General features: G+C 49.5%; 61 protein-coding genes, 2 tRNA genes, 1 other RNA gene and 1 other annotated feature (1 of these 65 only partly in view). Of the genes, 17 read left to right on the forward strand and 47 right to left on the reverse strand.

The features are described 5' to 3' along the window. The 9 genes from yabA to EDM55_RS22810 form a co-directional block, all read right to left on the reverse strand. Nucleotides 1–81: the 5' portion of a DNA replication initiation control protein YabA gene (yabA, locus tag EDM55_RS22770; protein ID WP_092274905.1), read on the reverse strand. 291 nt of this gene lie to the left of the window's left edge; 81 of the gene's 372 nt are visible here — the first part of the coding sequence; its start codon is at nucleotides 79–81; its stop codon lies beyond the left edge, outside the window. A 28-nt stretch (nucleotides 82–109) separates the two neighbouring features. Continuing rightward, a complete protein-coding gene (locus EDM55_RS22775) occupies nucleotides 110–925 on the reverse strand; it encodes a PSP1 domain-containing protein (protein ID WP_092274902.1) in 816 nt (271 codons plus the stop codon). A gap of 2 nt (nucleotides 926–927) precedes the next feature. Next, nucleotides 928–1908 carry a DNA polymerase III subunit delta' gene (gene holB, locus EDM55_RS22780; protein ID WP_092274899.1) on the reverse strand — a complete coding sequence of 327 codons (981 nt, stop codon included), beginning with the start codon at nucleotides 1906–1908 and terminating at the stop codon, nucleotides 928–930. Between the two features lie 16 nt (nucleotides 1909–1924). After that, entirely contained in the window at nucleotides 1925–2371 is a 447-nt protein-coding gene (locus tag EDM55_RS22785) for a YaaR family protein (RefSeq protein ID WP_092274896.1), read from the reverse strand. Nucleotides 2372–2473: 102 nt separating this feature from the next. Then, a complete protein-coding gene (gene darA, locus EDM55_RS22790; protein WP_007719896.1) occupies nucleotides 2474–2803 on the reverse strand; it encodes a cyclic di-AMP receptor DarA in 330 nt (109 codons plus the stop codon). Nucleotides 2804–2941: 138 nt separating this feature from the next. Beyond that, nucleotides 2942–3577 carry a dTMP kinase gene (tmk, locus tag EDM55_RS22795; RefSeq protein WP_122961460.1) on the reverse strand — a complete coding sequence of 212 codons (636 nt, stop codon included), beginning with the start codon at nucleotides 3575–3577 and terminating at the stop codon, nucleotides 2942–2944. Nucleotides 3578–3619: 42 nt separating this feature from the next. After that, complete coding sequence (locus EDM55_RS22800) at nucleotides 3620–5092, reverse strand: aminotransferase class I/II-fold pyridoxal phosphate-dependent enzyme (RefSeq protein ID WP_122961461.1); 1473 nt, start codon at nucleotides 5090–5092, stop codon at nucleotides 3620–3622. A 97-nt stretch (nucleotides 5093–5189) separates the two neighbouring features. Continuing rightward, entirely contained in the window at nucleotides 5190–5372 is a 183-nt protein-coding gene (locus EDM55_RS22805) for a sigma factor G inhibitor Gin (protein WP_092275068.1), read from the reverse strand. Nucleotides 5373–5432: 60 nt separating this feature from the next. After that, a complete protein-coding gene (locus EDM55_RS22810; protein ID WP_092274887.1) occupies nucleotides 5433–6428 on the reverse strand; it encodes a hypothetical protein in 996 nt (331 codons plus the stop codon). Between the two features lie 191 nt (nucleotides 6429–6619). Between EDM55_RS22810 and EDM55_RS22815 the strand changes: the two genes are divergently transcribed. Next, complete coding sequence (locus tag EDM55_RS22815) at nucleotides 6620–7147, forward strand: hypothetical protein (protein WP_092274884.1); 528 nt, start codon at nucleotides 6620–6622, stop codon at nucleotides 7145–7147. Between the two features lie 19 nt (nucleotides 7148–7166). On the opposite strand, the gene EDM55_RS22820 is transcribed toward EDM55_RS22815, so the two are convergent. From EDM55_RS22820 to EDM55_RS22865, 10 genes are all read right to left on the reverse strand, one after another. Continuing rightward, on the reverse strand, nucleotides 7167–7433 hold the full coding sequence (locus tag EDM55_RS22820; RefSeq protein WP_092274881.1) for a pro-sigmaK processing inhibitor BofA family protein: 267 nt from the start codon (nucleotides 7431–7433) through the stop codon (nucleotides 7167–7169). 12 nt (nucleotides 7434–7445) lie between these two features. Beyond that, nucleotides 7446–7676, reverse strand: coding sequence for a DUF2508 family protein (locus EDM55_RS22825; protein ID WP_092274878.1), 231 nt, complete (start codon nucleotides 7674–7676; stop codon nucleotides 7446–7448). A 12-nt stretch (nucleotides 7677–7688) separates the two neighbouring features. Beyond that, the gene (locus tag EDM55_RS22830; RefSeq protein ID WP_122961462.1) at nucleotides 7689–8663 is read right to left on the reverse strand and encodes a CPBP family intramembrane glutamic endopeptidase; all 975 of its coding nucleotides are present in this window, start codon (nucleotides 8661–8663) and stop codon (nucleotides 7689–7691) included. 57 nt (nucleotides 8664–8720) lie between these two features. Next, nucleotides 8721–9203 (reverse strand): SRPBCC family protein, encoded by a 483-nt coding sequence (locus EDM55_RS22835; protein ID WP_122961463.1) that lies wholly within the window; start codon nucleotides 9201–9203, stop codon nucleotides 8721–8723. 80 nt (nucleotides 9204–9283) lie between these two features. Next, the gene (recR, locus tag EDM55_RS22840) at nucleotides 9284–9880 is read right to left on the reverse strand and encodes a recombination mediator RecR (protein ID WP_092274871.1); all 597 of its coding nucleotides are present in this window, start codon (nucleotides 9878–9880) and stop codon (nucleotides 9284–9286) included. A 139-nt stretch (nucleotides 9881–10019) separates the two neighbouring features. Then, nucleotides 10020–10331 carry a YbaB/EbfC family nucleoid-associated protein gene (locus EDM55_RS22845; RefSeq protein WP_092275065.1) on the reverse strand — a complete coding sequence of 104 codons (312 nt, stop codon included), beginning with the start codon at nucleotides 10329–10331 and terminating at the stop codon, nucleotides 10020–10022. Between the two features lie 39 nt (nucleotides 10332–10370). Beyond that, nucleotides 10371–12071 carry a DNA polymerase III subunit gamma/tau gene (dnaX, locus tag EDM55_RS22850; RefSeq protein ID WP_092274868.1) on the reverse strand — a complete coding sequence of 567 codons (1701 nt, stop codon included), beginning with the start codon at nucleotides 12069–12071 and terminating at the stop codon, nucleotides 10371–10373. 260 nt (nucleotides 12072–12331) lie between these two features. Next, a complete protein-coding gene (locus EDM55_RS22855) occupies nucleotides 12332–13762 on the reverse strand; it encodes a PAS domain-containing sensor histidine kinase (protein WP_122961464.1) in 1431 nt (476 codons plus the stop codon). A 262-nt stretch (nucleotides 13763–14024) separates the two neighbouring features. Beyond that, nucleotides 14025–14289, reverse strand: an RNA gene (gene ffs, locus EDM55_RS22860) — signal recognition particle sRNA large type. A gap of 71 nt (nucleotides 14290–14360) precedes the next feature. After that, on the reverse strand, nucleotides 14361–16094 hold the full coding sequence (locus tag EDM55_RS22865; RefSeq protein ID WP_122961465.1) for an HD domain-containing phosphohydrolase: 1734 nt from the start codon (nucleotides 16092–16094) through the stop codon (nucleotides 14361–14363). A 172-nt stretch (nucleotides 16095–16266) separates the two neighbouring features. Here EDM55_RS22865 and EDM55_RS22870 point away from each other — a divergent pair, with 172 nt between their 5' ends. Continuing rightward, entirely contained in the window at nucleotides 16267–17157 is an 891-nt protein-coding gene (locus tag EDM55_RS22870; protein ID WP_122961466.1) for an EamA family transporter, read from the forward strand. A gap of 57 nt (nucleotides 17158–17214) precedes the next feature. Here EDM55_RS22870 and EDM55_RS22875 read toward each other — a convergent pair whose 3' ends face one another. From EDM55_RS22875 to EDM55_RS22885, 3 genes are all read right to left on the reverse strand, one after another. Beyond that, nucleotides 17215–18093 carry a DMT family transporter gene (locus EDM55_RS22875; protein WP_122961467.1) on the reverse strand — a complete coding sequence of 293 codons (879 nt, stop codon included), beginning with the start codon at nucleotides 18091–18093 and terminating at the stop codon, nucleotides 17215–17217. A gap of 81 nt (nucleotides 18094–18174) precedes the next feature. Next, complete coding sequence (locus tag EDM55_RS22880; RefSeq protein WP_122961468.1) at nucleotides 18175–18813, reverse strand: DedA family protein; 639 nt, start codon at nucleotides 18811–18813, stop codon at nucleotides 18175–18177. A 22-nt stretch (nucleotides 18814–18835) separates the two neighbouring features. Then, the gene (locus EDM55_RS22885) at nucleotides 18836–19423 is read right to left on the reverse strand and encodes a class I SAM-dependent methyltransferase (RefSeq protein ID WP_122961469.1); all 588 of its coding nucleotides are present in this window, start codon (nucleotides 19421–19423) and stop codon (nucleotides 18836–18838) included. Nucleotides 19424–19672: 249 nt separating this feature from the next. Here EDM55_RS22885 and EDM55_RS22890 point away from each other — a divergent pair, with 249 nt between their 5' ends. Next, the gene (locus EDM55_RS22890; protein WP_092274849.1) at nucleotides 19673–19981 is read left to right on the forward strand and encodes a DUF4870 domain-containing protein; all 309 of its coding nucleotides are present in this window, start codon (nucleotides 19673–19675) and stop codon (nucleotides 19979–19981) included. A gap of 144 nt (nucleotides 19982–20125) precedes the next feature. Here EDM55_RS22890 and EDM55_RS22895 read toward each other — a convergent pair whose 3' ends face one another. From EDM55_RS22895 to EDM55_RS22940, 9 genes are all read right to left on the reverse strand, one after another. Further along, nucleotides 20126–20761 carry an NAD(P)-dependent oxidoreductase gene (locus EDM55_RS22895; RefSeq protein WP_122961470.1) on the reverse strand — a complete coding sequence of 212 codons (636 nt, stop codon included), beginning with the start codon at nucleotides 20759–20761 and terminating at the stop codon, nucleotides 20126–20128. 323 nt (nucleotides 20762–21084) lie between these two features. Next, the gene (locus EDM55_RS22905) at nucleotides 21085–21474 is read right to left on the reverse strand and encodes a rhodanese-like domain-containing protein (RefSeq protein WP_092274842.1); all 390 of its coding nucleotides are present in this window, start codon (nucleotides 21472–21474) and stop codon (nucleotides 21085–21087) included. 23 nt (nucleotides 21475–21497) lie between these two features. Next, nucleotides 21498–21764, reverse strand: coding sequence for a metal-sensitive transcriptional regulator (locus tag EDM55_RS22910; protein ID WP_092274839.1), 267 nt, complete (start codon nucleotides 21762–21764; stop codon nucleotides 21498–21500). Nucleotides 21765–21826: 62 nt separating this feature from the next. Continuing rightward, nucleotides 21827–22309 (reverse strand): DsrE/DsrF/DrsH-like family protein, encoded by a 483-nt coding sequence (locus tag EDM55_RS22915; RefSeq protein ID WP_092274836.1) that lies wholly within the window; start codon nucleotides 22307–22309, stop codon nucleotides 21827–21829. Between the two features lie 94 nt (nucleotides 22310–22403). Further along, a complete protein-coding gene (locus EDM55_RS22920; RefSeq protein ID WP_092274833.1) occupies nucleotides 22404–23195 on the reverse strand; it encodes a sulfite exporter TauE/SafE family protein in 792 nt (263 codons plus the stop codon). A gap of 320 nt (nucleotides 23196–23515) precedes the next feature. After that, entirely contained in the window at nucleotides 23516–23740 is a 225-nt protein-coding gene (locus EDM55_RS22925) for a sulfurtransferase TusA family protein (protein ID WP_092274830.1), read from the reverse strand. Between the two features lie 45 nt (nucleotides 23741–23785). After that, a complete protein-coding gene (locus EDM55_RS22930) occupies nucleotides 23786–24937 on the reverse strand; it encodes an MBL fold metallo-hydrolase (RefSeq protein ID WP_092274827.1) in 1152 nt (383 codons plus the stop codon). 34 nt (nucleotides 24938–24971) lie between these two features. Continuing rightward, on the reverse strand, nucleotides 24972–25553 hold the full coding sequence (locus EDM55_RS22935; protein WP_122961471.1) for a sulfurtransferase TusA family protein: 582 nt from the start codon (nucleotides 25551–25553) through the stop codon (nucleotides 24972–24974). A 22-nt stretch (nucleotides 25554–25575) separates the two neighbouring features. Continuing rightward, nucleotides 25576–25890 (reverse strand): rhodanese-like domain-containing protein, encoded by a 315-nt coding sequence (locus EDM55_RS22940; protein WP_122961472.1) that lies wholly within the window; start codon nucleotides 25888–25890, stop codon nucleotides 25576–25578. 229 nt (nucleotides 25891–26119) lie between these two features. Here EDM55_RS22940 and EDM55_RS22945 point away from each other — a divergent pair, with 229 nt between their 5' ends. From EDM55_RS22945 to EDM55_RS31160, 4 genes are all read left to right on the forward strand, one after another. Beyond that, nucleotides 26120–26650, forward strand: coding sequence for a hypothetical protein (locus tag EDM55_RS22945; RefSeq protein ID WP_092274818.1), 531 nt, complete (start codon nucleotides 26120–26122; stop codon nucleotides 26648–26650). A gap of 17 nt (nucleotides 26651–26667) precedes the next feature. After that, nucleotides 26668–28830: an ATP-binding cassette domain-containing protein gene (locus tag EDM55_RS22950; protein ID WP_092274815.1), complete on the forward strand. Its 2163-nt coding sequence runs from the start codon at nucleotides 26668–26670 to the stop codon at nucleotides 28828–28830. 12 nt (nucleotides 28831–28842) lie between these two features. Continuing rightward, nucleotides 28843–29364, forward strand: coding sequence for a GNAT family N-acetyltransferase (locus EDM55_RS22955; RefSeq protein WP_122961473.1), 522 nt, complete (start codon nucleotides 28843–28845; stop codon nucleotides 29362–29364). A gap of 65 nt (nucleotides 29365–29429) precedes the next feature. Continuing rightward, nucleotides 29430–29555, forward strand: coding sequence for a hypothetical protein (locus EDM55_RS31160; protein WP_258957874.1), 126 nt, complete (start codon nucleotides 29430–29432; stop codon nucleotides 29553–29555). A gap of 126 nt (nucleotides 29556–29681) precedes the next feature. On the opposite strand, the gene EDM55_RS22960 is transcribed toward EDM55_RS31160, so the two are convergent. Next, nucleotides 29682–29770: transfer RNA gene (locus EDM55_RS22960), tRNA-Ser, on the reverse strand. Between the two features lie 157 nt (nucleotides 29771–29927). Here EDM55_RS22960 and EDM55_RS22965 point away from each other — a divergent pair. After that, nucleotides 29928–30644 (forward strand): pseudouridine synthase, encoded by a 717-nt coding sequence (locus EDM55_RS22965; RefSeq protein ID WP_122961474.1) that lies wholly within the window; start codon nucleotides 29928–29930, stop codon nucleotides 30642–30644. Nucleotides 30645–30719: 75 nt separating this feature from the next. On the opposite strand, the gene tadA is transcribed toward EDM55_RS22965, so the two are convergent. Next, the gene (gene tadA / locus EDM55_RS22970) at nucleotides 30720–31205 is read right to left on the reverse strand and encodes a tRNA adenosine(34) deaminase TadA (protein WP_259676104.1); all 486 of its coding nucleotides are present in this window, start codon (nucleotides 31203–31205) and stop codon (nucleotides 30720–30722) included. 285 nt (nucleotides 31206–31490) lie between these two features. On the opposite strand from tadA, the gene EDM55_RS22975 reads away from it, so the two are divergent. The 6 genes from EDM55_RS22975 (at nucleotide 31491) to nagE (ending at nucleotide 37379) form a co-directional block, all read left to right on the forward strand. Next, complete coding sequence (locus EDM55_RS22975) at nucleotides 31491–31988, forward strand: ribonuclease H-like YkuK family protein (RefSeq protein WP_092274803.1); 498 nt, start codon at nucleotides 31491–31493, stop codon at nucleotides 31986–31988. A gap of 276 nt (nucleotides 31989–32264) precedes the next feature. After that, a complete protein-coding gene (gene glcT, locus EDM55_RS22980) occupies nucleotides 32265–33119 on the forward strand; it encodes a glucose PTS transporter transcription antiterminator GlcT (RefSeq protein ID WP_122961476.1) in 855 nt (284 codons plus the stop codon). 127 nt (nucleotides 33120–33246) lie between these two features. Next, nucleotides 33247–33741 carry a PTS sugar transporter subunit IIA gene (locus EDM55_RS22985; RefSeq protein WP_122923880.1) on the forward strand — a complete coding sequence of 165 codons (495 nt, stop codon included), beginning with the start codon at nucleotides 33247–33249 and terminating at the stop codon, nucleotides 33739–33741. A 36-nt stretch (nucleotides 33742–33777) separates the two neighbouring features. After that, the gene (locus EDM55_RS22990; protein ID WP_122961477.1) at nucleotides 33778–34041 is read left to right on the forward strand and encodes an HPr family phosphocarrier protein; all 264 of its coding nucleotides are present in this window, start codon (nucleotides 33778–33780) and stop codon (nucleotides 34039–34041) included. Between the two features lie 32 nt (nucleotides 34042–34073). Beyond that, nucleotides 34074–35786, forward strand: a complete 1713-nt coding sequence (gene ptsP / locus EDM55_RS22995) for a phosphoenolpyruvate--protein phosphotransferase (RefSeq protein WP_122961478.1) — start codon at nucleotides 34074–34076, stop codon at nucleotides 35784–35786. Between the two features lie 153 nt (nucleotides 35787–35939). Continuing rightward, nucleotides 35940–37379 carry an N-acetylglucosamine-specific PTS transporter subunit IIBC gene (gene nagE, locus EDM55_RS23000; protein ID WP_092274788.1) on the forward strand — a complete coding sequence of 480 codons (1440 nt, stop codon included), beginning with the start codon at nucleotides 35940–35942 and terminating at the stop codon, nucleotides 37377–37379. Nucleotides 37380–37482: 103 nt separating this feature from the next. Here the strand turns inward: nagE and EDM55_RS23005 are convergent, their stop codons facing one another. Next, nucleotides 37483–37836 (reverse strand): winged helix-turn-helix transcriptional regulator, encoded by a 354-nt coding sequence (locus EDM55_RS23005; protein WP_092275059.1) that lies wholly within the window; start codon nucleotides 37834–37836, stop codon nucleotides 37483–37485. Between the two features lie 209 nt (nucleotides 37837–38045). On the opposite strand from EDM55_RS23005, the gene EDM55_RS23010 reads away from it, so the two are divergent. After that, complete coding sequence (locus EDM55_RS23010; protein ID WP_092274785.1) at nucleotides 38046–38456, forward strand: DoxX family protein; 411 nt, start codon at nucleotides 38046–38048, stop codon at nucleotides 38454–38456. Nucleotides 38457–38558: 102 nt separating this feature from the next. On the opposite strand, the gene EDM55_RS23015 is transcribed toward EDM55_RS23010, so the two are convergent. The 6 genes from EDM55_RS23015 to EDM55_RS23040 all read right to left on the reverse strand — a co-directional run bounded on the left by EDM55_RS23015 (nucleotide 38559) and on the right by EDM55_RS23040 (nucleotide 43757). Beyond that, a complete protein-coding gene (locus tag EDM55_RS23015) occupies nucleotides 38559–39773 on the reverse strand; it encodes an MFS transporter (RefSeq protein ID WP_122961479.1) in 1215 nt (404 codons plus the stop codon). Between the two features lie 37 nt (nucleotides 39774–39810). Continuing rightward, nucleotides 39811–40236, reverse strand: a complete 426-nt coding sequence (locus tag EDM55_RS23020) for a MarR family winged helix-turn-helix transcriptional regulator (protein WP_092274779.1) — start codon at nucleotides 40234–40236, stop codon at nucleotides 39811–39813. Between the two features lie 132 nt (nucleotides 40237–40368). After that, nucleotides 40369–41205 carry a pentapeptide repeat-containing protein gene (locus tag EDM55_RS23025; protein WP_246071044.1) on the reverse strand — a complete coding sequence of 279 codons (837 nt, stop codon included), beginning with the start codon at nucleotides 41203–41205 and terminating at the stop codon, nucleotides 40369–40371. An 86-nt stretch (nucleotides 41206–41291) separates the two neighbouring features. Beyond that, a complete protein-coding gene (gene spoIIP / locus EDM55_RS23030) occupies nucleotides 41292–43046 on the reverse strand; it encodes a stage II sporulation protein P (protein WP_122961481.1) in 1755 nt (584 codons plus the stop codon). A gap of 203 nt (nucleotides 43047–43249) precedes the next feature. Further along, complete coding sequence (locus EDM55_RS23035; protein WP_092274774.1) at nucleotides 43250–43453, reverse strand: hypothetical protein; 204 nt, start codon at nucleotides 43451–43453, stop codon at nucleotides 43250–43252. Between the two features lie 227 nt (nucleotides 43454–43680). Continuing rightward, nucleotides 43681–43757, reverse strand: a tRNA-Arg gene (locus EDM55_RS23040). A 311-nt stretch (nucleotides 43758–44068) separates the two neighbouring features. Here EDM55_RS23040 and EDM55_RS23045 point away from each other — a divergent pair. Beyond that, entirely contained in the window at nucleotides 44069–45331 is a 1263-nt protein-coding gene (locus tag EDM55_RS23045; RefSeq protein WP_122961482.1) for an MFS transporter, read from the forward strand. 90 nt (nucleotides 45332–45421) lie between these two features. Here EDM55_RS23045 and aceA read toward each other — a convergent pair whose 3' ends face one another. The 7 genes from aceA to guaB form a co-directional block, all read right to left on the reverse strand. Then, complete coding sequence (aceA, locus tag EDM55_RS23050) at nucleotides 45422–46711, reverse strand: isocitrate lyase (protein ID WP_092274771.1); 1290 nt, start codon at nucleotides 46709–46711, stop codon at nucleotides 45422–45424. 27 nt (nucleotides 46712–46738) lie between these two features. After that, entirely contained in the window at nucleotides 46739–48349 is a 1611-nt protein-coding gene (aceB, locus tag EDM55_RS23055; protein ID WP_122961483.1) for a malate synthase A, read from the reverse strand. A gap of 484 nt (nucleotides 48350–48833) precedes the next feature. Beyond that, on the reverse strand, nucleotides 48834–50114 hold the full coding sequence (serS, locus tag EDM55_RS23060) for a serine--tRNA ligase (protein WP_092274765.1): 1281 nt from the start codon (nucleotides 50112–50114) through the stop codon (nucleotides 48834–48836). Between the two features lie 137 nt (nucleotides 50115–50251). After that, nucleotides 50252–50472 (reverse strand) — a binding site (T-box leader). 167 nt (nucleotides 50473–50639) lie between these two features. Further along, a complete protein-coding gene (pdxT, locus tag EDM55_RS23065; protein WP_092274762.1) occupies nucleotides 50640–51215 on the reverse strand; it encodes a pyridoxal 5'-phosphate synthase glutaminase subunit PdxT in 576 nt (191 codons plus the stop codon). 10 nt (nucleotides 51216–51225) lie between these two features. Continuing rightward, complete coding sequence (gene pdxS, locus EDM55_RS23070; protein ID WP_092274759.1) at nucleotides 51226–52110, reverse strand: pyridoxal 5'-phosphate synthase lyase subunit PdxS; 885 nt, start codon at nucleotides 52108–52110, stop codon at nucleotides 51226–51228. Between the two features lie 170 nt (nucleotides 52111–52280). Further along, the gene (locus EDM55_RS23075) at nucleotides 52281–53588 is read right to left on the reverse strand and encodes a D-alanyl-D-alanine carboxypeptidase family protein (protein ID WP_092274755.1); all 1308 of its coding nucleotides are present in this window, start codon (nucleotides 53586–53588) and stop codon (nucleotides 52281–52283) included. Between the two features lie 190 nt (nucleotides 53589–53778). After that, nucleotides 53779–55239: an IMP dehydrogenase gene (gene guaB / locus EDM55_RS23080; RefSeq protein ID WP_092274753.1), complete on the reverse strand. Its 1461-nt coding sequence runs from the start codon at nucleotides 55237–55239 to the stop codon at nucleotides 53779–53781. A gap of 167 nt (nucleotides 55240–55406) precedes the next feature. On the opposite strand from guaB, the gene EDM55_RS23085 reads away from it, so the two are divergent. Beyond that, nucleotides 55407–56441 carry a YaaC family protein gene (locus EDM55_RS23085; RefSeq protein ID WP_122961484.1) on the forward strand — a complete coding sequence of 345 codons (1035 nt, stop codon included), beginning with the start codon at nucleotides 55407–55409 and terminating at the stop codon, nucleotides 56439–56441. The last annotated feature ends 198 nt before the right edge of the window (nucleotides 56442–56639 follow it).

Below are 56639 nucleotides of genomic sequence, written 5' to 3' on the forward strand. Positions count from 1 at the left end.
CAACTCACCGATTTCTTTGTAAAGGTCCCCAATTCGTTCTTCAATGCTCGCCATCTTGACGAAGATTTCCCGTTTGTCCACTCGCTCACCTCTCCCCTACTCCCATCTTTTATTCAAAAGTGGGAAGCCCTATCGCAATCTCATCTAGTCCAAACTCTGTGATCTTTTTATCGATCGAAAGCTCTACTTGAACGGATTGGTCGAGTACATTCACGGATACGACGCGTCCGTTCCCCATCGGGGTGCTTACGACTTTTCCGATGTCAGGCATCTCATCGCGCGTACTCTCGTAGTTGTCGTTCTCGTATTTTAAACAGCACATCAATCTGCCGCAAAGCCCGGAGATCTTCGCTGGATTCAACGAAAGGTTTTGGTCCTTGGCCATTTTAATCGAAACGGGCTCAAAATCGCCAAGGAATGTAGAACAGCAAAGCAATCGTCCACAGGGCCCGATACCGCCAAGCATTTTCGCTTCATCGCGAACGCCGATCTGGCGAAGCTCGATGCGGGTACGGAATACGGACGCCAAATCTTTAACCAGCTCACGAAAATCAACGCGTCCATCTGCCGTAAAGTAAAAGATGATCTTGTTGCGGTCGAATGTGTACTCCACATCAACCAGCTTCATGTCCAGTTTGTGCTCCTTGATTTTGGTCTGACAGACGGAAAATGCATTCTTGGCGGCCTGCTTGTTTTCGTCCACCTGCTTGGCATCCTTGTCGTCAGCGACCCGAATCACTTTCTTCAGCGGCAATACCACATCGGAATCCGCTACCTGCTTTTTTCCGATGACAACCTTGCCGTATTCGACTCCTCGCGCTGTTTCCACGATGACGGTACAATCTTTCTCGATTGGCAGTCGGTCAGGGTCGAAGTAATATATTTTGCCCGCTTTTTTAAAGCGGACTCCAACAACCTCGTACAAGGTTATCCCTCCTGGATTTGAAGAACCAACCGCTCAAGAGCCAACTGTGCGTTGGCATTTCGCTCTATCCGATTTTTCGTTTCCATGACCAAATCTATCCCGTGCAAGAGCTCAGCTTTTGTCCATACCAGTGCTTGTCCTTGCAGCACATCCTGTTGGTCGCTGTTAATGAGATGGGCATGCCTGCCTACTTGCACATACAGGATATCGCGCAGCCAAAGGATGAGCAAATCTAAAAAGAGGGGTAGTTCCTCTTTAATTTTGTCGCTCTTTTGCAACATATCATGGATGGTAAAAAGCGCAGACGAATTGCGTTGTTTGCACTCCTCAATCAATTGTATCACTAGATTTCTCAGCTGTGCAAACGATTCTGATTGGCTGAGCACCTTGGCCTCTTCCATATTTGTCGTAATATGGGAAGCAACCTGTGCCATGCCTGCCAAAACGCCTTCTCTTCGCAGTTCTACGGCGATTGCTTCTGCAGAAAGTGGGGAAAATTGTACGATTTGGCAACGCGACAAAATCGTAGGGAGCATCGCATGACTGTGCTCGGTAAGCAGCAAGGCCAGCACACCAGCTGGCGGCTCCTCCAAAAACTTGAGCAAGCTGTTGGCTGCCTGTGTCGTCATTTTATCGACATGCTCAATAATGTACACCTTGTGCTGAGATTCTACGGCTCGCATCGCCATTTCCTTTTGCAAGGCACGGATCTGGTCGATTTTAATAGAAGCTCCATCTGGCGTAATGAACAGCACATCGGGATGGTTGCCTCCCTCGATGCGTCTGCATGTAAGACAGGCCCCGCAGGCGTCAGCCTCCCTCTCCGGACAAAACAGGGATTTCGCCAGATGCAGGGCCATCTGCTTTTTGCCCGCGCCCTTGGGACCAGCCAGCAAGTAAGCATGTGCCAGTCGTTCGTTGCGGAGGCTATGGTACAGCAGCTCGGATGCTCGAGGCTGCTGGGAAAATTGTGTCCATGTCATGTTTCTCAACACCTAACTAAAAGTACAGGTTGATCAGCATACCGCGAATCTCACCAATGCGGGCGAGCAAGTCGATCATCGGAGCTTGATCACTGAGCAGCTCATCGGTTAGTTTGAGCAGCTCCGCATCTACTTCTTTCACGATCTTGTACAGCCTGCTGCGGCCACGCCGGTTCATCCCCCGTCGATCGTCTAAGGCGATACCGTATTTGACGGCTTCCTCCATGAACTGTTTGACGAGATTTTTATAGGAATAAAAGTCACGTACGGAGCGGGAACGAGCTAAAATCTGCCCTTGCTTGTCGATATCAGACAGCAGCCGGTTCAACCGCTCCTGGGACATGCGTTCATCTTCACCTTGCACCATCGTGCCAAAATTCAGCTTTTCCAGCTGAGGATTTCTACGTGTATCTGCCGTTTTTACCATGTCCAGTTTAGGCCGAAGACCATCGCTGATTTTCAAATCGCCACCTCCGCATCCGATTCACAGTCTTTTGTCCCCATGAGAATCAGTATATACGAAAGTGGCGAAAAAAGAGAGCAGGAACTACTTGAAAGAGAGCATTTAAAAAGAGTGGAATTCTCCGACGTCGAGTACGAATACGGCAGCTCCGCCTACCTGCACTTCCAGTGGATAAGGCATAAAGGAGTCTACGGCATTGCTGAGTGGGGATACAGGAGTGACCATCTGTTTACGGGATTTGCAGTTATGCGCAATGATGTCGATTACTTCCGGCACGCTTTCGTCAGACGTACCGATCAAGAATGTTGTGTTACCAGCGCGTAAAAAACTACCGGTACTAGCTAGCTTGGTAGCTCGAAACCCTTTTTTCACCAGCTGCTGAGACAGACGACCACTATCTTTGTCTTGGACGACCGCAACTACCATTTTCATCGGCTATCACCCTTTCCGCAAATAATCATTCCCATTAGGATGCTTGGTGTTTCATTGTATGATAAACATGTGGGCGTGGTACGATATTCTTCCTAAACATATTATACAGCATGTACGCGCTGAAACGGTACTGTCACCTTACAGTCTTGCAGTCAAAGCTGCCAAAGCGTCCGCGTACACCTGCTCCTCCGACTGACCGGCATCGATCATAACAAAGCGCTCAGGATCTCGCGCTATTGCCAGCTGGTAGCCTTCCCGGACGAGCTCGTGAAAACGCATCCCCTCCAGATCGAGACGATTTACCTCGCGCCCTCTCGCAGCATTAATTCTCGCCAATCCCACCTCGGGCTGGACGTCGAAAAACAGCGTCAGCTCTGGCATGCAGTCCCCTACAGCAAACTTGTTGATCGCGTACACTTCATCGATGCCCAATCCACGTGCATGTCCCTGATAAGCCAGGCTGCTATCGATAAACCGGTCGCAGAGCACCAGCTTGCCAGCTTCGAGAGCAGGCAGTACTTTCTCGGCCAAGTGCTGACTACGAGCAGCTGCATACAGCAAGGCTTCCGTTCTTTTGTCCATTTGGGTATGCGCTGGATTTAAAATAATTTCGCGAATTTGCTCCGCAATCTCGATACCACCGGGCTCCCTGGTCAGGAGCACGTCCATACCTCGTTCACGCAGCTCCTCGTAAAGCCGTGCGATGATCGTGGATTTCCCCGCTCCTTCACCACCTTCCACCGTGATAAAACGACCTTTTTTTCCTGTTGTCACTTCTAGACTCCTCCCAGATCGGTTAAATCGCTTGTCGCTTGCTTATCGAAGTACTTGAATCGTCTGCAGCTGGTCGTCCTGTACACCATGAAAACGGGTCTGTCCCTTCCGGAGCTCGAGGAGCATCGCCAATCCTTGGGCATCCACACGCTCACCTGGGACGAGAACAGGGATTCCCGGCGGATAAGGAATCACCATTTCCGCGACTACTCTTCCCAGCGAGTGGTCCAACGGGATGGATTCCTTTGGTAAATCGACGGCCTCATCCATCGGTAAGACCTGCTCACGCAAATAATACGAGGAGACAACACCTGCCTCCAAAATGCGCTCTGCCCCCGGCTCGACCTCTATATCCAAGGATTCCAGCAGCCGAGCCAACGAGTCCAGATCACGGGCGCAGGTCCCTGCTGATGCTGCCAGCAGCACATGAGCAGAATCGGCCAGCTCAGGAAAAATTCCGTGCTTTTCCATGATGTGCTGCAAGGCAAAACCGTTTATTTGCTCCGTACGCACGTGTAAAAACAGCTTCAAAGGATCAAGAGTCGCGTAAACACTGCTGGCATCGAGCTGCGGCCACTCCAGCCATTCCAGCCTGCCGGTACGCTCCCGCAGCTTGTCCAGCTGAGGCAAAAGCCGCTCCCATTCCTCGTGGGCTTCCTGCACCAAATGACGGCGGGCCAAATCGAGCGAAGCCATCAGTACATAAGAGGGGCTCGATGATTGAATCATGGCCAAATACCGAAACAGTCGCTCCCGATCAATCTGCTCCCCCTGCAGGTGCAGCATCGAGGACATCGTCATCGCCGAAGCCATTTTATGCGTGGACTGCACGGCTGCATCGGCACCGGACAGCATCGCAGAAAGCGGAAATGCCGGATGGAAGCCAAAATGGGAACCGTGTGCCTCATCAATCAAAAGAGGAATGCCGTGCCTGTGTACGGTAGCTGCCATTTTCTCCAGGTCGATTCCCATTCCATAGTAGGTCGGGTTCGTCAAAAAGACTGCCTTGGCGTCGGGATGTGCTTGCAGGGCTCGTTCTACATCCTCACGCCTGACTCCGGCAGCCACTCCGGTAGCCAGATCTACTGCAGGAACCAGAAAGATGGGCGTTGCTCTTGCCATGATAATCCCGTGATAAACGGATTTGTGGCAATTGCGTTGGACGAGAATCTTGTCCCCTGGTCGGCATACCGTCATGATCAACGCGAGATTCCCTACCGTACTGCCCCCGATGAGAAACCGCGTCTCCTCTGCACCGAACGCCTCGGCTGCAAGCTGCTGCGCCTCGGCGATCACACCCTCCGGCTGATGCAGATCGTCGGTACCGTTGATTTCCGTAAGATCGATTTCCAATATACTTTGAAACCTGTGTTTGCCTTCTCTGTCAAAGCTATGTCCCATTTTATGTCCCGGAACATGAAACGGATGCGGGCGACGTTTGACGTGCCGTTCCAGCTGTTCATACAGGGGGGCTCGCTTTTGCCGCTCCCGAAAATCAGCATGTTTCCCCAACACGTATGGCTCACGTCCTTTATTGAAATGAATTACCCACTATTTTAGCATGATTTGGCACGAAAAAAGGCATCGGGATTTATCCGTTGCCTTTTTTCCTTCACGCATCTTTCCGTAGCCATATTCTCCGCATCTGGTGAATAAAGAACGGGTACTTTTCATCCTGCACGTCCGTGTTCACCATTTCCTGCTCGCATCTTTCGCAAATAAACTGCTCACAGATGGCGATTCCGTCGCTGCGCTCCAGTTCACAGACGATACATCGCTGAGCAATCTTTTCCATAGTATGAACGCCTGCCCTTTTCCTCAATCTACCAAACATTATACCCCATTATAATCAGCATCATTCCCAAACGTTCGTCTTTTCGCCGATAGCTCGGTAGCTGTGGAGCAAGCTGCGTGCTTCCTGAAGTGGAAAACAAGCGCAAGCGTCTAGAACAATCGCTTGTTTCATACATAGAACCAACTCGTGCAGCGGCAGTCCCCTGATGATACCGTCCGGTTTGCCAATCACCAGTAAATCTGCGTCTTTCAGTGCTTTTTCCCACGTCCTGTTCGTTGTCCATTCCGGAAAGATGTCGTTCGGAATTGACTCATCCTCTTGGGTAACCAAGCATACCTCTTTTCCCTGCAACCAGCTTTTATCCATCTCTCTCCAAAGCACAGCAGGACCCCATAGCGCGACTCGATGCACGTTCGACTTTTCTGCTACAAGCCTACCTTCCCGCTCAATCCACTGCATCACGCGCCGGTGGTCCAAACGTTCGGGATACAGCCAGTCCTGCCCTACTCTTCGGTCCATTCCCATCGCGCGCGCTACGGTTTGTAGAGAGATACCCTCCTGATCGCATACTTCTCCGAGCTCCACAAAAAAACGTTCCTTCCACACAAAATAGAGCGGCAGCTGACGGACTGCCTCGTCCACCTCCTTCGCTTTACAGACCAGTGACACCCGTTGACTTTTGGCAAGCGACCGACAGAGCGTACGCACCCAGAATCCATCTGCGGTACCACCGATCAACGCCTTTTCTCCGTCTGCCACCAGCGCCATCCTGACGACCTCCCATGCTTCATCGCCATCGCTGTTGTCGACCAATCGCTGTGCCCAGCCATATGGGATGCTCGGGCCATATAATAGCAGCAGTCCAGGAGTCGCACTTAATACAGGAAGCGCCTCTTCCCAAGCCCCCTGTGACGCCTCTTTGGTCAGCAGCACTCCATCCACCTTTTGTCCAGTCCACTCCGCCTGCTTTCCATAAGGGATCAGCTGTATGCCGCAAGCTTTCAAATCCCGACTCACCACCGAAGGGATCTCCTCTGACAAAGCCAGTAATCGCAAATCCGTACCTCCTCTTCCTTCCTCCCTATCCTACCCATTCTTCCCTGCCGCTCATGCCATGGGCGCACACCAGCAAAAAAGCCGCCGGCAACGCCAACGGCTGAAATCTTTCCCATCTGATTCTTTTTCATCCAGGATGTCTGTGCGATAATAAAAATCGAAATCAAGGCTTGTCAGAGAGGAAGTGACGTATGAAGGAACCAATCAGTCAAACCATCTACAGCTACAAACTCCTATACCGCTTTCGTTGGGGTGTGATTGGTTACATGCTTCAATGGCTGCTGATGGGCTCGTCCTTGATCGGCATCTCCCTGTATCTGAGCATACCTGTTGCCAGGCTGATCGTCACACTCGCGATACTGCCAGCGATAGCCATCTGTCATCTCATCCTTTTTCGTCTCTACGCCCAGATGCGTATGCACAAGCCGCAAACGACAGCGGACATGCTCGTCTCACCTTGGTGGGGAAGTGGCTATCGCCTACCGGTTCCTCTAACCGTCTATCGCACAGGGGAGAGCACCGTTTTGTTCGGCTGCCTGTTTCTCGCTGCAGCTGCCTATGTATGGCTGCCCGTCGAATACGGATTGACCTTGCTCAGCGGCACTATGGTTCTATCACTCCCTCGACTGCTGGCGCTGCTCGCGTCCTTTCGCCAGCCCAAGCAGTGCCGGGTAAAATACGAAAACCGCGGCGTCGCCTTCCTGCTTACGGATGGATAAAGCCTTCGTGCTCTGGTCGCTACATCACCCAAAGCTTGATAACTACGAGGGCTGCCAGGCCAGGGAGCCGCAGAAAACCAGCAAGCAATGCCGTAACCGGATTGATCGGGATGTGAAAGCTGGCAAGCTCCCCGACCAGATTGGCAAAAAACAGCAGGATGGCTCCGATCACCAATTGCATGATTCCAAAGCCAATCCAACGTACGGGGCCCGTCACCGATTTACTGGCCGCAATGACGAGTAAGATCCCCGCAATAATCAGCCCAACAACCCATCCCGTTTCCATGAGCTTTCCCCCTTACGCTTGCTTACGATGATGCTCCCGCTTCGCTTGCGAGAGAAGATACATATAGCGTTTCTCCGTCAACTGCAAATAGTAAATCGCATCATCCAAGCCGCCATCCGGCTCGCTGATCTCAACCAAATGGCGGGCGTGCTGCCAATCCTGTCTCGCCTGATTGACCGCAGCATCCAACCCCCCTGCGTCTACGTCGATCAGTATTCTCGTTTTCTTCCCCCACCTGCTCACCTGTGTACCTCCTTATTGAAAGTAGTACAGTACGCCAGTCAGATTGTTGACGGCATGCAGCAAAACCGCACCCCATATTGAGTCATAGCGATGGCGGACAAATCCCAATCCAAGCCCAATTACAAAGAGTGGGACAAACAAAGCCAAATCAATATGCAGCAGCGCAAACCATAGGCTGCTGAAGACAATGCCTATGACCGCTCCCACGCGTCGCACCAAGTACGTTTGGATAACTCCGCGAAACAGGATCTCTTCTGCGATAGGAACCATAATTCCAATCACGAGAAAGGACGCCGCTGCTGCCAGCATATCCGTCTGCTTTGCCTGCACAATCTCTTTTTCAATTTGCTGCTCACGCTCAGATGAGAGGGATAGCCCAAGCCAGTCCGACAATGGATTGGTTATCGCCACGTCCAAAACCTTGGCAATAAAAAGAAACAGAATCAACAGTGTGATGAGCATCCGTCCAAGCTGCGCAGGTCGTCGTACGCCGATTTCCCCCAAACGCCCCCGGAACCAAAGCGGGATCACAATCAGAAGAAACATTTGAAACGAAGCCGATTCAAAAGCCCCTCCGATGGTCCCCTCCGTAAAGAGAGTCCCTTCGAGAATCAAACCGTACAAGATCAGTGTGCATGTCTGAAATACATGCATCCATGCCACCATGTGCAGCACGTCATTGCCCGTCAAATCGCGGTCTCCCCAGTGCCATAGCGAGAGGCTACTTTGCTTCCACACACTGAGTACAAACCCCATCGCTCCGATCAAGCTAAGAGCCGTGATGATCAGCACCGTCAGCGATAGCCACATGGGCGGCTGCTCCATCGTCGATGCGACCCAGCGCCCGTCTTCTCCCCGGTAGAAACGTATGACGGAAAACTCTGCGGCAAACATCAGCCAATACCCTATAAACAGCATGATCGCCCACGGAGTAGACCGATGTCTCTCTGGCTCGATCCGCAGCGACATTCCCGGTCCTGTCACCATCTCTTCACGCTCCTATCTTCACTCTATGTCTCGTCCCACAAAAAAAGTCCGGTATTCTCAGACCTTCTTTTCTTCCATCTGCTTGAACTGCTTCTCTGCGACTTGCTTTAAATAGAGATTCCTCTCCAGCAGAAACCGTGTCATGTAAGCCTCCAGGACTAGCCTGTCCACGATTCTTCCCAGGAGCCCAAGCGGTGACGTATAGTCGAATGTATCGAGCATGCGGGTTCGATTTTTTCCAACGGGAATGAATTCATGCTCATGCCGAAAGCATTTGAATGCTCCGGAGACCATTTCATCGACAAAATAACGCGGCTGCTCCATCTCTGTAATTTTAGCCGTCAAACGCTGCTTGATGCCAAAGTGCACGGCCTCCCAGGTCACAGACTCTCCCAGCTCGATCAGACCGCTCGTTACGCCGCCTATCGCCTTCTCGCCCGTCTTGGCTGTTGACTCCATATGCAAATCAATACTTCTCGCTGCATCAAAACACACCTGCTGCGGTGCTTCAATCATCAGCTCCGAACGGATGACAGGCATCCCGTTTCCCTCCCTGCTTGGGTTCAAACATTCGCACAAAGCAAAAAAGACAGGTTCCCCCGTCTTTTAAGTTACTGCTCCTATAGCTCACGCCGACCTTCCAATGCTTTGGTCAGCGTCACTTCATCTGCGTATTCTAGATCGCCGCCCACCGGCAATCCATGGGCAATGCGTGTGACCCGGATTCCGAAAGGCTTGATCAGACGAGAAATGTACATCGCTGTCGCTTCCCCTTCGATGTTGGGATTTGTCGCCAGGATGACCTCTTTGACTTGCTCGTCACTGAGGCGTTTCAAGAGATCCGGGATGCGAATATCTTCCGGACCGATTCCGTCCATGGGTGAGATCGCACCATGCAGCACGTGATAGTAGCCTTCGAATTCTCTCGTCTTCTCCATCGCCACCACATCCTTGGGCTCCTGTACCACGCAGATAACGGAGCCGTCTCTGCGCTTGTCCCTGCAAATGTGGCAAGGATCGAGATCCGTGATGTTGTTGCAAACGGAACAATAGTGCAGCTGGCGTTTGGCATTCACGAGCGCCTTTGCCAGGTCCAGTACATCGTCCTCTTTCATGTTCAGAACAAAAAAGGCAAGCCGCCCAGCGGTCTTGGGACCGATGCCGGGCAGTTTCATGAAGCCTTCGATCAGCTTGGATACCGGTTCTGGATAGAACATCGCGTCTGCTCCTTCAACTTCCTAATTCATTAAGAAATCTTCTATCGCGGCTATTCAAGGAGGAGCGACCGCGTTTTTGCGGAAAGTTTTCATGCGCTCCGGAAATTAAAAGCGTAAACGCTTATAAATTCCTTTACGTTTAGAACAAACCTGGGATGTTCATTCCTCCTGTGAATTTGCCCATGTCTTTTGCCATCAGTTCGTCTGCTTTGCGCAGAGCGTCATTCACTGCAGTCAGCACGAGGTCTTGCAGCATTTCCACATCGTCTGGATCGATTACTTCAGGTTTGATGACGATTTCTTTTACTTGCTTGTGGCCGTCTGCTTTTACCAGAACAGCGCCACCACCAGCAGAGCCTTCGACCACTTTATCTTTCAGAGCTTCTTGCGCTTTTTGCATTTCTTCTTGCATTTTCTTTACTTGCTTCATCATTTGTTGCATTTGCTGCATGTTTTTCATGTGAGAGTCCTCCCTTTATTTGGTGTAGCTTCAGTCTTTTACTTCAACAAGATCTTCACCTACGAGCTTGATGGCTTCCGTTAAGAACGGGTCTTGCTGTTCTTCGGCAGGCGTATCCTTCTGCCCTACCTGCTGCTCGACTGACTGCCATTCCTCTTCCATGATGGAGAGAAGCTGCAAGGGTCTTCCCAGCACACTTTGCAAAACTCGTTCAACGACGCCTTTCAGTTCCGGCTCCATGGTTTTATCACAGTGGATGGGACTGGTGAATGTAACCACCACTGAATCACTCGAGGCAGCAACAGGCTGACCGTTTACCAGCCAAGCCTGGTACTGGATTTTCACTTTTTTCAGATCGGTCAATATCTGGCTCCATTGTCCGCGCACCTGACGGGTCAGGTTTTCGTCCATTGCTTTGGCTACCTCACGCACTCTGTTCATCGAGGTACGCGAGCCGCCCCCTGCAGCAGCAATACGCTTTGGCTCCACTTTTCGTGGCTCCTCCGATTTTTGCGTCGGCAAGCTTACCTGCCCCTGCAATACTTGTGTGAGCCTCTCTTCCAAGACACGAATCCGATTTGCCATGCCATTTACTTCTTCATGATTCACTTGCACAGCTGCAGCAGCTGGTGCCCCCGCTTGCTGTGCAGTCGGCTGACAAAGTTTGACCAGCGTCAGCTCTACCAGCACTCTGGCGTACGTAGACCATTTTAACTGAGATAGCGCCTGGTTGCACGTTTCGATCGCCGCGTACAACTCGGGAAAGCCGTAAAGCTCGGCTACGTGGGAGAATTGATCGTCAATCATCGTCCTCTCCACGATCTCCTCCAATTGAGGAGCCGTCTTCAAGAGCAGCATATCACGATAGTAATACAGAAAATCGTGAAGGAATTGCTCAGGGTCTTTCCCTTGCACCATGATCTGATCGAATTGCTCCATGACCTGTGCTACGTCACGTTCGGCGATGGAACGTGCCAGGACAGAAAAATACGTCTGGGAAACGGTTCCCGTGATCTGCATGATGTCGCTAGCTCGCACTTCATCACGGCTAAAGCTGATCGCCTGGTCCAGCAGACTAAGGGCATCACGTGCACCGCCCTCCGCCATTTTGGCTACGAGTTGAAGCGCTTGTTCTTCGACTCGAACTCCTTGCGATTGGCAAATCTTTTGAAGCAGATTGACCATTACCTTTAGCGGAATCCGATGAAAATCGAAACGCTGGCAACGAGAAATAATGGTCGCAGGCAGCTTATGTGGCTCCGTTGTCGCCAAAATGAAAATGACGTGCGAAGGCGGTTCTTCCAGCGTTTTTAACAGCGCATTAAACGCCTCCGTCGTCAGCATATGCACTTCGTCAATGATGTACACCTTGTACTTGACATCGCTTGGGGCAAATTTGACTTTATCGCGAATATCGCGAATTTCTTCTACCCCACGGTTGGACGCGGCGTCAATCTCGAGTACATCTGTCACAGAGCCGCTTGTAATCGCCCGACAAGAACCGCATTCATTACACGGCTCACCGTCAATCGGCTGTTCACAGTTCACTGCTTTGGACATGATTTTCGCCGCACTGGTCTTACCCGTACCACGGGGACCATTGAACAAATAGGCATGGGAAAGCCGTCCTTCACGCAAAGCATTGCGCAAAGTAATCGTCACATGTTCTTGTCCGACAACATCCTGAAACGTCTGCGGTCGGTATACGCGATACAGCGCAGTATAAGCCATGTTCGTGTGACACTCCCCATCTGACAGTCCTCTTCTATATCCTTTTCATTATACACTATTGGCCAGGTTGGTACTAGGAAACTTGGATACGCCAATGGGCGGAGCCATAGTACCCAAAGGGCACAAGTCTCGCTTCTCTCACTTTGTTCGAAGTCTCGCTATGTTGCGCTTGTACTGGATAGGAATCCCATAATTACTATCTGTACAAAGAAAACGCCCCATACACAAGGCTGCGCGGGACGCTTTCGCTTCTTCGTTTTTTACAGGTAAGGGAGCATGATATGAAAGGTCGTACCGTATCCTTTGGACGAGACGCGGATTTGCCCTCCGATATCGTGAATGATCTTCTGGCACACAGAAAGCCCCAAGCCTGTTCCTTCTTCTTTGGTTGTGAAAAACGGGTCAAAAATCTTGTCGATGATGTAGAGCGGGATACCTGGTCCCGAATCGTGGATGTCGATGCTCACTTTGTCGCCATCCTGGTCGATGTGATGGGAAATATGCAGAGTTCCTTGCTCGCCCATGGCCTCGATGCCGTTTTTGCAGATATTGAGGAATACCTGCTTCAGCAGCTCATTGTCCCCCACTACCATCGGAAGCTTGCCATTGGAGGTAAACTTCACGTCGATCCCATACAGAATGGCCTGCGATTCCACGATCGGCAAAATCTCCGCAAAAACGGTATTGAGGTCCACCATGGAATACTGGATATTGCGCGGCTTGCTCAGCAAGAGAAACTCGCTCACCAGAGAGTTGATCCGATTAATCTCAGTCAGCATGATTTCCGTGTATGCCTTTTCCCGATCCATCCCGCTTTCCGCAAACGATTGCAAGAACATTTGCAAAAATCCTTTGATAGATGTAAGCGGGTTACGGATTTCATGGGCTGTACCGGCAGCGATTTGCCCGATCATGGCTAACCGTTCGTTTCGTTCCAGCTTTTGCTCAAAGGAGCGCAGATTTGTAATATCTTTAAAAAGGACAAAAGCGCCTACCGTTTTCCCTGTCTCGTCCTGCAGTGTATTGGCATCTACGATCAGTTCATAGCGCTGATTGTCGTTGGTCCATGACGTGGCGATATTGTGCAATTTGACTCCTTCCAGCAGCTCTTTTTTAATGAGCCGATGCTGCTCAGGAATCCCCGCGAAAACGCGGTCAATGTGTTTGTTGATGACCTGCAGGCGCTCCATACCCAAGAGCTTGCATGCCGTCTGGCTCGCCTCAATGATGTGGCCCTGTTCGTCGAGTATAAACAAACCGAGGCTGGTGTCGTGTGTCAGCTTCGTCAGCAGTCGTTGAGACAACGAATGGTTGGTTTCCTGTGCCAACTGGAACAGATGAATCAAATACAAAGGCTGTTCGGTTTGCTGCACCAAAATCATCGCAGGGGTTTTTCCACACTTTCCTTGCCGATTCAGCCATTCTACTTCCACACTACATTCAAGCTGCTCTTCCTTTTGCAGGTGCTCTTCGTACATCTTTTCCATCGTACCATCAAAAGGAAGGATGATTTGAAACGGCCGATTGACAAGTTGGTCGCGTGAAAATTCGGTTACACGAAGCAATTGTTCGTTTACCTCTACGATACTACCCGCCTCATTCACCAGTAAAACAGCAGTAGGCAGTTGATGCATGAAATTCTGCAATCGTCTGGACGAGCCAACGAGATGTAGCGAAAAAGATGCACTCACAGCTTGTCCCCCCTGACCTATGGCGTATTTCAACGTGCAGGAAAGTACCTATTATCTCCCTCATAAAAAATTTCGCGAAGAACCTCGTAAAACCTGCCCTGAAGCTTGTTCAAGAGGATAGAAATGTTTCGCTGTTTATCGTCAAAAAGCAACAAAAAAAACGTGGGCCGATTGGAAAAGTTGGCAGGATTGGCTTGAAGTGTGTGACAAAAATAGCATGCCTCCCGAAGGAAACATGCTATTGCTTTGTCGATATAAGGTACCGTGCACCTATCTTCGATAATCCTCATCCAAGCGTTACTTATGGCCGCAGCTCAGACCAGGCTGCCCTGCGGCACACGCGATGATCCACTTATGGCTGCTTCCTTCCGGACCTGACCAGGTTCATGGGTTCGCGTTGCACAGGACCCGATCCTCAACACCGCCGCCATAAGGCAGCCTCACATGAGGAAACCTATGATAGGAATTCAACCCTGCTATTGCGGATTGCAGGTTACAGGGCACCGCAACCTCCCCGTCTAGCACGGTACGATTAGAATACCAGAGATAGGAGTCGATAGCAAGGCGTAAACCCCAACCAATACAGGGAAACGTCCCCTTACCTTGCTTGTTTGGTTTGTTCCGGCGCTTTTTCCAGCGCGATCGCGCGCGGAATAGACTGCGCCTTTTCCTTTAATTGCCGCTCTTGGTATGCCTTTTGAAATACGGTCACGATCTTGGGGTCAAACTGCGTGCCTGCGCATTTCACAATTTCCTCGTACGCCTGATCAAACGTCATCGCCCTTCGGTAGGAACGGGTCGTCGTCATCGCATCAAATGTATCCGCGACCGCAATAATTCGCCCGAAGAGGGAGATTTCTTCTCCTTTCAACTGATCGGGATAGCCTTTTCCGTCCCAGCGCTCATGATGATGGCGGACACCTGGACTGACGTGAGCCAAGCTCGCGATCTGTTCGACGATATTGGCACCAATCGACGAATGCTGCTTCATTTTTTCATATTCCTCGTTCGTCAGCTTCCCAGCTTTTAGAAGTACCTGGTCAGGAATCGCTACTTTGCCGATGTCGTGCATTAAACTGGCATAGCGCAAATCATCACGGGAGAATTGATCGCGAGTTTTTTCATCCAAATAATCGTAGAGAATAAGTGCGTATGCCGTGACTCGCTCTGTATGTCCTGCCGTATAGGGATCCTTCATCTCTACAGCCAGATAAAAGCTGCGCACGATTTGATCCAGGCTCTCCTGCATATACTCTCGTTCTCGCTCAATCAAGGTTTGCATCTGACCCGCCATCTGGTTGAATTTCTTTTCCAGCAGCTTGATTTCTTCCATCCCTTCAATCGGGACACGGATCGAGAAATCGCCACGCAAGAGCGAATCCGTAGCGGAGACTAATCGGTAAATCGGCTGTCCGATCCACCGCGAAAAACGATGGGCAACATAAGCAGAAAAACCGACAACCAAGCAGATTGTGACTAACAAGATCAGCTGCAGCCGCTCCAGGCGCTTATTGATTTCATCGGTCCCAATCCATTCCAGATAACCGCTTCCACTGACAGGAGAAACGTAGTATACCGCATAATAGGTTTTTCCCTCGAGCCGGTACGTAAAGACACTGGTAGTCGACTGGCTGCTTACTATACTTCTCACAATATCCCGATTCTCAATCTCCTGTAATTTCTTGCCTATTTGATTCCCTCGGGTTTGGAGAAAAATTTTTCCGGTCTGGTTGATCACCATTAAATTGTCCTGCTCCTTGGAATAGCTCGTACGAATCCACTTGGAGAGGCTGTCCAAACGCATCTCTACCAGCAGTAAAGAGATTGGCTTGTCATCGTTGTCTCTGACTCTCTGTGCGATGTATATCGACCGAGGATTCCCCTCTGCATCCGTTCTGCTCAGTGCCCATATATTGTTTGAACTTTGCTCAAACGATTCCCTGGTGAACGAAATGGAGTCCTCCCCCCCTGTCCATCCCTTCTCAGGGTAAAGTGACGCAATGCTGCGGTCACTCCTGATCAAGTGAATGTTTCCCACCATATCCTGATACTGCTTCTGGGAGAACAAGGGACGAAGCACTTCCAGATTGCGCTCATCCGCACGCAGCAGCGGATGCTTCGCCAGGTGGTTGACCTCATCCTGTGCCGAACGCAAAAACAGAGACAAGCGCGCATCAGCCATTTTGAGCTGACCCTCTGAACTGGACTTGTACTGTTCAAATATCGCCTCTTTGGCCTCCTTATAAAACAAAAAACAAATAAAGAGAATTGGGAATAGGCTTAACAAAAGAAATGTTGAAAACAATCGATCTTTTACTTTCGATGAAAACATCCGCCCTCCCCTTTCCTTTCATGCGGTCCATTCGTCACTTCCTTATTTCCCGCACGGAGCCAGAGGAAAACCTCGGATTCGAGACAATATGAACGACTCACATAGACAAAGCCTGTAGTGCGTATTATCCTAGCTAAGGACTAAATGACATGTACAAGGAGACTTCCCATATATGCGCTACATTCTATTGGTTTTTTTAGGGGCTTGCAGCTATGGAATCCTCTCTACGATCGTCAAATTGGCTTACGGACAAGGGTACTCTCCAGCTGAAGTGATCGGTGGGCAAATGTTCTTCGGACTCGTGCTGACCTTGCTGCCCTCCTTGTTTTTCTTGCGCAAAAGACCGCGCAAAGGCCAATGGCTCCTCCTCGTTGCAGTCGGATTAACCGTGGGATCGACGGGAATCTTCTACTACAACGCACTCCAATACATCCCAGCCTCCATTGCAATCGTCTTGCTCTTTCAATTCACATGGATGGGGGTATTCGCAGAGGCCATCCTGAATCGCCGACTACCCGACAGACAAACCGCGAGCTCGCTAATTATTCTGCTGATCGGAACTTTGCTGGCCGGCGGTATTTTTGAGAGTGGCGGGATCGAGGAATTCAATCTGATCGGTGTATGTTTGGGTCTTCTCTCAGCGGTTTCTTATACGTTGTTTCTGCTTTTTAGCGGGAAGGCTGCGACTACGGTGCATCCCTGGGTACGAAGCGCAAGCATGGCTTTCGGCTCCTTCCTTTTGGCGAGCGTAATCTATCCGCCTGTTTTCCTTTTCAATGGAGCTTTGTGGGAGGGATTGTTCCCTTACGTTTTTTTGCTCGCTTTCTTCGGAATTTTGCTTCCAACTGTCCTGTTCAACTTTGGCATTCCACACATCGGTGCGGGAATGGCAGCCATCCTCGGTGCCGCCGAGCTGCCCATGGCTGTTGTCTCGTCCTACTTCGTTCTGCATGAATCGGTGAGCATGCTCCAGCTAGTTGGCGTGATTGTCATTCTGCTAGGAATCGTACTGCCGGAATGGCTCCGCCAGCGCGGGACCAAACGCAATCCCGACCGCAACTAATCACACGGGAAACCCCACCAGCTTGCAAGAAGCATAGGTGGGGTTTTGCATCGACAGCTATGTACGTTGATCGCTGAGCTCCGTAATGTAAATGCCGGCCAGCAATAAAAACACACCCGCCAAAATAGTCGGTGTAACGATTTCCCCCCACAGCAGCCAGGAAAACAGGAATGCAAACGCTGCTTCCAGCGAAAGAATGATGCTGACGTGTACAGGCGGAGAAAATTGCTGCGCCTTGATCTGAACGACGTAGGCAAGCAGTGTGCCCAAGAGACAGTCAAACCAATAAGCAAACCATCCGTAGGGGCTGAGCCCATGTGGAACTGGCTCGGAAAACAGCGCAATGACAAGATCGATTACTCCCACAACGAGAAGCTGGATCATGACGAAGCTGAGGGAATTGACATCTGCCTTTTTTTCATAGAAACGGTCAACCATCAGGATGTGCATGGCAAAAAAGATCGCACACAAAAAAACGAGTAGATCCCCGGAAGAAAGCCCTGTCCAATCGCCTTCTCCAGACAAGCAGGCCAGTCCCAAAAAGGCGAGAACGCTACCGATGATCGCCCCTTTTCCCACAGACTTGCGACGCCAAAGAAAGTAAAGAAACGGGACGAGAATCACATTTGTCCCCGTAATGACCCCAGCTTTCCCCGGAGTCGTCCGTTCGATCCCCAACAGCTGCAGCGTGAAGGCAGCACACAGAACCACCCCACATCCTATCCCTTGCAGCCATACTTCACGAGGAAGTGCTTGCAGCCTCCTCCAGATAAAAGGAAGCAGAATGAGTGCCGCGATGAGAAACCTCGTCCCTAAAAAATAATAGGGTGTCAGCTCCATCAGCAAATCCTTGCTCAAAATGAATGTATACCCCCAGGCCAGCGCGATGACAAACAGCGATAGATCGGCCCAGAGCAATTGTCTTTTTGTTGCCACAATCGTTTGTTCTCCCCTCTCACTCCGGTCTATTATAGTCGAAATTTCAAAATCAAAAAAACCTCCGGGGTACCCAGAGGTTTACTTGCTGTATTCTTTGGAGGCAACCGCCCGCTCTTTTCGCCGTTTCCATACCTTGTAGCCATACACAGCCACTGCCGCCACGAGGACAAGACCCGCCACACCTGCCGCCATACCTTGCGTCAGCGTACTCAGATGCGCATTGAGGTAAGCGACGTTATTGCCGGTAATATGGCCAATCACAAACAGAATCAGTGTCCAGACAAGACCTGTCGTATAAGAAAACAGCGCATAGCGGCGAAACGTCATCTTGCCGATCCCCACCAAGTAAGGAACGACGTGGCGGACCACAGGCAAAAAATAACTGATGCACAGCGCATAGCTCCCGTACCGCTCCAAAAGAGACTGCGCATGTGCTACGTACTTGTGCATCCCCTTTTTCCGCCCGATCCAGTTTAAAGCTGGAGCGCCTACGGTTCTGCCCAGGACGTAACCGAGCGACAGCCCCGATACAACCCCCAAATAAGTAGCTACAAAAGCCGGGATGATCTTCAGAACGCCTGTAGAGGTCAACACACCGGCGGATAAAACAATCACTTCATCTGGAATTGGCATTCCCACAATCCCTAGCCACAACAAAAAGAAGAGGGCAAGATAACCAAACTGACCTACCGAATCCGTCAGCATCTCGACTACCATTCTCGTGTATTCCTCCTACGATCTATCCGATTTCCTTTCGGCACACATATACAAATGCAGGGGGAACATTGAATGGCACCAATTTGACAGATATGTCCGTAAAGACGTCCTTCAACTGTTTTTTCATTTGCAGCGAATATTGGAACGCTACAAATACCCCACCTGGCTTCAGGGCAGCATATACCTGCTCCATGATTTGATCACGCAGTGCCTGGGGAAAATTGGCAAACGGCAAGCCTGAAATGATCCCGTCTGCTTTTCCTAGTCCTGCTTCATTCAAAACACGCACCAGCTCTACGGCATCCTCGTGAAAAAGCGTATCTGGAAATAGAAGCTCCAGCCGCTTGCGCATGCTCGTTTCCTTTTCAAAAGATACCAGTGTAGCGTCCGTTCGCTTTAGCTCCTCAATCCATTTGGTAAAAATGCCAGTTCCGGCACCCAGCTCTACGATCGTTTGCGCTTTATCCCAGTCGATTGGCTTCATCATTTGTTTGGCTAGCGCATGCGAACTTGGCGTAATACTTCCTACTTGACCCGGAGCTTGCAAGAAATTATAGAAGAACATCAGCCGTTCCTTTAAGCTGACCGGTTGATGGCAATGAATCATCATGGTTTGTCTCGCTCCTTTTTCTGTATAGAACATCTCGCTTTACATGTCATCATACCCATTTTCCATTTAGAATTACTTATGGAAATACAAAAGATTTTCTTAAGATTCACAGTAACGGATTAGAAAGGAATTTTCCTCCGTCTGCAGTCGGAATCGAAAATCACGCTTTTGATGGTTTTGGTTAGCCATATTCCTCGTATACAATAGGATCATAGAAGTTCGTCAGTGACGACGAGGAGGACTAATTCAATGGATTATAACGGTGTTAAAGCTATCACACATGCGAGTGCGTTTTTTGCTCCCTTCCTGGTGCCATTGGTGGTATGGCTGCTCATGCAGGATCGCGATGCCAAAAATATGGCTCTACAGGCTTTGCTGTTTCACGTCTGCATCGGAGTACTGATCAGCATTTCCTGGGCATTGTCGTTCATTTTGATCGGCATTCCGTTCCTGATCGTATTCGGCCTGATGGGTATCTACTATCCAATCAAAGGCATCATTTACTCCTTAAAGGGAAGGCCTTTCCACTACCCAGTGATTGGATCGCTGGTACGATAAATCCTCAGTAAATTTATATGCTTTCCGATAGTATAAAAAAATATAGAAAAATTGAAATAGGAAATTAGAACCTTTAGAAAATAAAATAAAAAAAGACGTGCATGGAGGACTTCCTCGGCACGTCTTTTTTCGTTTTCCTGGGGCTTACTTCGATCCTACCGTGAATCGTTCGTTGCGGTGCTGCGGGTTTTCGATTTCATCCAAAACGGCAATCGCATAGTCAGCGTAGCTCACGTAGCTTTGACCGCTAGCATTTACCAGCAGATGATCTTTTCCTACTACATAGGAACCTGTGCGAGCCCCTTCCGCGTCGAAGAAGGCAGACGGGCTGATGAACGTCCATTGAATGGAATCCGTCCCTTGCAGGATGCGCAGGTTCTCTCCCTGATTTTTTGCAGTTGCCAAAAACATTTCAGGGAAATCAGGAGTTTCCAGCACACGAGTTGTTTTGGCCTCGTCTACAAACAGGCTGCCAGCTCCGCCCACTACCAGCAAACGAGTGTTTGGTGCCCCCTTCATGGCTTCGATCAGCACGTTTCCTGCCTCTACATGCAACTGTTCTTCTCCGAGCGGCGCACCGAAAGCATTGACGACAACGTCTAATCCTTTCAGATCTTCTGCTTTCAGAGCGAAAACGTCTTTTTCCAATACCGCAACGTTCTCCTCCTTGATTTTTGCAGCGTCACGTACGATGGCAGTTACTTCATGTCCACGATCCAACGCTTCTTTCATGATCAACTTTCCTGCTTTTCCGCTTGCTCCAATAATGGCGATTTTCATGATCAATTCCCTCCGATAATGTTTAGGATTTGTTTTAAAAAGGTATCGTTTTTTATTGTTGTAACCACATTAGTTACATCTACTCCAAAAAAGAAAGAGGTTTGACCACCTCTCGTTGTAATCATTTTAGTTACAACAAATAAAAATGTCAAGCTGTATTAGATCGCTACTGTCGCTCTATTCCTGGCATCCGAGGACTCCAAATTCGTCAATGGCGTTGTCATCGCGGCAGATGCCGGCTGGTCAGCCTACTAAGAGTTGAACAACAAAACCCCACAGAGATTGGTGTGCCTGGTGCATCCGTCTCTGTGGGGTTTCTCGTTCTATTTTTTCTTTTTTGCTCCTTGCCATGTCGAAATGCCGCCTCGCAAGTGAGCCATTTTGCTAAAACCGTGCTTGCTCAAGATTCTTGCGGCTTGCTTGCTGCGCATGCCGCTTCGGCAGTAGAGCAGAATATCATTTTTGCTGGATATTTCCTTGACGCGCTTGTTCAACTGGGACAGAGGAATATTCACAGCAGTCGGAATGAACCCGCTTTTATACTCGTGCGGCTCTCTCACGTCAATCAAAAGAACTCCACTCTTCTGCTGGACCCGCTCTTTAAACTGCTCTGCTGATAAGTTTTCCAGCCCCTTCACAGCCCTGAACTTTGAGATTAAATACCAGGTTGTAAACGCATAGGCAATGATCAAGACAATCGTCGACCAAACCATACAAGCACCTCCTCCGTATGTCCTTAGCGGCTTTTCACCAGCAGCTCGACAGCTTCCTTCACCATTTTCCCCGTGTCCCCTCCTGCCGCCTGTTCTTCCAACAGACAGCGCTGGAGATTTTCCGCCACGATCTGGGCAATGGCGCGGTCAGATGCATTCCGCACGGCAGACAGCTGCGCGACAACGTCCTTGCAGTTTTTCTGCTCGTCCATCATTTTCAGTACGCCGCGAACCTGTCCCTCGATTCTTCGCAGGCGACGCTTGATATCTTCACCGTAGTTGTAGTCCATTTTGAGAAACCTCCCGTTTCAGACAATACGTAGACAGGTATATTATACGAGAAAGGCGACCGTTAAATAAACAGATTTACCTTTGCTTGTGTGGCATCGCCCAGGTAAGCCGCTACCCCCGCGTATTCCATTCCGTCCAGCAATTCTTCCTGCTTTAAGCCCAACAGATCCATCGTCATCGTGCAGGCAACCAGCTTCACTCCCTGCTCCTGCGCAAGCTCAATCAGCTGTGGCAATGTCAAGGCGTTGTGCTTTTTCATGACGTGCTTGATCATTTCTGGTCCCATGCCCATCATGTTCATCTTGGACAAGCCGAGCTTTTTCGCTCCGCGTGGCATCATCCAGCCAAATGCTTTCTCGAGAAACCCTTTGTTCACCTTGACGATCTCGTCCTTACGCATAGTGTTCAAGCCCCAAAAGGTAAAAAAGATCGTGACGTCGTGGTCATAGGCAGCCGCTCCGTTTGCAATAATGAAGGCAGCAATCGCTTTATCTAAATCCCCGCTAAACAGGACAATCGTCGTTTTTTCTTTTTGGTTTTCCATGAAAAGACCCTCCCTTAGACTTTATACCATTACCCCTATAGGTAATTTACACGTGATGGAGAGCTTTTGTAAACGGAAATTTGCAGATTCCCGCCTACAGAAGAATTTCACTCCAAATTTTGATTGCTGTGGCGGCTATCAGGATCAGTAGTCCGTATCGCAACAGATTAATGTTTATCTTGGCACTAACCCTGCTCCCCAGCGGCGCCCCGATGACACTCCCGATCACCGTAAACAGAACGGGCCATACCGGAATATGCCCCGTCGTCAGCTTCCCTAGCACACCACCAATTGCAGAAATGAATACGATAGCGAGTGAAGACGCAATGGTTACTCTGGTAGGGATCTTCAGAACGGTGAGCATGATGGGAATGAGTACAAAAGCTCCGCCTGCCCCTACAATACCTGAAACGATGCCCACCACGAATGCAGACGGAATCGCGATGCCCCGGTTATAGGAAATCTCCTGTGCAGCCTCTTCGCTTCCCTTGTTCTTGATCAGCATGAGGATGACTGCCACTACAGCCAGGATTCCGTAAACGAAATTAATGCTCTCGCCTGACAAATACCGTGAGACAAAAGCGCCAATCAGACTCCCGAAGAGAATGCTGATCCCCATGTCCTTGACCAGCCCTTTGTGAATCAGCGGCGAGCCCTTTCCGTTTCTTTTGCGGAAAGCCAGCACTCCTGACAGCGAGGCAAAGAACACCTGGAACATGGAAATCGAAGAGACCTCCTGCGCCGTGAAGTGAGCCACTCCCAGCCAATCGGGGACGAAGAGCAGCAGCGGGTAATTGATGATCGCCCCGCCGATGCCAAGCAGCCCGGAGAAGAAGGAGCCGATCAGCCCCAGTATCAGCATGAGTACAAACAATAGAACTTCCATACGTCCTCCCTTCATTCTCAAAGATGGCTTGAGAATGTGCTTTCTGCCTTTTCAAATGAAGGATTATCAGGTAAAATCAATTCCAAGTAATTTAATGCGAATAGGGTGATATAAATGATTCGATATTTGAAATCGATCTTTCAACACCGTTGCCCCACCTGCCAAGAACGATTGCATTCTCATATAGATGGATTACGCTGTGAAAAAACATGTCCAAATGGCCATTACAAAGAGGAAACCTACGCCCATTTAGGTGTACGCATCATTTATGAGGATGGGAAATAAGCGAACACGACGCATCGTGCTCGCCTTTTTTCTGTTTAAGACTTTCTCACGAGAAATTTGTATACGCCGTTTTCTTCTTCGTGGGAGATCAATTCATTCTTGGTCTGCTTCACCCACGCAGAAAAGTCGTTGAGCGAGCCTTTGTCCGTCGAGAGAACCTCCATCGTTTGACCAGACTGCAAGCTGTCCAAAGCCTTCTTCGCTTTCACGATCGGCATTGGGCAAGCCATTCCCTTTGTATCTACTATAATATCAGCCATTCTGTATTCCTCCTCTTTATTTTTGACCCTTTTTCTGTGTTGTTTTTATTTATCGTGAACGGCACAGCGATTCGGTCCAATCTCCATTTCTCGCTGCTCATCCTCACTCGGCTTTCTTTTTCCCATGTTGGTTTGTCGAATCTCTTGATACGCATTCGGCTGCGGCGGCAGATTTTCTGTCACTGTTTTGCGGAATACCTCTTCGTCCTCCATTTGCAGACCAGGATTATTTGCAAACAGGTCACCCAAGCGTGCAGATACCACGCCCCTCTCACCCAGCTCTGTATATTGGCCGAAGTGAGCGGGAAGAACCAACAGATGATCCGACAGCTCCCTATATCGATTATACAAAGTATTCCGCAGGTCTCCCACCCAGTCTTCGGCAAGACCTGCCAAGTCAGGACGCCCGATCGAAGCGACAAACAGGATGTCTCCAGTCAGGAAATACGCCTCATCAATGATAAACGATGTACTCCCGATGGTATGTCCTGGAGAATAAATCGGCTGAATGGCGATTTTGGCGTTTCCCACCTGGATGTCGCGTCCTTCCTCCAGCTTTTCGTAGGCAAACGTCACCTCTGCCGCATCCTTCTCAGGGAGCCAATAGGTCGCTCCCACCTGCTCTGCCAGCCTTTTCCCACCTGAGATGTGGTCTGCGTGCAGATGCGTATCGATGGTGTGCGTAATTTTCACCTGCAGCTGTTTGGCAAATTCCGTATACGCCTCTGTCATGCGCAGTGTGTCAATTACAGCGGCCTCACCGTTTGAAACGACCATATAGGACAGACAGCCTTTTCCGATCCGGACAAACTGGTACAGCTCTCCCCCAGCGCGTAGGTCACCGACTTTTACCGGCTCCAGATGCTCGCTCCATGCTTTCATGCCGCCCTGCAAATAATAGACATCCGTTCTGCCTGCCTCAACCAGCTGCTCGGCTACAAAGATGGACGATCCCTCCTTCGCACAGACGACCAACACCTTTTGTCCCTCAGGAATTTGATCTAGAGCCGCTTCTACACCATCGATCAGATCAAAGTAAGGGATGTTCAGCGTATGGATGTTGTGTCCTTCGATTTTCCAATCGAGATAATCGCTCTCGTTGCGTACGTCCAGAATAAACAACGGCTGTTTGTCGAAAAGAATATGCGTCAGTTCATGCGGAGTCATCCGTTGCAAAGCTGCCGTTTGTGTAATCATCTTTTATTTCCCCCTTCATGGTTCTTGAGTTGAATTATTGTTTTTCCGTCGGACCAGTCCAACCTGACATGCCGGGAACGACGTTTTTTACCTGTGGGAAGCCTTTTTCAGCGAGTAGCTGGCACGCCATGTCGCTACGATTACCAGAACGGCAGATGACGAGTATCTCGTCACCTGGATTTAGTTGATCTAGATTCTTTTCCAATACCCCTAGCGGTATCGAAAGTGCTCCAGGAATACGTTGAAAGAGATATTCTGCTGGTTCGCGAACGTCCAGCACGACGATCGGCTCTTTCTTTTGCAGCTTAACCGCCAACTCTTCGTTGGTAATGGTGTTCGGATATTTCGTTTCCAGCTTGGTTTCATTGGCAGTCGCTTTGCGCAGAAAATGCTTGAGCACATCGCCCTCATGAATCGTTCCTAAATACTGATGACCCGTATTTTTTGCCCAGCCTTGCAGATCGGCAAGCGAGCCTTTATCAGTCGCTTGGACCTCAATCACTTGTCCGGGCTGCAGCTGGTCAATGGCCTTCTTTGTCCGTACGATCGGCATCGGACATGCCAGTCCTTTGCAATCCAATACTTGATCGACAGCAATTGTTGATTGATTCGTCATTTCAAAGCTCCCCCTCGTATTTTTATCGCTCCCGTTTTCCTGTCCATGCCAGCATGCCGCCGACCATGTTGTACATTTTGGAATACCCGAGCTGTGCCATGTACTCACATGCTTTGCCACTCCGGTTTCCACTTCGACAAATAAAAATGACTTCCCGATTGTGATCGATTTCATTTGTGCGAGCAGGCAGCTCTGACAGCGGGATCAGCTTGGCGCCTGGTATATGATCATCCTCATATTCATCCGGATTGCGCACATCGATTAGCTGTATTTCTGGATCATGGGACAATCTTTGTTCTACCTGCTCCGTCGTTACTTCTTGCCATCCTTTGTTCATGAAGAGTGCCTCCCTATCGGTGAATTGTAATTTTAGCTTAATACCAATACCCCTATGGGTATAATATTAAGTGGTAGTGTCTTCTTTGTCAACACCTCTCCTTGTCCCTCTTCCTCTTTCCGCAAATGGCCCGATTGAAGCGAAAAGGTCGATAGTTACAGCGACTCTATTTGTTTGTTATAGTGGAAAAAGTGAGATTGGAAATCGAATCCAGTGAAGGTGAGCAAAGATGAGCTACGATTTTTCTGTTTGTGCAACCGAGTTCTACATGCAGAATTACCTAGAGTTTTTACTGGAGAACTACTCCAAACTGAACCTCCCTTATTCATTTCCCGTTACCCTCAGCTATATCGCGAGCCCTGCCTTCATGGAGCAGATCGCTATACTTTGCTATTCCGATGACCACGAAATGATTGGGACGATCGGCTGTATTCTAGGTACAGGAGAGAACGATTACCAGGATACTCACATTGCGCAGATTCAGGTCATTCACTTTTTAGAGCCTTTTCGCCGCACCCTGCTTTTCCTCAGGACGATGCAATTTTTTACGCAGCATCTCGCCCAGCTGCCAGTTGATATCCGTGAGCTGCGTTTTTGGGCACCTTCAGACGATTACCTCCGTCCGCTGTTTTCCAAGCTTGCCAAGCAAACAGCAGTTGTCGAAACAGACCACGGTGGTACTCTCATCGAATACCGTGCCTCTTTTTCGGATTGGCACTCCTATGCGGCCAAGTTCCGGCATGATCAATACTACGACTGATTCCAAGGAGTATCACCATGCTTACCGTCATCAAAAGCCTGCTGAGCTACCTGCGCTCCTACAAGCTGCTTACGTCACTCTTTTTATTGGCCTTGCTGTTTGACCTCACTTTCATTTCCCTTGCACCTTTGAGCTTTACATTCATCATCGACAAGGCAGTTGAACCTCGCGATCTGGACTATTTTTTCTTTATTTTGAAAGTCCTTGTGTCTACCGGTGTCATCTGTATCGGCATGGGAATCTTGAGCGATTATGCGCTTGCCCGCCTTCATACTCGTGTGCAAGAAGACCTGCACAAACGAGTCTTTGAACACATTCAGCACCTTCCTATCAGCTATTTTCAAAAGAATCGGTCCGGTGATCTTGTTGCCTTTTTCTCCGTCGATTTGCCAGCCATTGGGAGAGTCATGAATGTCCTGTTGACGACAGGCATCCAATCGTTTTTCGTCGTGATCGTCAGTACGGTAGTTTTGTTTTATTTACAATGGAGCATGGCTGTGTTGATACTGGTCGGTGCCTTGGTCATCTTTATCGGTCCCTATTTGTTTGGTCCACGCGCACGCAAAGCGAATGAAGACGATTTACAGCAATTTACCCATATGACCTCAGAGCTGCAGGAGAACATGAAGGCGCAAAATGTCATCAAGGGCTACCATCTGCAGGCTGCTATGATTGAAAAATTCAGTTCGCGTCTTCAATTGCTATCGGCTACCGGCTATCACCGACAGCTCGTGAATCAGCAGCTGGAACGAATCCCGCTGATCAGCCTCTTGTTCATCAACCTGACAATCATCGGACTCGGCTCTTACCTGGCTTTGACAGGTAAAATTACTGTCGGTGCGCTCGTCGCTTTTTTTACGATGTATACCTCCATGGGTAATTCCGTCTTTGGCTTGACCTTCATCATCCCCGCGTTTACAGAAGCACGCGTGAGCATGGAGCGCATCGCCGACCTGTTGGCGCAGTCTCGGGAAGCAAGTGGAGAGCTGATCCCCTTTTCTTCGGAAAATCAGTGCCAAGCAGATGTCCACGTGGATCACGTCACCTTTGGGTATGAAGCAAAGCAGCCTGTTCTAAAGGAAGTCAGCCTGCATATCCCTTCTGGCAGCCGAGCAGCTTTCGTCGGCTCCAGTGGCTCTGGGAAAAGTACGATGCTCCAGCTGCTGCTCGGTTTTTACGACCCACAGCTTGGGCAAGTAAAAATAAACGGAGTGAGTCTTGCGGATTGGAACCGGGGTGCCTTTCGGGAGCGAATCGGAGTCGTTTTTCAAGACAACTTTTTGTTTCACGGCTCGATCTATGACAACATCCGAATCAGCCGGCCACAGGCTACACGTGAGGAAGTGATTGCCGCGGCGAAAAAGGCGGAGATTCACGATTTTGTTAGCAGCCTCCCCGAAGGCTACGAGACAATGGTTCTAGACGAAGGAAGCAATTTTTCCGGAGGTCAGCGACAACGAATAGCCATCGCGCGAGCCATCCTTCGCGATCCGCCCATCCTTCTTTTGGATGAGGCAACCTCTGCTCTTGACCCGATCTCGGAAGCTTCCATTAATCGAACCTTTGAAGATCTGGCAAAAGGACGGACGGTTATTTCCGTGACACATCGTCTGGCAGCTATTACGGGGTATGACCAGATTTTTGTCTTTGATCAGGGAAAGCTGATCGATCAGGGAAGCCATCAGGAGATGCTGGATAGTGGGGGATTTTATAAGGCCTTGTGGGAGAAGCAAAGCGGGTTGTTCCTGTCCCAAAATGGGCAGGAAGCGACAATCGATAAAGAACGTCTGTCTCGGCTCCCATTCTTTCAAGGAATTGAATCAGCTATTCTGGAGGAAATATCGGACCTGTTTCAAACCGAAGCCTACACAAATGGGCAGGCCGTCATTCACGAAGGAGACGTTGGGGAAAAGTTTTACCTGATTGCTCGTGGAAAAGTGGAGATCACCAAAGCCGCACCTGACTCAGAAACCGGGGAAATCCGTCTGGCCGTCCTTCAGGATGGTGATCATTTCGGGGAAATCGCGCTGTTGGAGAACGTGCCTCGTACCGCGACCGTAACTGCCTTGACACCGTGTGTCTTTTTGACCCTGCAGCGTAAGGTTCTCTACTATATTTTATCCCGTTACCCGGAAATCGACGCCCACGTGAGAATGACGTTGGCGCAAAGACGTAGCTAGGAGTGCATGTGAATGCTAGGAAAATTCAGGATGTGCACAAGTGACGCGGACTATGCAAAATTTACGCTGTACTTTATCCGCCACCGCAGAGAGTTCCACCCGTTTTTCACCTTGTACGACACACTTTCGCATATTTTTGTCACTCTGCCCCACGCTCGTATTATCCTCGTGGAGGATTTGAACGATGATGTCATTGGGTGGGGGCATTACCAGTACTACAGCGCCGACTATCAGGACGATCCTCAAGGCGAGGTCGTGCTGGTTAATTCCGTCATTCTCGATCAAAAATTCCGAAGCAGTCGACTATTCATCCACGGATTTCGCCATTTAGCCAATCAGATTGCCGAAGAGAATCCATCCATCAAGCTCTTCCAGTTTTCCGCAAGAGAGGATCATCCCTATCTCAACCGTCTGTATAGCAAATTTGCGCAGCCTATTGGCAAAAGAGAAGGATATAACGGCACGGAAAATATTTATTCGACAGAATTTGAGCGTCTGCTATTTTATTTGAATCATCCGAATACCAGGAATTGACGCTATTTCGTCTCCAATGTTATGATTTACATAATATGACATTGACAGAAGGGGGGATTTTTAAAATGTTTCCAATGCCAGGGTATGGTAAAAAAGATATCAAAAAGGGCAGCGGTTTCGGGCGCTTTGGCCTGACTAACCTCTTGAAGCAAAACGAACAACTGAGAACTGCAGCAACACCAGCAAAATAAGCTGTCTTATATGGACAAGCTGTCATCGAGCGATTGCGGTGGCAGCTTATTTGTTTTGTAGGTTCCTGTCAAAAAATGAAAAAAGCACGATTTCACCATTCGGCAAAATCATGCTTTCACAATAAGCGGAGAGAGTGGGATTCGAACCCACGCACGCCTCACGACGCCTAACGCATTTCGAGTGCGTCCCCTTATGACCACTTGGGTATCTCTCCAGAATCGATATTCAGTCAGAAACATTACTAACTATAGCAAATCCACCGTAAAATTGCAAGACTTAATCCTTGGTGTTCCTCTTGATTTGCGAGCTGCATTAGGCCAAACTAATAACCATATACCTGTCCTAGAGTAGAAGAAAAGTGAGGAACACACATGAAACGTGAACGTTTAGATAAAGTACTGGCCAATATGGGTCTTGGCACGCGCAAGGAAGTGAAGGTCCTGGTCAAACAGGGGCTGGTCGTTGTCGATGATGTCGTCGCTACCGACCCCGGCATGCATGTCATTGCAGAAGAGCAAAACATCGTCGTCGATGGAGAGCCGCTCAACTTTAAACGCTGGGTCTACGTTTTGATGAACAAGCCGCCCGGAGTCGTCTCCGCAACCGAAGACAATGTACATGAAACGGTAGTAGATCTTTTGCCTTATGAATGGGCGATCAAGGTGCACCCGGTAGGTCGCCTGGATATCGACACGGAAGGTCTTTTGCTGCTGACCAACGATGGACAGCTTTCCCACAGCCTGCTCTCTCCGAAAAAGAAAGTGGACAAGGAGTACTTCGCAAGAATCGATGGCCGGGTAACGGAGCGCCATGTCGAAGAATTTGCCAAAGGCGTTGAGCTGGAGGACTTCACGACTCTGCCAGCCAAGCTCGAAATCCTCTCCTCCGGTGAAACCTCTGAGATTCGTGTCACCATCATGGAAGGAAAGTTTCATCAGGTGAAGCGCATGTTTGCAGCTTTTGATCTGCACGTGACTTACTTACAGCGCATCCGCATGGGTCCCTTGCATTTGGATTCCGCTCTGAAGCCGGGAGAATACCGCGAATTGACGGATGAAGAGCTGGACATGCTGCAAAACCAGCGATAAAAAACACAAGACCGCTCGGCATCTATGGATACGATGCCAGCGGTCTTTTTTACATGGCCTGCAAAACAGGTGCGCTCAGCCCTCTTTGGACTGCCGTCTCTGACGCAGGGAGCGAAAGAAATCCTTCAGCATTTGCCCGCATTCCTCTGCAAGTACACCTTCGATTACCGGTACCTGATGATTAAATCGCGGCTCCTCCAGCAGGTTCATAAGTGTCCCGGCACAGCCCGCTTTGGGATCGCGTGCACCGTAAACGACTTGCTCAATCCTGCTCTGAACGATGGCACCGGCACACATCGGGCACGGCTCCAGCGTCACATAGAGGGTGCAGCTGATCAGCCTCCAGCCGCCCAGCCGCTCGCTCGCTTCGCGGATCGCGATCATTTCCGCATGGAGCGTCGGATCCTTTTGCGTTTCCCGCAGGTTGTACCCTCGTCCTACAATTTCCCCGTTCCGTACGACGACGGCGCCAATCGGCACTTCTCCGATCGCAGCCGCCTTTTGCGCTTCCTCCATGGCCGCCTTCATATATCGTTCATGCTCTTGCAGATGAGATCCTATCACTGTTCTTTTTACACACCTTTATCTTCATGATTAATCACATGATTTGTAAATGAGGACAAACTATTTTCTTCATCAATTCTTCTTCGTTCCTTTAAGCATACATGGCAGCTTGCTGTACGGAAAGCGAAATGTACTCCTTCTGCCGCTTTCCATCCGACCGCATCGTTTGCTCGATAAGTTTTTTGTCCGACCTGTTCACATACTCTCTGCGAGATTACATACATTAATGATGTACGGATCAGATTTGGAAACTAGAGATTGCCTCTATCTGGAGGGATGTGAGTGGGCTTAACCTCTGCAAATTCTCTGTTCGATTGTTTTCACAGTCCGACTAGAGGGCTGCTTGCCAAGGAGGATGTATTCTCCCATATCGAGCAAACCATCTCGTCAATGGCCGGTCCATTTGAGATTATCGTGGGAGCCGATTCACAGCTCAAAAGCCGTGGAACCTTTTTTGCGCTAGTCATTACGGTGATTCGCCCTGGGCATGGAGGCACCTTTTTCTATCACAAATTCCAGGAAAGGCGTTACTCCTCCCTGCAGCAGCGCATTTTTCAGGAAGCGATGTACGCAGTGGGTCTCGCTACAGAAGTGCGTCAGTACCTCCGTGATCGCCAGCTCGATACCCCTATTCGCCTGCACTTTGACATCGGAGCGAACGGTCCTACCCGTAAGTTTATCCAGTCCTTGCTAAGCCTAGCAGAAACCAACCATTTCCGGGCAGAAATCAAGCCAAATTCCTTTTGTGCTTCGACCATCGCAGACAAATTCACCAAATAACGAGGCAAGCTGGCGGGTTCCCCTTCATAGCCGTCAGCTTGTTTTTTTGGCATTCCCCTGCCCTCGGTGATAGAATTTTGGCTGGTAAAATAGGGCGTACAAGCCCGGTGTACAGGGTGATTGACAACCAGAAAAACGTGAGCTATGATAAAAATCAATTGAAGCGTTTTCACACAGGCGTGTTACTGGTTATGCAGGCATGAGCCGAGAAGATCTTTTTAATTGATAAAAAGGTTTTTTCGGCTCTTTCTTTATGTAACAAAGGTGGTGAACTGGTTGTCCCGAGAACAGGAAAAAGTATATACGATCACACGCGTGTTGAACCACAACGTCGTACTGGTTGAAGAGCCTGACTCCCATCAGGAGATCGTGCTGTTCGGAAAAGGCATCGGATTTAGTGCAAAGCCCGGGAACACCATTCCTGCCCAGGACCCTCGTGTGGAGAAGCGTTTTCGATTGGAAAGTGAAAGTCATCAAAAGCAATATCAAACGATACTCAGTCAAGTAGACCCTGCTGTCGTCGGTATTGCGGAAGAGATCATCGCCTTGATCGCGATTGAGATCACACCGAAGCTGAACGAGCACGTGCACGTCGCCTTGCCTGACCATATCCAGTTTGCTATTTATCGGCTGCGAAATGGCATGGAGATCGTCAATCCGTTCCTGTTTGAAGTACAGACGCTGTACGCAAAAGAGTACGCGCTGGCGAAACGGGCGGCGGATATGATCAAGAAGGCGTTTTCCCTGGATATTCCCGAGAGTGAGATTGGCTTTTTGGCCCTGCATATACACTCGGCAATCAGCTATTTGCCCGTAAACAAGGCAGTTCAATTTGCCAACATCATCAGCGAGCTGGTGTCCATCGTCGAACAGCGCACAGGCCAAACCATCGAACGCAGCACAGTCGATTATGTTCGCCTGATCACTCATTTGCGATTTGCCGTAGAGCGTATCCGTCAGAAAAAATCGATTCAAAATCCGTTGCTGGACCGGGTCAAAACCACGATCCCGGACGCTTACGAGCTTGCCTCTGAGCTGGCTGATTACATTTCAACCCGACTCGAAGTGACAGTACCTGAAGACGAAATTGGCTATATGGCCATGCACGTCTATCGTTTGCTACAACAATAAATTGATCATAACCTGCGTGTTACTAGGTTCGACTAGGCATGAGCGGTTAGAACATACGGACATAGTATAGATGTCCTGTGTTTAACCTGCTCATGCCTATTTTCGTTCAACGCAAAAGGAGGAACTTATGCTACGCGGTTTGTTTTCCCGTAAGAAACAAGAAGAAGTCACTTTTCTTGCACCACTGACAGGCGCGATCGTGCCTCTTTCCGAGGTGCCAGACCCTGTTTTTGCCCAAAAGGTAGTCGGCGATGGTGTAGCGATTTTGCCATCCGAAGGGCTCCTGCTCGCTCCGATTGACGCCAAAGTCACTCACCTGTTCCCTACTCATCATGCGATTGGTTTAACCAGTGACTCCGGTCTGGAGATTCTCATGCACATCGGGATTGATACCGTCAAATTGAAAGGCCAGGGCTTTACTCCCTTCGTATCTGTCGGTGATCAAGTCAAAGCTGGCGACAAGCTGATCGAGTTTGATGCATCTGTCTTGAAAGAAGCCGGTTGCCCGATTGTCACTCCGATCGTGATTACCAATGGCGATGTCGTAGCAGAAAAGAACGTCGTAGCCAAAGCTGACGTGCAAGCTGGTCGCGAGCCGATCATGACCGTTCTTCTCAAATAATAATCGGCCACGAGGCTCATGTAACAGGAGGTCCCCATGATTCAGTTTCAAGTAACCGTAACGGTCGAGGGCGGGCTGCATGCTCGTCCGGCTGCTCTCTTCGTTAGCCGCACGTCCCAGTCCCAATCCAAGATTACCTTGAACAAAGGGGAGAAAATAGCTGACGGTCGCAGCATTCTCGGCATCATGACCTTAGGTATTTCCCAGGGTGATCATTTGACCATTCAAGTCGACGGCTCTGACGAAGAGCGTGTCGCGGCTGAAATCCAACAGCTTTTTCAGCAGGAATTCGCAAGCTAATCACACTCCAGAAAGAGGACGGTGAGTTACTTATGTTAAAAGGTATTCCGGTCTCTGCTGGCATCGCTATCGCTCCCATCGTCCGGCTGTCTCAGGATCAACCAATTGCGCACGAGACAGCCATCTCTTCTGCTGATGTAAGCAGCCACCAATCCCGTCTCGCACAAAGCATCGAGCTTGCCCGCCAGCAGCTGGAGCAACTGAGAGTGCAGACGGAAGAACAGCTCGGAGCAGAAAAGGCAGCTATCCTGTCCGCACACCTCGCGTTCTTAGACGATCCCGCGTTCACAGGGGAAATGAATAGCGCCATTGAAAGCCAGCTTCTCAGTGCTTCCGCAGCCGTTTCACAGGTAGCCGATCAATTCATCTCCCTGTTCGAGAGCATGGACGATGCCTACATGCGCGAGCGAGCTGACGATATTCGCGATGTGAGCAGACGCCTCATTCGCAACCTTTCCGGAGAAGAATCATCGGTGAGCTTCCCGGAAGAGCCGTTCATCCTCATTGCCGTAGATGTGACCCCTTCTGAAACCCTGCAGCTGCCTCTGTCGCACGTACGGGGCATCGCAACGGTAAAGGGAGGCTCTACCTCGCACGCAGCCATTTTAGCGCGATCACTTGGCATTCCCGCTGTGATGGGTGTAGGGGAGGCTTTGTTTTCACAAATGGAGTCCGAGACGCTGCTCATTTTGGACGGCGCCACTGGCCAGCTGTACCCCGCTCCCGACGAGGAAACTCGCAAGCGCTACGAGGCAAAGGCAGAAGAGGAAGCCATCGAGCGAGTTGCCTACGAAGCTATGAAGGACCTGCCTGCAAAGACCCTCGATGGTCACCGTGTTCATCTGATGGCGAACATGGCTGTCCCGGAAGAAGCAGATGCGCTGGTCGCATCGGGAGTAGAAGGGATCGGGCTGTTCCGTTCCGAGTTTCTGTTTATGGACCGCAGTACCCTTCCTGATGAGGAAGAGCAGTTCCAGGCTTACAAGCGTGTAGCCCTTGCCTTTGGCGACAAGCCCGTGATTATCCGTACCTTGGATGTGGGCGGCGACAAGCACTTGCCTGCTCTCGCTCTCGAAAAGGAAGAAAATCCGTTTCTCGGCTTCCGAGCCATTCGTATTTCGCTCGCTCGGCCAGAGCTGTTCCAGGTTCAGCTTCGCGCTCTGCTGCGTGCCAGTGCTTTTGGCCGACTGCTCATCATGTTTCCGATGATTTCTCACCTCGAGCAGCTTCGCGCGGCTAAAAGCATCCTGGAGCAAGCCAAATCGCAGCTTCGCGAGGAAGGCGTCGCGTTTGACGAGAACATCGCAGTCGGTATGATGATGGAAATTCCGGCGGCATGCCTGCAGGCAGATGCGTTTGCCAAAGAGGTCCAATTCTTCAGCATCGGCACCAATGATCTAGTGCAGTACACCTTGGCCGTCGATCGCATGAATGGGAATATCGCTGACTTGTACAGCTATTACCATCCGGCTGTTCTTCGTCTGATCTCCCAGGTCATCGAGGCCTCGCACCGTGCTGGTATCTGGACAGGACTGTGCGGGGAAATGGCTGGCGATCCTGTCGCAACAGAGCTGCTGCTCGGACTCGGACTGGATGAGTTCAGCGGAGCTGCATCCGTCATGCCAAAAGTCAAACAACGCATCCGCACCACAACAATAGAGCAAGCCAAACGTACCGCAAGCCACGTCCTCACTCTTTCGACTACCGAAGACGTCATTGCGTTTTTGAACAACAAAGCAGAGTAACTGTTTTGTTGTTTTACCCCAGAGCTTGAAAGCGATTTCAATCACATCGATCAGAATAGTCTTCTCCGGGCAATCTTCGTGCTCTCATCCTCTGCCTTTCATCCGGAGAACGGCTTTTTTGATATACATCTCATTCCTAAGGAGGTTTTCCTTATGCTCGCCTTTCTGCAAAAGATTGGGAAAGCACTGATGCTCCCAGTCGCCACGTTGCCGGCCGCAGCGCTCTTGCTTCGCTTCGGTGCCATCAACTACGAAACCGAGTTTCACCTGGGATCAGCTGTTGGTGGTTTCCTGAACCAGTACATTGCACCTTTCCTGCTCGCTGGCGGATCTGCTATTTTCGATAACTTATCTTTGATCTTCGCCGTCGGTGTCGCAATCGGTCTGGCTGGAGACGCTGTAGCCGCCTTGGCTGCTGTGATCGCCTACATGGTACTGACTGCCGTGCTGTCCAAAGTGCCGGCTGCCATGCCGTTCATCGCTGATGATGCGAAGCTGAACATGGGTGTTCTCGGCGGTATCCTCGCGGGTGGGGTTGCTGCTTACTGCTACAACCGTTATCACAACATCAAGCTCCCTGAATGGCTGGGCTTCTTCGGGGGAAAACGCTTCGTTCCTATCATCACTTCACTTAGCATGGTCATTATCGGTTTGCTCTTCGGGATCGTTTGGGGTCCAATCCAAGACGCTTTGACCAGCATGGGTAACTGGATCGTCGGTCTGGGCGCACTGGGTGCCGGTTTGTTCGGCTTCTTCAACCGCCTTCTCATCCCATTTGGACTGCACCACGTGCTAAACGCCATTGCCTGGTTCCAAATCGGTGACTTTACCGATGCAGCAGGAAAGGTGGTCCACGGCGACCTGAATCGTTTCTTCGCGGGTGACAAATCCGCTGGTATGTTTATGACAGGCTTCTTCCCGATCATGATGTTCGCTCTGCCTGCAGCTGCATTTGCCATCATTCACACAGCAAAACCGGAAAAACGCAAGGCAATCGCTTCTGTCTTTATCGGTACGGCGCTCGCTTCCTTCCTGACAGGGATTACTGAGCCATTGGAATTCGCGTTCATGTTCGCAGCTCCCCTGCTGTATGTCATCCACGCGGTTTTGACCGGGGTATCCGGGTATATTGTTACAGCGATGGGCATCAAGCACGGCTTTGGCTTCTCTGCTGGCTTGATTGACTACGGGCTGAACTTCCCGCTCTCCACCAACGCATGGCTGATTATCCCGATCGGTCTGGCGTTTGCAGTCGTTTACTACTTCCTGTTCCGTATCTTGATCGTGAAGATGAACATCAAGACTCCTGGACGTGAAGATGACGATGTCGAAGTCAGCACAACAGGAGGCACTAATACCATGCAGGAGAAAGCACAAAAAGTACTGACCCTCATCGGAGGAAAAGAAAACGTCGTGAACGTAGACGCGTGCATCACCCGTTTGCGCCTCGTCCTCAAAGACGACAAGGTCGTCAATGAAAAAGGGCTGAAGGACCTCGGGGCTGCTGGTGTCATGAAGCTTGGTCAGGGCAGCGTTCAAGTCGTTTTCGGTACACAATCCGAGCTGTTGAAGGACGAAATCACAAAGCTCTAAAATAAAATGGCCCGGTAACGGTTTATCCGTCCGGGCTTATTTTTATTCCTATTCATCGAATCCAGCGTCGGTGTCATTTCGGCGCTTCTTTGTTGTTCACCAGTTAGTCATTGGAACGGTCGCAATCCGCCGGGTCCTTTGGGTCCAGCACGATCCATTCCTGTGCCCAGCTCTCGATTCCTTTTAATACGGGCTCCATGGCAAGCCCCATCTGTGTGAGAGAATACTCTACCCGTACAGGGGCAGAATCGGTGAAGACTTCGCGATGCACAAGGCCTTCCTTCTCCAGATCCTTCAATCTTTCAGAAAGTAGCCTTCCGCTAACTGGCAGAGCGCCTTCCAGCGCACAAAAACGCTGCGGTCCCTCCAGTAACTGATATAAGATTAGCCCCGTCCATCGCTTCCCAAGCATTTGCATGCCTTTTTCGAATTTCGGACAAAGGGAGGACTGTTTCATCGGAATCACCTCATTCTCCTTTAGTATAACGCTCTTTTGCTGATCCTTCAAAAGAGAATGCGCGGAAACGGGCGCTTTCCCCTCGGTTTCGATTGGGTGTTTTTTCTTAGAGAGATTAGTTTCTTGACACGAAACTTTTCTTATTATAAACTAACTAACGAAAAGTAACTATGTTACTTAAAATAAATTCTTCTTGGAGGTAATTATACATGTCTTCTCGTTTTGAATGGAGTGCTATTGTTTTACGTTTTATCGCTGGGATCACGTTCGTCATTCACGGTATCGCCAAGTTCCAAATGGGCCTGGATAACGTCGCAGGCTTCTTCGGCACCATGGGATTGCCTGCTTTTATCGCTTATTTTGTCGCTTTCGTTGAAGTCATTGGCGGGATCACACTGATTCTCGGATTGGGTACGCGCATTTTCGCTGGTGTATTGGCGATTGTCATGATTGGTGCCATCGTCAAAGCAAAGCTGGCTGCTGGGTTTATGGGCAGCAATGGTGGCGCCGGCTATGAGCTGGAATTGGCTCTACTCGCCATTACGGCTTCCCTCGCAATCAGTGGCAGCAACAAGCTCAGTCTGGATAATGCCCTTTTCGGCAAAAAGAACCTCGCTTAATTGTTCGTATTTCGGAAGTGCCCGAAGCCGCATCTGTGTGGCGGACGGCACTTTTTTTCTTTTAGGAGAAAAAAAGCCCCACAAAGGTAGGGCTCTTCCTGCTTACTGACCGGATGCGGGCAGCGTTACTCGTTTTTCCTGCAGCTTCTTCCTGTTCGAGGCTTGATGGTACAGACGGAAATATACGATTCCCGCAAAGGCGACAATCAATGAGGAGATCAAGTACATCGAGCTGAAATTCATGGCCGAAGCAATGATCCCCAGCACGAATGATCCGATCCCCATTCCCAAATCGAACAACAAATAATAGGTTCCCGTCGCCACACCTCTTCTCTCTATCGGTGCGGACTTGAGCGCGATGGCCTGGAAGCTCGGGAAGACACTGCCGTAGCCTAGTCCAATAACCGCGCTCGCTACCAGGAACAGCATGGGTCCGTTTGCCAGACTCAGTAAAATCAGCCCAATTGCGTAAAAAATAATACTCGGGTAAATGACGACATGCTCGCCCATCCGGTCAAACAGCTTCCCGGTAAATGGTCGGGACAGTACGATCATGACTGCATAAATCACAAAGAAATAGCTCGATACCTCTGCTGCCCCAATCTCTTTGGCATAAACGGGGATAAAGGATAAGAGTCCACTGTAGGCAAAGGACATGAGACAAGCAGTCAGTGAGATCGGCATCGCGCCTGGTTCAATGAAGTTTTTCCAATGAAACTCTTGATCCGCTCTCTTCTTCACAGATGCCTGAGCTTCCTGCACTTTGGTCAATCCACCGCAAACGAAGGAAATGATAGCAAACACAGAAATCAGCATACATAAAACGGAAAAGCTATACGTGTTCATGATCAGCAGCCCTACAAACGGACCGATGACCATCGCCAAATTCATAAACAGCGCATAGTAGCCAATGCCTTCCCCTTTTCGGGCTTCAGGAACGAGATCAGTGGCAATGGCAGCCATAGCGGTAGTCGCAAAGCCGAAGCTCAGCCCGTGCACAAAGCGTAGTCCCAAGAGAAAAAGAAAGCCGAGAGCTCCCGCGTACGTGAAAGCGGAAAGCATAAACAAAGCGGATGCAAGGATGGCTACCTTTTTCTTGCCGAGCTCATCCACCCATTTCCCGGCGATCGGTCGAGCGATTACAGCCGCGATAATAAAGAACGTTAGAGTCAAGCCCACTTCCCGTTCGCCGCCGCGCATCGTATCCATGATATAGATCGGAAGCGTCGCGACGAGAGCATAGTACGTCATAAACAAAAACAAGCTGCTCAAGCATATTTTGATGAAGTCCCTGGTCCATAGGGGCTGTTTATCCAAATGAATCTCTCTCCTATCCACGCGGCACCATTCTTTACTATTCCGCGTTTACATTCTCTCTGATTTTTGAAAGCAATTGCTTCAGAAAAGCGATTTCCTCCTTTGATATTCCCCTGAGCGCGACTTCGTGGACGTGTTCATCGATCGGTATCAGCTGCTCGGTAATCTCTCTTCCCGCTTCCGTCAGACAGACCAACGAGGAGCGCTTGTCTTCCGGGTTTGGCTGTCGGACCAGGTATCCCTTACGTTCCAGCAAGTCGGATATTCTCGTTACATTCGCCTGGTCCTTTCCGACTCGTTTACTCAGTTCTTTTATCGTGAGTCGATCTTCTTCCTCCAAGCCTTTTAATACTGACCACTGTTCAGTCGTGACATCCATATGACTGAACGCACTCGTCAAAAACCGCGTCATGCTGCGACCCGTATTATTGATCAGAAACCCTACCGCATCATCCAGCTTCAAAAATGCCCCCTCCTTTCGCCGCTCAATTTACATGTCATAACATATATGTTACAGCAAACAAAATAATAACATAGGTAAGGAATGGGACGCAATCCGAGAAAAAGAAAAACGCTTATCCAGATAAGAGTTTCCTTAGGACCAGTGTGTTGGCCGTGCAAACGAGGGTGGCAGCTTTGTACGAGCGTCGCCCTTTGCAGCATTTAGTTGTGGCTGTGTTAAGAAAAGGCTGTCGGACAAGTCTGCTCCCCGCAGGTCCGTATCCCGGAAATCTGCGCCGATCAGATCAGCCATTCGCAGATCTGCTTCCCGAAGGTCAGCAGCGATCAGGTACGCCCCTCTCAGGTTTGCACCTCGAAGATCCGCTCCTCTGAGCTTGGCACCGATCAAATCTGCTCCTCTGCCGAATGTCTTCTTTTTTCCTTTTTGCAAGGACACCGCTTTCGCCCGTACAAGCTCACTCGTCTTCAGGAGCCACTCATTTACTCGAGCCCGATGAGCCGCTATGTCTACTCTTTGCAGCGCGTCCGGGCGTAGCTCTGTCAGTCTTTTTGTCTCATCAAAAGCAGCTTTGAGGGAATCCTGGATAGAATGTGCGGCTTCCAGTGTCAGGGCCTCCGTCAAATACCAGAGCAGCTCATGCAGCTGCCACATGAGCGGAAACACTTCAAACATCTGCCTCGCTACCTGCGGATGCTGACGCCAATCGCTGCCCTGGAACGTTTTTTGTGAGACCTTTTGTCCCGCTCCAAAGCAGTCAAACACGGTACATCCTCGAAAGCCAATGTCCCTTAGCTTGCTATGGACGCTGCACCGGTAGTCGGACTGCAAGTTGCTACAGGGCTGGCCTCCGTCCTTGTTCACGGCGAAATCAGATGAGGCTGCAAAGGGCAGTGCACCACAGCACAAGCCAAAGCAGCTGTCACAATCTCCTTTTAGCAATTGTCTCTCTTGGTCATTTATCTTTGACATAGACATAGGGACCTCCTCATACCGTCGTTACAGATAATAAAAACACGACTCCCCCGCTTCTGGTGGCGAAGGAATCGTGCTTGTCTTTATTGAAATGCGATTTGTGACTCCAGCATATAGTTGGTGAACACGTCGGCGAAGGCCTCAGCCGTGTTGTAGCACTCTTCAAGCGTATTGTTGGTTCCGCCAAACTCAAGCAGCAGACTTCCCTCGGAAACAGACTGATTGTAGACGCCGTTTCCTTCGTTCGTTCCTTTCAAAATCACTCCGCGGGACAAGCCGGGATAGTTCGCTTCCAATCGTGCATGCAGAGCTTCCGCCAGTTTTTTGTTTTCCAGGTAAGTCGGGTTGGCTGTTCCGATTACGAACAAGACTCGCGAATACGTCTTTCCGTTGATGGTGATGGCGACCTTGCTGCGCGGTTCGTCACTATCCCGATGTATATCAAAAATGTATTTCAGATTCGGGCTCACCGCTGCCGCTGCCGCCACCGCTTTATACGATTCCGTGTAGGACATCGCGAAGCTTTTCTTTTGCTCGGCCAGCTTCTGGGCAAAGTCGTCCTGGTTGACCATTGTCGCAATCCCTTTGGCTTGCAGCAAATCACCCAAACGTTTTCCAACCAAGGTAATATTGATTTCCGGGTCGTCAACAGAGCTTCCCTGTGTATTGCGGGCAACATTTCTCCACGACTCCCGGTTATGCGTAGAGTAGATGTACACTTTTTCGTTTCCGACCATTCCGCCGTTGTAGCCTACACCCAAGGGATCTACTCCGTTAGAAGGGGTGCTGGTCGTCGGCTGAATCAGGTCTACAATCCATCCAGCTATGTAGGCGGTAGAACCGTCGGACATCCGGATCAAATACCAGTCGCCTTTCGATTGCACGACGGGAAACACCTGGCCGGGCTGAGCATTCCCCACGACCGGATAATTGGTTCCGGGGCCGCTTCTCAGATTGGTATCGGCATTTTTTACCCGAATCGAGGCTTCCTGCTGTGTCGGAGCGGGATCTGGATTTGGTGCAGGAGTCGGTGAAGGAATAGGATCTGGCGTCACGGATACTTCGCTCGGTACCGTCTGACCTGTCTCATCCGGTGCGATCGGCTTATAGATGTAGGCGTACGTTCCTGCGTAATTGATCGTATACCAGCCATTTGCATAGCCGTATTGATTGACAATCGTTCCTGCGCTCAATTGACCAAGCACTGTGCCCAAAAAGTCTGGAGCCGTGTACACATCGACTCCTTCGGTCAATGCAATCGTTCCTGTCCCTGCATCAACTGGGTAGGTAGGAGCAACTGGCTCAGTTGGTGTCGGAATCGGTGTTGGTGCCGGGGCTGGCGTAGGGACAGGGGTAGGTGCTGGCGCAGCTGTTTCGGTCAAATAGCGTATGTTTACCCATCCATTTGCCTGATCTGAAAGCTTGATCTGTGCCCAATCCCCTTGTTTTTTCACTTGCAAAAATACGCCGTTTTTATCGATAATCTGCAAGATTTGGGCAGCTGCATTTGGTTCTGCCCGAACATTCAGCATGTCTACGGTACTTTTTACGTATTTGATCTGAGGGACCTCGATCATTTTTACGTACTTGTTATTGATCCAACCCGTCTTTCCACTGGCAAGCTTCACCTGTGTCCAATCTTTTTGCTCCGTAACGATTGGCAGTCGCGTTGCTTTTGTGACCGTTCCCACGATTTGCGTGGTTGTTCCAGGCGCACTACGAATATTTAACTGATCGACTGCGACCTCGACATGGGTAGCTGCTTCGGCAAATGACGGGGGCATCAGCATCATCAGGAAACAAACAGCTAGTAAGCTCTTTTTTACTCGTACCACCAAGAAACTCGCTCCCCCTCCTCTTTATTTTTTGGAAAATACATCCTGAGGTAAGAGTTCTCGGCTTGTCTACATTTTCCTCCATACAGCGACATCTTTTGCCCCCAGCAAATAAAAAAGAGGATGAAGCGACATGCTTCACCCTTTTCTCCCTCCCTTTATTGCTTAACCCATGCCTTTAGAGATGAACACCATCGGTAACGGGCTCACTTTTTGCCATATCTCCATAGCATATAGATGTTCACAAGAGAGGTTAGAAAGAGTAATCCCAATAGAACATTGGTCACGATCAACGTGTGAGTCAAACTCCTGAGGGGTTCATTGATCGTCGCAACCACACTCATCAGCTTATTCGGGAGATTGTTGAATGTCGCAAGGATGTCGTTAAAATACTGCACGTAGCTGGCCAAACTCCAATCCTCCTTTTACCCCCTATTCTCTGTAGCGTTTGATAAAGAGTGCCCGCCTAAACATCCGTGCATTTTTTAAATGGAAAGCCTCGGGCATACGGCTAGGAAATTGCGAGGTGTTCGTTAGGTGCTGGTGGACGAGTTGACGCTGAAGAAGCTCCGCAAAATGAAAACGCGGCTCTCTAAGTAATAGAGAACCGCATTTCGAACAACCATTTGCACCTGTATGGCGTCCCCGAGAGGATTCGAACCTCCGACCTACAGTTTAGGAAACTGACGCTCTATCCTGCTGAGCTACGGGGACATTTTTTGACAACACACTTATCTTCTTATTATATGCAGGTACTCACTTTTTGGCAAATACAGCAGTGGATCCCCCTGTTCCTTTTATAACTTTCACGGAATTGACTAATATTCTAAATACTATTATAATTCGCTTTAATGTTTTAATTGCAAAATGTAAGTTTTGTAATTAAAACATTAAAATTCAAGGAAAGGAGGCTTACTCGTAGATTCATATTAGCCCACTCCTACCGAAAGCCTACTCGAAAAAGAGGACTCCGCCCAAAGATGCCCCCATGTCTATCCACTACCACGATCGAGGTGAAACTTCACATGCTTACTGAGCAAAAACGCTGGTTCTACGTAGCTTTACCGGTCTTTTTCTTTTGGTTTTTTGGACAAATTGATAAGTTAAGCATTTCCATCATTCAGACCGATCCCCAATTCCTGCAGGATCTCGGATTGACCGGACCTAATAAAAACGCGTTAGTCGGTTTACTTACGTTAATATTTACGATCGCCTACTCTGTGTCGAATATTTTCTGGGGCGTTATCATCGATAAGCTCGGGGCAAGGAAAACAGCCATCATTGGCCTGAGCGTATGGACTGTGACGATGGTGGCTGGAGGTATGGCTCAATCGTATGAGATGTTTATGCTCAGCCGCATTATCCTTGGACTTGGAGAAGGCATGATGATTCCGGTCTCAGCAAAATTCATCTCGAACTGGTTTAACAGTCGGGAAATTGGGCGGGCTCAGGCATCTTGGATTATTGGCAACTATTTGGGGCCTGCCATCGGTGCCTTGATATTAACGTATTTAATCACAACGTATAGCTGGCATGTGTCGTTCTACGTACTCGCGAGCTTTACTCTCTTTATCTCCCTTCCGTTGTTCATGTTTTTGGCACGCAATACTCCGGAAGAACATCCTGGCGTCAGCCAAAAAGAACTCGCTCACATCCGCTTGGCTGAGACGACTGCTCGAACTTCAGAAGAGAAAAAGAGCTTCCTCACGAATTACCGGTATTGGATCGTGTTTTTCGGTAATTTAATGTCCTCCTTCATTTTTTTCGGTATCAGCATCTGGCTGCCAACGTATTTAGTTGAAGCCAAGCATTTTTCCCGCGAAGCGATGGCCGGTATTACATCCCTATCTTGGATGTTTGCGCTCTGTTTCGTCATCCTCGGCGGTTTTTTAGCTGATAAAAAGAAGCGCCCGGGCTTGCTCGCTTCCATCTGGTTCATCCTATGCGTGCTGTTCCTCACGTCCGCTTACTTCGCAACCAATCCACTGATTGCCGGAGTATCCCTCGGAATTGCCATGGGTACGCAGGGAGGCATGTTCCATTTAGTAAACCTGTTTGTCGTGAAATATTCCACGAAAGAGACTGCCGGGAAAGCAGCTGGTATTATGGGCTTCACCAATATTTTAGGTGGCTTCTCCAGCTACATCATGGGCTGGATGAGAGATATGTCCGGTGGAGATTTTACACCTACGATCATGCTGCTCATCGTAACTGCCGCCCTTGGGTTCATTGCCTACGCGACTACCTTAAAAAAAGAATCGGAAGAAATCCGCAGTTTCCACGCGTAAATAGTGAATGGATAGAGATTCAGAGAAAATCTGAGTCTCTATCCATTCTTTTTTGATCGCCTTCTATTTACTCAGACATTTGGCATTGCCTTAATTATGCTGAAACTGCTCTTCCTCTGTAGATCCGCTCAGAGCTGTCGTCGAAGAAGTTCCCCCGGAAATGACCTGCGCGATTTCATCAAAGTATCCGGTACCTACTTCACGCTGGTGGCGTGTCGCCGTGTAGCCGTGTACCTCACTCGCGAATTCAGCTTGCTGCAGCTCGGAGTAAGCAGCCATACCGCGATCACGATAGCCTCTTGCCAGCTCGAACATCCCGTAGTTCAGAGCGTGGAAGCCTGCCAGTGTAACGAATTGGAATTTGTAGCCCATCTCGCCCAGCTCTTCCTGGAAACGTGCGATCGATTCTTCGTCCAGCTTTTTCTTCCAGTTGAAGGATGGGGAGCAGTTGTAGGCCAACAGCTTTCCAGGGAATTTCTCATGAATCGCTTCGGCAAAGCGGCGTGCTTCCTCCAGATTTGGCTCCGATGTCTCGCACCAGATCAGATCCGCGTATGGTGCGTATGCTAGGCCGCGAGCAATAGCTGCATCCAGACCACCACGCAAGCGGAAGAATCCTTCTGGTGTTCGCTCTCCTGTGAGGAAAGGCTGATCCGCTTCGTCGATGTCGCTCGTGATGAGGAAGGCGCCATTGGCATCCGTACGAGCTACGATAATAGTAGGTACACCCATCACGTCTGCTGCGAAACGGGCAGAGATCAGGTTGCGAACAGCTGCCTGGGTCGGAATTAACACCTTGCCGCCCATATGACCACACTTTTTCTCGGAAGCCAGCTGGTCTTCAAAGTGAACGCCCGCTGCTCCCGCTTCAATCATACCTTTCATCAGTTCAAATACGTTCAGAGGACCACCGAACCCTGCTTCCGCATCGGCTACGATTGGCGCGAACCAATGCGTGTCGGTTCCACCTTCCGATTGATCGATTTGATCTGCCCGTTGAAGTGCCTGATTGATTCGTTTTACCACTTGCGGAACACTGTTGGCAGGATAGAGGCTTTGGTCTGGATACATTTGCCCGGAAAGGTTGGCGTCGGCCGCTACCTGCCACCCGCTCAAGTAAATCGCTTTAAGTCCTGCCTTTACCTGCTGGATCGCCTGATTCCCTGTCAGAGCACCCAGTGCTTTGATGTGATGCTCCGTATGAAGCAAATTCCACAAGCGCTCTGCGCCGAGACGCGCCAAGGTATGCTCCACTTGAACGGATCCACGCAGTCGAACGACATCCTCTGCTGTGTAAGTACGGGTAATCCCTTGAAAACGCTCTTGATTCCAGCTTTGCTCTACCTGCTGAATCGCTTCCTGCTTGTTTTGTTTGCCCATTTTCGTTTCCTCCACTCGTTTTTTTATTTATTGAAGATAGGTATAGCCGGGAACAGTTAGGAAATCCTCGAAATCATCCTCCGTCACAAGCTGCAGGAACAACTTGCCTGCCAACGGGAACTTGCTTGTTTCATATCGCTCTGGACCGATCGCTGTTTTCAATACTTGCAGTTCCTCGGTCAGCATCTGTTTCACCAAAGCTTCCGTGACCTTGCGTCCATCCTGCAAGACGCCGCGTGGATGACGAATCCATTGCCAAACCTGGGCTCGGGAAATTTCCGCTGTCGCTGCATCCTCCATCAAATTGTGGATAGGAACGGCACCGTAGCCCCTCAGCCAAGCTTCTACATATTGCAAACCGACACTGATGTTTGTACGGACGCCTTCCTCGGTAATGACTCCTTCTGGTACAGCCAACAAATCACTAGCCGTTACCTGTACGTCCTCCCGTTTGTACCAGATCTGATTAGGCTCTCGCATCAATCGGTTAAACACTTCCATCGCCACCGGTACCAAGCCAGGATGCGCTACCCAAGTACCATCGTGACCGTCGTATGCTTCGCGCTCTTTGTCAGCACGTACTTTAGCGATCGCTTCCTCGTTTTTGACCGGGTCGTTTTTCACCGGGATCTGCGCAGCCATCCCCCCGATGCATGGAGCCTGCCGTCTGTGGCACGTTTTTACTGCCAACGACGTGTATGCTTTCATGAAAGGCACCGTCATCGTGACCTGGGCACGGTCCGGGGTGATCACATCTGGTTGATTCCGCAATTTTTTGATGTAGCTAAAGATGTAATCCCATCGCCCACAGTTCAGGCCAGCGCTGTGCTCTCGCAGCTCATACAGAATTTCGTCCATTTCAAAAGCAGCCAAAATCGTTTCGATCAGCACTGTAGCCCGAATCGTGCCGCTCGGGATATGAAGCTCATCCTGAGCAAACAAGAAGACATCATTCCACAATCGAGCTTCCAGATGACTCTCCAGCTTTGGCAGATAGAAGTAAGGTGCTGTACCATTGGCCATCAGCGCCTGGACATTGTGGTAAAAGTAGAGGCCAAAGTCGAGCAGACTCCCCGAAATCGCTCTGCCTTCCAGCCTGAAATGCTTCTCCTCTAGATGCCAACCGCGCGGGCGTACGATCAAGACTGCTGTTTTCTCTTGAAGGGCATACCGTTTACCCTCGGGACTCGTATAGGAGATATTACGGCGTACTGCGTCCTTCATGTTGATCTGACCTTGGATGGTGTTTTCCCATGTAGGGGAATTCGCATCCTCGAAGTCAGCCATGAACATACGCGCACCTGAGTTGAGTGCATTGATGACCATTTTCCGATCGCCCGCTGGCCCCGTAATTTCTACACGTCGATCCTGCAAGTCCGTTGGCAAAGGAGCCACTGTCCACTCAGCTTTGCGGATCTGTGCCGTCTCGGGCAAGAAGTCTGGCAGCTGCCCCGCATCTATTTTCAGCTGCCGCTCCTGACGATCAGCGAGCAGCTGCTGGCGTCTGTCTCCAAATTTCTGTTCCAGCTTGATGATAAACTGAATGGCTTCTGGCGTAAGAACGTCGCGGTACCCATCATGCATTTCTCCGGTAATGCTCAGCTCGAGCGGATACGGATTGGTTGGAATCGTAGTCAAATGAGCTCCTCCTCCATCAGAAGAAACATTATTATGATACAGTAGAAAATTTAAAAATGTATTATAGTACAGACCGCGCAAAAAAAATGGTTCTTACTCCTGATAGCCGCTTCCACTGCAATGGCTGCAGCTTACATGACCATCGCCCAAACAATGGTGACAAGCCACCCCATGTTCATCGTGGCCGACTCCTCCACACCTCGTGCAATTTTGTTCGCCGTTTCCCTCACAACGGTAGCAGTCCATTTCCCATTCCCTCCGCATCTGTATTAAAACAATATTCTTAAGATTTGTTTTTATTATATAACAGCAATTGGTACAGTGCAACATGATTTTTTAAATTTTTCCTTCTGTATTAGTACACAGGATAATTTGAATAGACCAAGCGTAGGACGGACCATCGTTGTACTTATTCCAAATCTATCTGTACAAAAAAACAGCTCTCGTCCCTAGGGATCAAGAGCTATTCTGCCTGTGTCGCTACTTATTTAGGGGAAACTTTTTCCACTCCACCCATGTACGAACGCAATACTTCTGGGATCACGATCGATCCGTCAGCTTCTTGGTAGTTTTCCAAGATCGCGGCAACCGTACGGCCAATAGCGAGGCCCGAGCCGTTCAGGGTATGCACAAATTCAGGCTTCGACTTGGTGTCGCGGCGGAATCGAATGTTCGCCCGACGCGCCTGGAAATCCTCAAAGTTCGAACACGACGAGATTTCCCGGTACGTGTTGTTGCTTGGAATCCAGACTTCGATGTCATACTTCTTCGCGGCTGTGAAGCCCAAATCACCCGTACACATGCTCAGGACCTGGTAGGGCAAGCCCAAGAGCTGCAATACCTTCTCCGCGTTGTTCACCAGCTTTTCCAACTCATCATACGAATCTTCCGGCTTGGTGAATTTGACCAGCTCGACCTTGTTAAACTGATGCTGACGAATCAACCCACGCGTATCGCGTCCAGCCGAGCCCGCTTCCGAGCGGAAACATGCGCTGTAAGCGGCGTAGTAGCGAGGGAGTTCTACTCCATCCATGATTTCATCGCGGTGCATATTCGTCACAGGAACTTCCGCTGTCGGGATCAGGAAGTAGTCAGGACCTTCCAGCTTGAACGCATCTTCTTCAAACTTCGGCAGTTGGCCTGTTCCGGTCATGCTTGTACGGTTGACGATATACGGAGGGATTACTTCTTCATAGCCATGCTCATTTGCATGCAAATCGAGCATGAAGTTCATCAAAGCGCGTTCCAGACGAGCGCCCATTCCTTTGTAGAACACGAAGCGGCTTCCTGTGACCTTTGCTGCCGTTTCAAAATCGAGAATACCTGCCTGGCTAGCCAGATCCCAGTGTGGTTTTGCCTCGAAATCAAAGTGACGAGGCTCTCCCCATTTCCTTATCACTACATTGTCGTCTTCCGATGTTCCGACCGGCGTGCTCTCGTGCGGCAGGTTCGGCAGGCTCAACAGGATTTGTTCCTGCTGTTCATCCAGCTGACGCAGCTCTTCATCCAGCACTTTGATGCGGTCGTTTACTTCTTTCATTTCTGCAATCAGATGATCGGCATTTTCTTTATTACGCTTCATCACCGCAACTTGTTCAGATACAGTGTTGCGCTTGTTTTTTAAGGCATCCGCTTCTTGAATGACCTGGCGTCTTTTTTCATCCACTTCTGCAAACTGATCCAGTGCCGTAATATCCTCATTGCGATGGGCTAAACGGCGTCTTACTTCTTCCAAGTCTTGGCGCAGTACTTTTACGTCCAACATGTGAGAATCCCTCCGAATAGATTATCCATTAGAAAACTTGGCTACGCCAAGCTTTTGGCCGCAGCCTTAGCTGCCCTTATACTGGATAAGACCATTTATAGAGTCTTATCTAGAAAACAAAAAACACCCGTCCCCTGGTAAGGGACGAGTGTTGTATACCCGCGTTGCCACCCTCGTTGACAAATGCGCACAATTCCTCGCATCGGTCCACTCTTCCGTCATAACGGGACGGTTCCGGACAAAGTTAATCCTTTGCCACTCCGAGATGGATTCCTTCGCATGCTGGTTCGGTTTGCACCCACCACCGACTCTCTAGGCCAAGCTCTTACGAAGTACTTGTTCTCATCATCGCATTCACATAAATTCTTGCTTCTATTGTTAACTGTACTACAGGTTCTATACCTGTGTAAAGGGCAGCTGTCTTGCTAGGACCCAGTATTTCCCCGTTCATCACCGTTCAGACCTTGCTGCAAAAATAAAGACCTACATCGTTTCGATGCAGGCCATGTTTCCGTTTTGGTTTGTTTAGCTCCGGTACTCCTTCACCATATCGAGAAAATACCGATGCAAACGATTATCCTCTGTCAATTCGGGGTGGAATGCTGCTGCCAGGTAATGTCCATCTCTTGCCACGACGATCTTCTCTTCATACTTTGCAAGCACCTCTCCGTTCTCCCCAACTTCCCGAATATAAGGAGCACGGATGAAGACGGCAGGATAATCAGCTGCTACTCCCGCTACAGGCATCGTAACTTCAAAGCTCTCCTTTTGACGACCGAAGGCATTGCGTTCTACTAGGATGTCCATCAGGCCAAGGTGAGAGTCTTCTTGTCCACTGATGCGCTTCGCCAGGAGAATAGCTCCCGCACACGTGCCAAAGATCGGCTTTCTTGCTTTGCCAAACTCACGAACAGCTTCCATAAATCCGTATTTATGCATCAGCTTGCTGATCGTCGTGCTCTCACCGCCAGGTATGATCAGACCGTCCAGATCGTCCAGCTCTTCCACCTTTTTCACAGCAACGGCTGTTGCACCTGCCTCTTCCAGCATTCGAACATGCTCCGCTACCGCTCCTTGCAGGGCCAGTACACCGATTTTCATAGCGATCACCTTACCAGCCTCGGTCTTGCATGCGATCTGCTTCACGGATCTTGGAGATCTCAATACCTGTCATGGCACTTCCCAAGCCTTTGGACACGCGGGCGATCAGCTCGTAATCATCGTAATGAGTCGTTGCTTCGACGATGGCGCGGGCAAATTTCTCAGGATTTTCGGATTTAAAGATACCCGATCCAACAAACACGCCATCGGATCCAAGCTGCATCATCAAGGCAGCATCGGCAGGAGTCGCTACCCCACCTGCTGCGAAGTTCACGACTGGCAGCTTGCCGTTTTTGTGTACTTGCTCGAGCAGCTCATAGGGAGCTCCTAAATTTTTCGCTTCTGCCATCAGTTCGTCATAGGACATCGCTTGCACTTTGCGAATTTGAGCCATCATCGTACGCATATGGCGGACAGCTTCTACGATGTTTCCGGTTCCTGGCTCACCTTTGGTGCGAATCATGGATGCACCTTCACCGATACGGCGCAGCGCTTCACCCAGATCACGTGCACCACATACGAACGGAACAGTGAAATCCTTTTTATTAATATGGTACAGATCATCGGCAGGAGTCAGTACTTCGCTCTCATCGAGGTAATCGACACCCATTGACTCCAGAACACGCGCTTCCACGAAATGACCGATGCGTGCTTTTGCCATAACAGGAATGGATACAGCATTCAGCACCTCTTCTACGATGCCCAAATCAGCCATACGTGCTACGCCGCCAGCTGCACGGATATCAGAAGGTACGCGCTCCAGCGCCATTACAGCTACCGCCCCAGCTGCCTCTGCAATTTTGGCTTGCTCAGCGTTGATTACGTCCATGATGACGCCGCCCTTTTGCATTTCAGCCATACCTTTTTTCACGCGGGATGTTCCTACCTGTACCATTTTGTTTCCCCCTATAGCACGAAGTTTGGACCACAACTGTTATGTGGTGTTATGGTTCATTGTTAAGGTCATTGTAAACGAAAGATACAGAAAAAAACAACCCCTATTTCTGTAAACTTGAAAAATGCAAAAAAAATCCCCACCTCACAAAGAGATGGGGATCCTGTGCTTTATTTACCTGTAACACTTCCAAACAAGTTGCCGAAGAACTGAATGATGCTGCGGAAAAACAGGCGAATCCAGCTACCCTCTTCCACTTCTTGGCTAGCCACAATGTCTACTCCAGCCTTTGCTGCATCTTCCGGCTGCAAGTAATCGCTGTCCTTAGCGCCTTCTTCCTTCAACACAAGTTTACCAATTACTTGACCTTGCTTGATCGGCGCGGTCAGCTCCTGGAAGGTAACGGTTGGCGTGAATTTCGCCTCGGAGCCAATTTTGGTCAGAACGTTCACTTCACTACCTGCTGCTGCATTTACCGTCAGCTCAACACCATTTTTCACTGGTGCTGTCTCAAAGCCTTTGATCGTAGCACCTTTGTCCATTTGCTTGGTCAGCTTGAAGTTGCTGAAGCCGTAGTCAAACAGCTTTTTCGTCTCAACAAAGCGCTTTGTCTCATTATCGGTACCCATGACAACGGAAATCAGACGCATATTGTCACGCGTAGCTGTACCTGTAAAGCAATATCCGGCAGCTTGGGTATAACCTGTTTTCAGACCATCAGCACCTGGATAGTAGTTATTCAGATCTGGCAGCATCCAGTTGTAGTTTGCTTTTTTCAGCTCATCTGGTTTGCCTTCACGGAACGTCAAACGTGGGATTTTGGATACCTCGATCGCTTCCGGGAAATCACGGATCAGCGCGCGTGCGAGAATCGCGGAGTCACGAGCTGACATCAGGTTTTCTACTTGATCCGTTTGCACGGAGTATGGACCCAGTTCATTTGCTGGCAACCCAGTAGAGGTGACAAAAGAAGTGTTCGTCATACCGAGTTCTTTTGCCTTCTTGTTCATCATTTGCACGAAGTTTGGCTCACTGCCAGCAACTTTTTCTGCAAGCAGTACAGTCGCGTCATTCGCCGATACAACTGCCATCGCCTTGTACAATTCCTTCACACTAAATGATTCACCGGCATTCAAATACACACCGGATGCATCCGAAATCTTTGCAACGTAAAAAGCATATTCACTTACGGGAACCTGTTCGTCCCAGCTGATCTTCTTTTGCTTAACCGCTTCCTGCACCAGGTACTCGCTCATCATCTTACTCATACTAGCAGGTGGCAATGGCACATCGGGATTGGTGGCATACAGGATTTTACCGGTCGTTGCCTCTAAGAGAATGGCAGATTTCGCTGCCAGTTGTAGATCGGCTGCAGGTGCCGCATCGGCCTTAGTCGCTGCTCCTCCCATTGCTGTAGCTAATACAGCGACAGAAAGGAACAGACCTGTTAAGCGCTTTGTCCATGTCTTTCGTTTCATTAGATTCTCTCACTCTCCCATTTCTGTCGATCTTATTTTCCTACTAAACGCACACACCAATCTAAGTTTACCATAGTTAGTAGGAAGGCTTGAAGCTTGTTTCGGACTGTAATCTTTGGCAAACGATAGAAAAACCCCCCTTTCACCTAGATGGAAAGGGGGGTTTAGGTCCTGTGAACTAAATTGTTTCCTAGGAAATTGAGTAGTTTGGAGCCTCTTTTGTGATTTGTACATCATGTGGATGGCTCTCACGCAAGCCAGCGCCTGTAATCCGCACAAACTGGGAGTTTTCGATGAGATCCTCAATCGTTTTTGCTCCGCAATACCCCATACCCGCACGCAAACCGCCAATCATTTGGAAAGTAACGTCGGACAACGGTCCTTTGTAAGGAACGCGACCCTCAATGCCTTCTGGAACTAATTTTTGCTCATTCTCTTGGAAATAACGGTCTTTACTTCCCGCCTTCATCGCACCGATAGAGCCCATCCCGCGATACACCTTAAAACGTCGGCCTTGGTAAATTTCAAATTCTCCCGGACTTTCTTCAGTACCAGCAAACAGGCTGCCGATCATAATCGCAGATGCGCCTGCGCCAATAGCTTTTGGCAAATCACCGGAGTATTTAATGCCTCCATCGGCAATAATTGGAATATTGTATTTCCGCGCTACTTGGGCACAGTCGTTGATAGCCGTAATTTGTGGAACACCGATACCGGCTACAACACGAGTTGTACAAATAGATCCTGGTCCAATCCCCACTTTCACGACAGAAGCTCCGGCTTCGATCAGTTCGCGGGTTGCCTCACCAGTTGCTACGTTTCCTGCAACGATGGTAAGTTCCGGATAAACTTTGCGGATTTCTCTTACCGTGTCAATAACACCCTTGGAATGACCATGCGCTGTATCTACTACCAGCACGTCTACACCGGACTTGACCAATGCAGCTGCCCGTTCGAAGGTATCGCCGGAAACGCCTACTGCCGCTCCGCAAAGCAAACGCCCTTGCTTGTCTTTCGCCGCATTCGGATACTGAATGGCCTTTTCAATATCCTTGATGGTAATGAGGCCCTTCAGGATGTTATTTTCGTCCACCAGTGGCAGCTTTTCAATTTTGTGCTTTTGCAGGATCGCTTCTGCTTGCAGCAGCGTTGTTCCTACTGGTGCGGTGACCAAATTGTCTTTTGTCATAACCTCATGAATCGGTGTCGAGAAATCATGGACAAAACGCAGATCGCGGTTCGTTAAAATCCCAATCAGATGGTTGTCCCCATCTACGATTGGCACACCGGAGATCCGATATTTTCCCATGAGTGCATCAGCATCTTCTACCGTATGATCCTGTGACAAGGAAAACGGATTCGTGATAACACCACTTTCCGAACGTTTTACACGATCCACTTCACTCGCTTGTTGCTCAATGGTCATGTTTTTGTGGATGATTCCGATCCCACCCTGGCGAGCCATTGCGATCGCAAGTGCAGATTCGGTCACTGTATCCATACCCGCGCTGATAAGAGGAATATTCAAGGTAACCGATTCGCTCAGCTTCGTTCTAAGGTCAACATCCCTCGGCAAAACCTCAGATTTTGCTGGAATGAGCAATACGTCGTCAAACGTTAAACCTTCTTTTACGAATTTATCTTCCCGCACAGCAGCAAGCCCCTCTCGGTGATAGTTTAAGCCAGTTTAGCAAACGGCATAATTTACTGTCAAGGAATGCATAAAATGTTCGGTTTTATAATGAATTATCCAGATAAATCAAAAAATGAGCTTGTATAATTAACTGTTTTTACGAAAATTATTAAAGGTGGATTTGTATGGATAATGCCTGGAAAGCCTTTCGTTTTTTAGAAACTGAACCGACTTCCCGAAAGTTTTTATCCTCCTGCTATGAAACGTTAGGGCTCGAGCATTACGACCGCCTAGCTTTTCAACAAAGTACACGATTTCTCTATTTATGGAGGCAGGCTAGGCAATATTACCTCACTGCCGAAGCTGCTGATCTCTCTGTTCGGCCACTGCTTTTATTTTATGGATGCTCCCATTTGCTAAAGGGAATGCTGCTGACTCGCGACCCCTCCTATCCACAAAACAGCCGCGTCTTGCAGCACGGAGTAACCACGCGAAAATTGAAGCGATCAGCATACGTACTGACGGAAGATGAGATCCGCCCCCAAAAGGAAGGGTTCTTTGCACATTTGGCTCATTTATTTGGCCTGTCTCCCTTACAGGATCGCTATTTGGTAAACGATTTGTTTTCTTCTATACCTGCCATGAGCCAATCCTGTGCTCTGCTTTCCGATACGCCTGCCCTCTGGCAGCGTCTTCAATGGACAGCACTGTCTGCACTGCCCCCTTCCGTCTCAGAAGGGAATGAAGCTCTTAAAGCAAGTGGACCCTGGGTATCGATTTCTTTTCCTGAAGGTGAGGGGGCATTAGCCTACTCCACTGAAACCTTTTCCCAATATATCCGCCGGTTATCGACAGCTTCTATCCCTACGCAGCAATTTCATTGGAGAGACGGAAAAGGAAAGGAACTCCTCTTCCCCCAGTTTGCCCTCTCCGCATTGGAACAACACCCACTCTTTCGTCTTCAAGGACAGAAGCTGTATTTTTGGAACGGGTCTACCGATTCCCTGCCTTTGCCAGAATGGGCAAGCCATTATCTCCTTCTGTATTTGCTTAGCATGCTCTGCCGCTACGAGACTGAGTGGTGGGGAGAGCTGACGTTGTCCTATGGTTTGGCTGAGCGATATCTCGTTGAGCATTTTCTAGAGCATCACTTCGAAACATTTCCCACCGTTATTATGAAACAGATTTATCAAATTAACCCTCATTTCCTCCCTATGTAAATATCGTGCAGGCTGGAGGCGTACATAAACATTAAAAACCTTCTTGCCTTTTCAGCGAGAAGGTTTTCTTGATAAATAAAAAAACCATCCTCTATGGATGGCTGCCTCGTGCCTTCAAAACTGGATCTGCATGTTTGCTAAGAGTGTGGATAAGTCCTCGACCGATTAGTATTCGTCAGCTCCACGTGTTACCACGCT

This window comes from Brevibacillus centrosporus, assembly GCF_003710815.1.
GTDB lineage: Bacteria > Bacillota > Bacilli > Brevibacillales > Brevibacillaceae > Brevibacillus > Brevibacillus centrosporus.

Bases quoted from the DNA above. Each gene is read 5' to 3' on its own strand.
- EDM55_RS22945 (WP_092274818.1), top strand. From the start codon at position 26,120: ATGAGCTACGATTTTTCTGTTTGTGCAACCGAGTTCTACATGCAGAAT.
- EDM55_RS22950 (WP_092274815.1), top strand. From the start codon at position 26,668: ATGCTTACCGTCATCAAAAGCCTGCTGAGCTACCTGCGCTCCTACAAG.
- EDM55_RS22990 (WP_122961477.1), top strand. From the start codon at position 33,778: ATGATTCAGTTTCAAGTAACCGTAACGGTCGAGGGCGGGCTGCATGCT.
- EDM55_RS23010 (WP_092274785.1), top strand. From the start codon at position 38,046: ATGTCTTCTCGTTTTGAATGGAGTGCTATTGTTTTACGTTTTATCGCT.
- pdxT (WP_092274762.1), bottom strand. From the start codon at position 51,215: ATGAAAATCGGTGTACTGGCCCTGCAAGGAGCGGTAGCGGAGCATGTT.
- EDM55_RS22890 (WP_092274849.1), top strand. From the start codon at position 19,673: ATGGATTATAACGGTGTTAAAGCTATCACACATGCGAGTGCGTTTTTT.
- serS (WP_092274765.1), bottom strand. From the start codon at position 50,114: ATGTTGGACGTAAAAGTACTGCGCCAAGACTTGGAAGAAGTAAGACGC.
- nagE (WP_092274788.1), top strand. From the start codon at position 35,940: ATGCTCGCCTTTCTGCAAAAGATTGGGAAAGCACTGATGCTCCCAGTC.
- EDM55_RS22965 (WP_122961474.1), top strand. From the start codon at position 29,928: ATGAAACGTGAACGTTTAGATAAAGTACTGGCCAATATGGGTCTTGGC.
- EDM55_RS22805 (WP_092275068.1), bottom strand. From the start codon at position 5,372: ATGGAAAAGATTGCTCAGCGATGTATCGTCTGTGAACTGGAGCGCAGC.
- EDM55_RS22985 (WP_122923880.1), top strand. From the start codon at position 33,247: ATGCTACGCGGTTTGTTTTCCCGTAAGAAACAAGAAGAAGTCACTTTT.
- dnaX (WP_092274868.1), bottom strand. From the start codon at position 12,071: ATGGCTTATACTGCGCTGTATCGCGTATACCGACCGCAGACGTTTCAG.
- EDM55_RS23005 (WP_092275059.1), bottom strand. From the start codon at position 37,836: ATGAAACAGTCCTCCCTTTGTCCGAAATTCGAAAAAGGCATGCAAATG.
- EDM55_RS22905 (WP_092274842.1), bottom strand. From the start codon at position 21,474: ATGGTTTGGTCGACGATTGTCTTGATCATTGCCTATGCGTTTACAACC.
- EDM55_RS22940 (WP_122961472.1), bottom strand. From the start codon at position 25,890: ATGAACAAAGGATGGCAAGAAGTAACGACGGAGCAGGTAGAACAAAGA.
- EDM55_RS22880 (WP_122961468.1), bottom strand. From the start codon at position 18,813: ATGGTAGTCGAGATGCTGACGGATTCGGTAGGTCAGTTTGGTTATCTT.
- EDM55_RS22815 (WP_092274884.1), top strand. From the start codon at position 6,620: ATGAAGGAACCAATCAGTCAAACCATCTACAGCTACAAACTCCTATAC.
- EDM55_RS22895 (WP_122961470.1), bottom strand. From the start codon at position 20,761: ATGAAAATCGCCATTATTGGAGCAAGCGGAAAAGCAGGAAAGTTGATC.
- EDM55_RS31160 (WP_258957874.1), top strand. From the start codon at position 29,430: ATGTTTCCAATGCCAGGGTATGGTAAAAAAGATATCAAAAAGGGCAGC.
- EDM55_RS22820 (WP_092274881.1), bottom strand. From the start codon at position 7,433: ATGGAAACGGGATGGGTTGTTGGGCTGATTATTGCGGGGATCTTACTC.
- ptsP (WP_122961478.1), top strand. From the start codon at position 34,074: ATGTTAAAAGGTATTCCGGTCTCTGCTGGCATCGCTATCGCTCCCATC.
- EDM55_RS22955 (WP_122961473.1), top strand. From the start codon at position 28,843: ATGCTAGGAAAATTCAGGATGTGCACAAGTGACGCGGACTATGCAAAA.
- EDM55_RS22870 (WP_122961466.1), top strand. From the start codon at position 16,267: ATGCGCTACATTCTATTGGTTTTTTTAGGGGCTTGCAGCTATGGAATC.
- EDM55_RS22885 (WP_122961469.1), bottom strand. From the start codon at position 19,423: ATGATGATTCATTGCCATCAACCGGTCAGCTTAAAGGAACGGCTGATG.
- EDM55_RS22930 (WP_092274827.1), bottom strand. From the start codon at position 24,937: ATGATTACACAAACGGCAGCTTTGCAACGGATGACTCCGCATGAACTG.
- EDM55_RS22915 (WP_092274836.1), bottom strand. From the start codon at position 22,309: ATGGAAAACCAAAAAGAAAAAACGACGATTGTCCTGTTTAGCGGGGAT.
- EDM55_RS22830 (WP_122961462.1), bottom strand. From the start codon at position 8,663: ATGGTGACAGGACCGGGAATGTCGCTGCGGATCGAGCCAGAGAGACAT.
- EDM55_RS22925 (WP_092274830.1), bottom strand. From the start codon at position 23,740: ATGGCTGATATTATAGTAGATACAAAGGGAATGGCTTGCCCAATGCCG.
- EDM55_RS22845 (WP_092275065.1), bottom strand. From the start codon at position 10,331: ATGCAGCAAATGCAACAAATGATGAAGCAAGTAAAGAAAATGCAAGAA.
- EDM55_RS22865 (WP_122961465.1), bottom strand. From the start codon at position 16,094: ATGTTTTCATCGAAAGTAAAAGATCGATTGTTTTCAACATTTCTTTTG.
- darA (WP_007719896.1), bottom strand. From the start codon at position 2,803: ATGAAAATGGTAGTTGCGGTCGTCCAAGACAAAGATAGTGGTCGTCTG.
- EDM55_RS22920 (WP_092274833.1), bottom strand. From the start codon at position 23,195: ATGGAAGTTCTATTGTTTGTACTCATGCTGATACTGGGGCTGATCGGC.
- EDM55_RS23075 (WP_092274755.1), bottom strand. From the start codon at position 53,588: ATGAAACGAAAGACATGGACAAAGCGCTTAACAGGTCTGTTCCTTTCT.
- EDM55_RS23085 (WP_122961484.1), top strand. From the start codon at position 55,407: ATGGATAATGCCTGGAAAGCCTTTCGTTTTTTAGAAACTGAACCGACT.
- EDM55_RS23025 (WP_246071044.1), bottom strand. From the start codon at position 41,205: ATGTCAAAGATAAATGACCAAGAGAGACAATTGCTAAAAGGAGATTGT.
- holB (WP_092274899.1), bottom strand. From the start codon at position 1,908: ATGACATGGACACAATTTTCCCAGCAGCCTCGAGCATCCGAGCTGCTG.
- EDM55_RS22910 (WP_092274839.1), bottom strand. From the start codon at position 21,764: ATGGACTACAACTACGGTGAAGATATCAAGCGTCGCCTGCGAAGAATC.
- recR (WP_092274871.1), bottom strand. From the start codon at position 9,880: ATGTTCTATCCAGAACCGGTATCCAAGCTGATCGAAGGCTTCATGAAA.
- EDM55_RS22935 (WP_122961471.1), bottom strand. From the start codon at position 25,553: ATGACGAATCAATCAACAATTGCTGTCGATCAAGTATTGGATTGCAAA.
- pdxS (WP_092274759.1), bottom strand. From the start codon at position 52,110: ATGGTACAGGTAGGAACATCCCGCGTGAAAAAAGGTATGGCTGAAATG.
- EDM55_RS22835 (WP_122961463.1), bottom strand. From the start codon at position 9,203: ATGCCTGTCATCCGTTCGGAGCTGATGATTGAAGCACCGCAGCAGGTG.
- EDM55_RS23045 (WP_122961482.1), top strand. From the start codon at position 44,069: ATGCTTACTGAGCAAAAACGCTGGTTCTACGTAGCTTTACCGGTCTTT.
- aceA (WP_092274771.1), bottom strand. From the start codon at position 46,711: ATGGGCAAACAAAACAAGCAGGAAGCGATTCAGCAGGTAGAGCAAAGC.